A 57,671-nucleotide genomic window follows, 5' to 3' on the forward strand; every position below is an offset into this window, starting at 1 on the left:
GCTGGCCGCCATTGATGGTGCGCAAGATGCCGTGGCCTATTGCAGCGGCATGGCCGCACATTCCAGCATCGCGCTGGCTTATGTGCGCGCCGGCGATAGCGTCCTGCATGGACGGCCAATTTATGGCGGGGTAGACTTTCTCTACAATGTCATGATGCCGCAATTCGGATCGCATGTGACCGCCTATCTGGACGGCACGGATGAAGATCATGTCCGGGCCGCAGCAGACGCAGCGATAGCAAAGGGTCCGTTAAAGCTTATCATTGCTGAAACCCCCGCCAACCCGACAGCGGCGATTGTTGATCTCGACCTCATGGTCCGTATTGCCGATGAAATTGGGGCAAAACAGGGGCATCGCCCGCTTGTGGTGGTCGACAATACGCTGCTTGGTCCATTTGCGCAGCGCCCAATTGAACATAATGTCGATCTGTGCATGACCTCGCTCACCAAATATTGTGGAGGTCATAGCGACTTGCTGGCGGGCGGGATTTCGGGCCGGAAGGAACTGATTGATCAGCTCAAGCTCCAGCGCACAACTTGGGGCAATCATCTTGATCCCTTCACCGCTTGGCTTGTGCTCCGGTCACTGGAATCGGTCGCTGTGCGCACCGAACGGGCCATGCGCAACGCGCGCATTGTCGCCGAATATCTGCGCGATCACCCCAAGGTCGATGGCGTCACCTATTTGGGTTTTCTGCCCGAAGGGTCGCGGCAGCGCGCCGTGTATGACCGGCAGTGCACAGCCGCGGGATCGACCTTTTCCTTCCACCTTCATGGCGGTGAGGCGGAGGCGTTCCGGATGCTGGATCAGCTTAAGCTGATGAAATTAGCGGTCAGCCTTGGCGGGTCAGAGACGTTGATCTGCCATTCGGCGAGCACAACGCATTATGCAGTCGCGCGGGAACAGCGATTGGAAGGCGGGATAACCGATGGCACGATGCGGCTGTCGGTCGGGTTGGAACATGTCGACGATCTTATCGGCGATTTGAAACAGGCATTGGAAGCAGTTTGATGGATCTGAACTTTACCGGAATCGATGTGTGCGCCGTCAATGGCACACGAAGCGCACCCGAAGCCAAATATGACCTTGTTGTCATTGGCGCCGGGCCAAGCGGCATTACCGCTGCCATCGAAGGCGCAGCCAGCGGAGCTTCGGTTCTTCTGGTGGATGAAAATCCCGTGTCCGGCGCGCTGATGGGCAATGATACGCCGCTCTATTTCGGGGGCAGGATGACGGCTGCGACGCAGAATAAAGACCGGATGCTGGAAGCCATTTTCATGAGCATGCCTGATCTTGAAAAGGCAATGGAGGCCGGCGTTGAACTGCTGCTCGGCACCACAGCGTGGGGCGTGTATCGCAACGGGCCGGGCGTGCAGAGCTTGCCAGAGCAAGTTGTTGGCCTTGCCGATGCAGAACGGTCTTGGCTGGTCGGCTTTGACCGGATTGTGCTCGCAACGGGTGCCCGCGACCTTGCCATTGCCTTTCCCGGATGGAACCAGCCTGGTGTGATGGGGGCCGCTGCCTTACAAATGCTGCTATCGCGCTATGGAGCCTTTTCCGGGCGACGCATTGTCGTTTTGGGGACGCATGACCTCGCGCTCGAAACCGCGCTTCTGGCGCTGGAGCATGGGCTGGATGTCGCCGCTTTGGTGGAAGTGCGCGATGCCCCGCAAGGCGACGCCGCACTTCTCGAAAAAATTACGGCGGCGGGCATACCCACATATTATGGGCAGAGCATCGCGGCAAGCAAAGGCGGACTTGATGGGATCGAATCCATCACCTTGACCGATGGCACCAACATTGCGTGCGACACCGTGTGCGTCGCGATTGGCCTTGTCCCCTCGATTGAGTTGGTCGATGCCATGCATGGCCCAAGGGCGCTGAACGCGGCACGCGGCGGATATATTCCGGCTGGCGAGCCAAATGTGACAGCCGTTGGCCTGTGCGCTGGGCTACCCGACACAGGTTTTGACCATGTCGCCTATCGGATGGATTGGGTGCGTGCGGCGCTGCGCGTCAATGCGCCCGATACGATCATCTGCCAATGTGAAGAGGTGACACTCGCGGACCTGATCGGCATTCAGCCGCCCAATTACCTCCCCCGCCCTGCGGCGCTTCAGGCCCGCTCGCTTGGCACGCTGCTCGACGATGGCCCGGCCAACCCGGATCAGATCAAGCGGCTGACCCGCTCTGGCATGGGTGTGTGTCAGGGTCGTCGCTGCCGCGATCAGGTGGCGATGATGCTGGCGATTGAATCGGATAAGCCATTTGGCACGATCCCGCTCGCAACGCACCGCGCACCCGTGCGCCCCCTGCCGCTCAAGATATTGGCAGAATGGGATGAGCCTGCGGGGATGGATGCGGCGTGGGATGTCTGGTTCGGCATTCCGACCCAATGGGTGCCCGTCGAGGATATTGGAACGCCTTATCAGGACGAGCATCGCGAGATGCTCTACACGGGGATGTACACATGAGCGGCTCAGACGTAGTCATCGTCGGCGGTGGCGTCACGGGTCTCAGCGCAGGCTGGTGGCTGGCCAAGTCCGGCGTGAAGGTTACGGTGCTCGACAAGTTCATTGTCGGTTGGGAAGCCTCCGGGCGCAATGGCGGCGGTGCATCACATTATTCCAGCCCCCTGTTCGAGGAAGAACAAAGGCTTTGGCCACAAATGGATGAACTGCTTGGCTATCCGACAGAGCATCAAAAGGGCCGCATCCTGATCGCGATGACCGAACGTCAATGGGACCAATATCGCTTCATTGCGGAACGGCACACCCGCCTCAACCACCCGGTCGAGCTGCTAGACGTCAAGCAAGTGCAAGAGGCTGTTCCGCTGGCGGGCGACAATTGCTTTGGCGGCGTGCACTATAAATTTGGCGGCCACGCCAACCCGCAACGCACGGTTCAGGCCTATGCCTGGGCGCTGCAAGACCTCGGTGGCAAAATCATTCAGCACAGCCCGGTCACGGGCTTTGAAACCGCCGGTGGCAAGGTGACGGGCGTAAAAACCGCCAATGCGACCTATGGCTGCGATGCTGTTGTCGTCGCCGCCGGGCCGCAAATACCGCAATTGATGGCGCAATTGGGCGTTGATGTCCCTCTGGCTGCCGCGCGCGCGGAAATGATCATTACCGAACCTGCCCCCATGATGCCGCTGGGCGGCGTTGATGGGCATAAGATTTATGGCCGCCAGACGTTGCGCGGTAACCTCGCTTATGGCGGCGGTCCGCATGAATGGTTGGATGTCGATGCAAATGGCCCGGCGGCGCGGCCATCGACGCCATTGGCGCGTAACCTTGCAAAAAGGCTGGCCGAACTGCTGCCCAAGGCTGCGCATCTCAACGTCATTCGCAGCTGGGCAGGCGTGATTGAAAATTCGCCCGATGGCCGCCCGATTATTGATCGGCTCAATAGCCCCGACAATGTCGTTGTCGCCTCCATGTCCAGCGTTGGCTTTGGCCTGTCGCCAGCATCGGGTCATGCGATCCGCGATCTGGTGATTGATGGCGCATGCTCCTTTAGTAATATCGACCTTCTCAAGCTGTCACGCTTTGACGGGCTTGAAAAGGATTGGCGTGAAAAGCGTGGGTGGATGCCCATCGCATGAGCCGATATTCAGCCTTCAGCCTGTTGCGCGGCGCTCTCACGGGGCACCGCCACTGGCAGCCAGCATGGCGCGACCCAGAGCCGAAATCGCATTATGATATCATCATCATAGGCGGCGGAGGCCATGGGCTGGCAACGGCATATTATCTGGCCAAGGTTCATGGTCTAAAGAATATTGCCGTTCTGGAAAAAGGCTGGATTGGCGGTGGCAATACCGGGCGCAACACGACGATTGTGCGGTCCAATTACCGGCTGGAGCCTTTGCATAATCTCTTCGAATTTGGCCTGAAGCTCTGGCACGGCCTGAGCGATGAGTTGAATTACAATGTGATGTTCAGCCCGCGTGGCGCAATGTTCCTTGGTCATAGCGACGCCGATATGGTCAAGCTGGCCGAGCGCGGCGACGCCATGCGCTGTGACGGGATTGATGCCGATCTGTTGACCCGTGATCAGGTGGCAAAGATCGAGCCGCTTTTGGATATGTCGCGCGATGCGCGCTTTCCCATTCAGGGTGGCCTGATCCAGCGCCGGGGCGGAACCGCACGGCATGATGCGGTTGCTTGGGGCTATGCCCGCGGCGCGGATAGCCTGGGCGTCGATATCATTCAAAAATGCGAAGTCACAGGCTTTGTGCGCGATGGCGACTTTGTGGTTGGCGTGGAAACAACACGCGGACGCATTGGCGCGGGGCGCGTCGGTATTTGCGTTGCAGGCAATAGCGGCCATGTCGCGGGCTTGGCTGGCCTGAAACTGCCGATTGAATCCCAAACGCTGCAAGCCATGGTGACCGAAGGGGTCAAGCCGATGATCAACAGCGTGATCATGTCGCAATCCTTGCATTGCTATATCAGCCAATCGGACAAGGGCGGCGTCGTCTTTGGCGGCGACCCGGATAATTGGCCAAGCTATGCCCAGCGTGGCAACCCGATGGTGATGGAAGGCGCTGTGGCGCAGGGCCTTGCGCTCGTGCCCGCTTTATCCCGCCTGCGCATGGTGCGAACCTGGAGCGGGGTTACCGATATGAGTTTTGACGGCGCGCCGATCATTGGCGAAACGCCGGTCCGCAACCTCTTCCTCAACGGTGGCTGGTGCTATGGCGGGTTCAAGGCAACGCCAGCCTCCGGTTATACCTATGCCCACACGCTGGCGACGGGAAAGCCACATGCGCTGAATGCGCCTTTCGCGCTTGATCGCTTTGAACGCGGCGCAACCATTGATGAAACGGGGAGCGGCCCCATGCCGAATAGCCGCTAATGATGCGCATCCCTTGCCCGCATTGCGGCCCACGCGCGCAATCAGAATTTATCTATGAGCGCACATTGGATTCGGTCGTCCCGTTGAACGCGCCTTCGCAAGAGGCGATGGCCAAGCTCTTCACCCGCAACAATCCGCGCGGCGTCGATGACGAAATCTGGCGGCACACTTATGGCTGCCGGGCGTGGATGGTTTTGACGCGCCACCGCGTCACCAATGAGATTTCCGGGTGCCGCGCCATCGGGCCGGAGGCGTTGCCATGATAAACTTCCGCTTTGATGGTAAAACCTATGCCGCGCAGGCAGGTGACACGCTGGCGGCGGCATTGTTGCGTAATGGCATTGGCCTTGTCGGCCGAAGCTTCAAATATCACCGCCCACGCGGCATCATGACCGCAGGCGTTGAAGAACCAAATGCGCTCGTCACCGTCGGCGAAGGCGGCAGAACAGAACCCAATACCCGCGCCACCGATGTGTTCGTCTATGAAGGCCTTGTCGCCAAAAGCCAGAATCGCTGGCCCAAACTGTCATTCGATGTCGGGTCAGTTCTGGGCCTTGCTGCGCCTGCTTTATCCGCCGGTTTTTATTATAAGACCTTTTTCGGTTCAGCCAGAAAATGGATGTTCTACGAATATTTCATCCGCAAAGCGGCGGGCCTTGGCAATGCACCCACGCTTGCCGACCCTGACCGTTTTAGCCAGCGTGCGGCCTTTTGTGATGTCTTGGTCGTCGGCGCTGGACCCGCAGGTATGCAGGCCGCGCTCGACGCTGCCGAAGGCGGCAAGCGCGTCATCTTGGTCGAACAAGACAATATCCTCGCGCCGTCCTTGCTGCGCGACCGCCAAGAGCAGGATGCAGATTGGACCAAAACCACCGCCGCGCGCATCCGCGCCGCAGGCGGCGTCATCCTCACGCGCACTACCGCCTCTGGCTATTGGGAACATGACCTCGTCACCCTGACGCAGCGCATATCGGAGCCGGGACAAGTCCCCGATAATGGCGTGGCGCAACGTTTATGGCATGTCCGCGCTGGCCAGGTCATTCTCGCCACCGGAAGCATTGAGCGGCCCATGGCCTTTGCCCATAATGACCGCCCCGGCGTCATGCTGTCGCAAGCCGTGCGCACTTATGTCCGCCGCTTTGGCGTCGTTCCCGGCAAACGCGTCGTGATCGCAACCAACAATGACGATGCCTATAAAACTGCTCAGGCGCTAAAAGACGCAGGCGCGCAAATTGTTGCGATCCTTGACGCACGGCCAGCACCTGCGGGTGCCAACAGCGGGCATCGCGTCTATAATGATGCCGTTCCGCTTTCGACCAAAGGCGCGCGGCATTGCCTGAAAAGCGTATCCGCGCTGGTCGATGGCAAGACGATGGACTGGGATGCCGATCTGCTTGCCGTGTCCGGTGGGTTTACGCCTGTCGTGCACCTGCATATGCAAGCGGGCGGGACGCTGGATTGGCATGAGGATGCGCAAGCCTTCATCCCCGCCAGTTCGCGTCAGAATGTGACGACCATCGGCGGGGCCGCTGCTCCGCAACCGATATTCAAAATGGTCCCCGTTTCTAGCGCTAAGAAAAGCTTCATCGATTTCCAAAATGATGTGACATTGGCCGATGTCGATCTGGCTTGGGCCGAAGGCTATCGCTCGGTCGAACATCTCAAACGCTACACCACTTTGGGCATGGCCACCGATCAGGGCAAGTTGAGCAATATGGCCGCTTTGGGGCGTTTGGCCGAAAAGCAGGGCGTCGCCATTCCCGAAGCCGGTTTGACCACATTCCGTCCGCCTTATACGCCTGTCACGATGGGTTTGATCGCAGGGGCAAGCGCAAAAGACGCAGGCGCGCATGTCCGCCGCCTTGCCTTATATGACCTGCACGCGGCAAAGAATCCGATCTGGCAGCCCTTGGGCTATTGGTTCCGCCCGCGCGCTTACCCCATAAGCGGCGAAAGTTTGGCGCAAGCCGCGCTGCGTGAGGCAAAGGCCGTGCGCAACAATGTCGGGATGACCGATGTGTCCACGCTTGCCAAATTTGAAGTCAGCGGCCCCGATGCTGCCGCTTTCCTCGACATCATTTGCGCCACCACAATAAGCAAACTGGCCGTCGGGCGTGGCCGCTACACCTTCATGCTGCGCGAAGATGGCATTGTCTTTGATGATGGCACCGTGTGGCGGCTGGACGAGCATCGCTATCTGCTCACCAGTTCGACTGGCGGCGCGGACCGCATGGCGACGCATATCTCTTATGTCCGCCAATTTCTGTGCCCACATATGCGCGTGTCTGCCGTCAATGTGCAGGAGCATTATGCCGGTCTGGCCGTTGCCGGACCAAAAGCGAAAGCGGTGATCGCCGCTTTAATCGGTGAAGAGCCACCACGCCACATGTCGACCGTTCCGGCGGCAATCGCGGGCGTTCCGGTTATCATCTTGGCCGCCAGCTATAGCGGCGAACGCGCCTTTGAAATCTATGTCGATGCCAGCCAAGCAGAAGCCGTCTGGGCCGCCTGCGAAAGCCAAGTGAACGCGTTAAGCGGCGCGTTATATGGGCTTGAGGCGATGGAGTTTCTGCGCATTGAAAAGGGCCATTTGGTCGTCGGCGGCGAGGTCGATGGGCGGATGACGCCGCATGATCTGGCGCTCGACAAAATGCTCAACAAGGCGGGTGGGTATATTGGCGCATCGGGCCTTGCCCGCCCCGCTTTGTCCGAAACCGGGCGGCGGCAATTGGTCGGGCTGGAGGCGATTGCGGGCGACATTCCCGAAGGCGCGATGCTGATCCCCAGCGAAGGCGCGTCACCGCAGGGCCATGTCAGCGCGGCGGCTTTCCGCATCGTGACGGGCGGGTCTGTTGCGCTTGGCCAATTGACCGACGGCTTTTCGCGGCATGGCGAAATCCTCATCGCAAGCTCCCCCACACGCGGGCAACAGGCGCGGGTGCGCGTTGTGGCCCCGCATTTCTATGATGCCGCAGGGGAGCGTTACCGTGACTGAACTGACAATCTCCACCCTGCCCTCCGCCCCGTTGCATGTGTTTGAAATCTGGAGCAACGCAGCGGCGGTGGCCAAGCGATTTAAGGCAACATGCGGCTTTGCCTTGCCCGATATGGGCCGTTCGGGCGGCAGCGATGCGCTCCGCCTGATCCGTTTTGAACCCACGGTGTGGCTGGTCGAGGGCGACGCGTCGGCACTGTCCGCCATATTGTCCGATGACGGCGCGGTAACAGCCATCGGCGGCGGCATCGTCCGCATCCGCCTGTCGGGCAAAGGCTGGCGCACGCTCCTAATGGAAGGCGGCGTGTTCGACGCCGAAAGCCCAACTTTCGCCGCCGGATGCAGCGCAGCGACAATCATCGACCACGTCAACGTCCGCCTGCACGTCGTCGATGAAACCACCTGCGACGCCTATGTGCCCTTAAGCTTCAGTCAGGGCCTGCTGCACTTTTGGGAACAAGCCGCAGGGAGTTTGGTGGGGTAGGTTTGGTTTGCGACGGTTGTGGGTGTCTGAAACGATGACTCTTCGCTGGCAGACGGAAAAGGTAGCCATCAATCAAGTTCTAAGTCGCGTTCAGGCTTTTTGACTGCGCATCTCAACAGCGAAGATTTTGGTGGCGAGATAGGCCTTCAAATTCTGGCTTGGATCATCTGGGAATTGGTCACCCGTTTCGTCGATTTTCGTTATTCGATCCAGTCTAAATGCTCTGAAGTCGTTACGGAGTTCGCACCAAGCGGCAAACAGCCAGCCGTCTGTGAAGGCCCAAATGGCAAGTGGCCGCACCCGACGGTCCGACTGGGTTCCTGCGCTATCCTCGTAAACCAAATGTAAAATATTGCGCGCACGCACGGCGCGGCGGATCAATTTCATGGATGGAAGCGCAGGACCGTCTCGTCTGCTCGCAAATAAAGGCGCATTTTCAAGCTTGCGCTTATCTGGATCGGGCAATGATGCTTGGATTTTGCTTCGTACTTCGCGGGCCGCCTCCGCCAACGACGTGTCGCCGGCGACTTCGACGAATGACAATCCCATCGCCAGCGCATCAAGCTGCTCAAATGTAAAGGTCATGGCTGGAAGGTCAAATCCTGGCCTCAACAGATAGCCAACGCCTGCTTCACCTTCGATAGGTAATCCAGAACCCTGCAAATGGGCGATATCCCGATAGACCGTTCGCACACTTATCTCGAAATATGTTGCAAGGTCCTCAGCCCGGCACACGCCGCGTGAACGAAGCTCGTTGACTAATCGGAATAGGCGTTCGGCGCGGCGCATAGATACATTACTGACACAACGCTGTCAGGAGCGCCATCCTATGATCGAACTGCCTAAGCAGACGGAGTAAGTTCATGTCCATTTCCACAATTCTCGACCGCTTTCCCACGCCGCCATGCGCGACCTTGCTAAGCCTTGATATAATTGAAGCCGACCAAGAGGAAGGTCGCGTGACAATCGCTTTCACGGCCAAGCCGGATTTTTGCAACGCTTCTGGCAATATACAAGGTGGCTTTCTGGCAGCGATGCTCGACGATTGCATGGGGCCAGCAATGCTAATTGCGACCAATGCAGACACCTTTCCGTCGACAATACACCTCAACGTTCAGTTTTTGGCACCAGCCAAGCCCGGCAGGCTTATTGGCAAAGGCCGTGTGGTAAAGATCGGCACAACAATCGGCTTTGTTGAGGCAGATTTGGAAGATACACAGGGCGTTCTTATTGCACGTGCAACCGCGAGCGTCAGGATGACGGCGATGCAAAAAGCAGTCATCTGACTCCGCGGCTAAATGAGCAATTTAGGGTCAGGACCTAACTTGCAATACGCCGTAATGCCGTGAACGCGGGTTCCGCCGCCAAGAACGACATGAGAACAGTCAGGTCGCCACGTTCAACCCGCCATGCCATATAGGCCAGCTGAGCCTCGGCTGACTCCCATATTTCATAGAAAAAAACCTTATTGGAATGTACGTCGTCCAGCAGAATGTCGAAACTTATGTTTCCCGGTGCCTCTCGACTTAATGCCAGATTTTGCACTGTGTAACGAAGAAACGCCTCAAGCATTTCAGCTTTTATCGTCAACTCGGCGAGCATGACCAACTTGTCATCTATTGCGTGTTTCATTTCTGCCTCCATTTATCACTAAGGGCAGGACTAACACGGTGCTCCTGACACCGTTGTGTCAGGACAAAACAGCGGATTTAGATGATGCCGACTGTCCGCTTAATTTCTAATTAGCTTATGAAGCCACCTGTTAAAGCCATATAAATCCAAACCGCCCAACTTGACAATTACCCCCTGTTCCTATAATGTTCCATCGTTCTTTGACAGCCAAATGCGGCATAGAATATTTCGCTTTCACACCAGCTTCTCTCCCGCCGCAATCTTGTAGGAAATTTTATTGCGCGCGCAAGATTGCGGAATGCGTTTAGGTGAGACCTTAGTGTGACCTTTGACGCAATTCTGCGGCTTTTGGAGGCTTGCTGCACCTTTGGGAACAAGCCGCGGGGAGTTTGGTGGGGTTAGCCTATGTCTGAAATTTGTGGGGCGCGGGCGCTTAATAGACAGGGAAGATCGTCACTTCGTCCTGCTCGAGTGAAGCGAACGCGTCTTGCCATGGGACATTCTTAGGCACTTCGCGCCGCCCGGCGGTAAACATTTCCGTATCTACCGCGCCCGAATAGAATCTTACGAAAAGCCCCACATATGGAAGCTGCAATTCGTTACCGAGATTCTGGAGCGCGGCATGCCATAGTTCAAGGCTATCGGAGCCTCTGCCGACGGGCTTGGCACCGGCCTTTCTTTGGTCATCTATAGCGCGGGCTATCTTCGCCTCTGACCAGCCCTTGCGCCGCATGCGAACCGCTTCCTTCGCCAGTTTACCCTCAAAATGTTCAGGCGTATCATATCGCGGCGCAAGCACCGTTCCGCAGTCGCAATGCCCACGGGTGGTCAGATATTGGCGCTCATCGTCCCGCAAAACTTTCCGGATAGCTGGATTGTCGATAGGGGTTGCCGCCCGACCGTGCCGGTGCATCACCGCGCGAACGGCATCAGCGTCCTGCGTGGGCACAACAAGGGTTATGTAGTGACACATATGCGAAGCTTAGCCTCTCGTCCGCATGCCTGCAATATTGTCGGAAGCAGCGCATAACGCCGCGCAAATTCTGGGGCTCTGCACACTGGGGGTCTGCCAATTTGACATTCTAGCATTGTTCCTGTAATGTTCCATATAGTTTTTGTCATCCATGCGCGGCATTGCCGCTTTCTACTTTCGTTTATAGCATCCACCGCTTTGCTTTTGTAGGAAATTTTATTGCGAGCACGACATTTTGCGCAATGTGGTCAGGTGCGATTTGGGTGTGAACTTGCAAGCAATTCTGCGGCTTTTGGGGGGCCACCTTTGTGGCGGGGGTGCTTTGCGCATATCCGCCGCTTCGCAAAAAAGTCTGGCTCTTTGGTCGCCCGACGGAGCGACGCTCGTTACTTCGCGGCTTCCTGATGCTGCAATGTCATTCCTTGTGCATGGCGGCGTTGGAAGCCCTTCCATAATGTCACGCCTTCGCCGCCGGGGCTATATGCGCCCCATGCGGTTCCGGCCGGCGCATTCCATTGCCCGTCGTCGGAATTTTCAACGGCCACATTCAGATAGGCCGCCTTGCTGTCGTCATTTCGCAGATGCACGGCCAGAAACGCAGTGATGAAATGCAGGTTGATGGCGTTGATCCGGTCTTGCCGCCAGATCGGGTCTTCAAACCAATCCATATCCCACACGGTCCCGCGCATTTCGGGCGGGGCTGGGTTGAGGGCAATGGCATGGCCCGCCTGTTTGTAGGTGAGCAGATAGCGGTGGCTGTTCACCGCGCCATTAAACACCGCCAGCGCACCGCTTTTATAATCCACCACAGGGTCGCTATCGCCATGGATCAACAGCAAAGGCACGGTGAGCGCGGCAAGACCTTCTGCGCCCCATAAGCTGCGTGGCGCGCCGCCTGCCGGTGCCAATGCCACCACGGCCTTTACGCCTTTTAAGGCCATGGCATCGGCCTGCGCCCGCCCCCGCGCAAATGTCTTGAGCCAGCCGCCCGCGACCAGGTCCATATTCGGGCCTGCCGGATCCAGCGATGCCCCGCCAGCGGTCAGCACGCCATAGCCGCCTTGTGAATAGCCAATTAGCGCCACATTATCCGCGTCGATCAAGTCGCCAAAACTGTCCCGCAACGCATTGGCCACAAAAACGATGTCGCGCGGACGGTTGAAATTCGGTGCGGCGCGGGTGCCCGGCGATGCGACATAGGGGTTTGGGTCGTTGTGATGAATGGCGGCAACGACATATCCCTTGGACGCCAAATTTTCGGTCAACCACGTCATGACGGCGGGATTGTTGCTATAGCCATGGCTGACGATCACCAAAGGATGCTTGCCGCCTGCTGCCATCGCGCCGCTAACCGCCATGCCCTTTTGCGCGAAGTGTACCGGCGGGAACGGCGGTTCGGCCCACAGACTATCGCGATAGACAACCGGCTTTGCGCCATTTTTGACCGTTGCGGGGTACCAGATATCCACCCGCAAAGTGCGATCAACAAGCGGAACTTCGGTGCCATCCGGATTTGCGTTCTCGACATCAGGCTGATTTTTATGGGTCAACAGGACCGAACGGAAACCAACCTTATTTGGGCCCAAAGCCGCAAGTTCGGGGGCATCAACGCCGGGGATACTCGGGACACCCGCATGGACGGGCGCGGCGAGCAGGGCCAGGACAGCAAGCCAGATGCTGCGGATCATGCAGTCATCTCCGCGCCGTCCAGCGTTGGAGCGGGCCATGACAATTGCTGGGCCATCCAGGGATATTCGGCAATCAACGGCGGAAAGGTTTTTTCGCGCAAAACCTGCTGGCATAAAGTCGCGGTGCGCTGCGGAATATCGCCCAGTTCATCCATCCGCGCCACAACCTGAACTGCGCGTGAAAAGCGCCCACGCGTCATTGGTTCGGCGCGCAGATCGGGCAGCAATTCCGGCACGGCCGCCAGGCACACCGGCGTCGTTATTGTCCATCCGATGCCTGCGGCGACCAACGCCAATTGCTGATGCGACGATTCGACTTCGACCATCTGCGGCAGTTTCAATTTCATCCGGACAATCTGGCGTTCGATTTGCTGGCCTGTGCCCGTCAGGCGGGAAAAACGGATCAACGGCAATGATGATGGCACGCCGCTTATGTCCAATGGCTCGCGAAAATCTTTCGGGAACACCAAAATAAAGCTTTCCTCGAACACAGGGTGCAGTTCCACCGTATCGCGATGTTCAAGGCTGAAGCTGCCGGTCACCATCATGTCGATGTCCCGCGCCAGAAATTCGCCTTGATGCTCCAGCGATATACCTGAGCGGATATTCCACCGGTCTGCCCGCGGCCCGAGATGCTGAAGAATAGGTGCGGTAAGTTCGTTGGCCAGGCTGAAGGACATCGCGACCGTGACGCTCGAAATAGGTAGGTTTGCGCCTTCGCGGACCTCATCATAGGCAAGGCGGGCATGGGCGATCAGCTTGTGACCACGCGCAAACAGCGATTTTCCGCTTGCCGTCAAACCCAATGGGCGCATCGTGCGGTCAAATAAGGACGCGCCAATGCCGGTTTCCAGTCGGGCAATCGTTTGCGAAACCGCCGACTGTGTAACCTGCAGATGCGCGGCGCATTGCGACATGCCGCCAAGTTCAACGGTCATGATGAACACTTCCAATGCGTGCAGATCGAATTCCTGCGGCAATTTCATACAGCGGCCCCTCCAAGCGCTCAGGATTAGGCATAGCTCAATGGCTAATATTAACTGCGCTAATGGCTATTCGAGACTTTACGTAATACTGCCATGCATTTTCGACATAGGCGGATTATGTTTCAGCGGCGTTGCATGCTTGCATCACTTTGGCGGATCATTGCTGCTAACCGGATGTCGATGCAAGGCCAGCAAGCCTTTTAATGTGCCGACGCACATGCCCAGCAAGATGAAGGCCAAGGGCAATCCTGTGGCAATGGCACCTGCCTGAAGCGAGGTCAGACCGCCATTGAGGAGGAGAAGGACGCCGATACCCCCAACCGCGACAAGCCAGATCGTCTTTTGCTTCAGCAGCGTATCGGTGCGTCCACCCGCTGTCATCGTATCGATTACCAACGTTCCAGAATCCCACCCTGTCACGAAAAAGATAAGGATCAGGCCAATCGCAACAAAGGACGTGAACTGCGCCCAAGGCAAAGTGCCCAGCAGCACAAATAATTGCGTATCGAGCGATGCTTTGGCCAAGTCTGCGCCATTGCCGGCAACGATCTGCGCAATGCTGGCATCGCCAAAAATGGTCAGCCATAATATGCCAAGCAAGCTTGGCGAAATCATGGCCCCGGCAATAAATTCACGCACCGTCCGGCCCAATGAAATACGCGCCATGAACATGCCGACAAAGGGCGCCCAGCTCATCCACCACGCCCAATAATATACCGACCAATCATTGTAAAAACCGGTGTCCATGCGCCCCAGTGGGTTGGATAATGCCGGCAGCAGTGTAAGATAGTTGTATATGTTGCTGGCAAGGTCGCCCAATAGTTGCAGCGTTGAGCCCGTGGTCAAAACAAAGATCAACAACGCAAAAGCAACCCACATGTTTACTTCGCTCAAAATCCGGATGCCACGGTCAATGCCGCCCCGGATCGACAGGAAGGTGATGCCCGCCATTACGAGGATGAGCGCTAGGATCGTCAGCGACGAGCTCGTCACATCATACAGATGGGCAATCCCTGCCATTGCTTGCTGCGCGCCAAGCCCAAGAGATGTTGCAAGCCCAAAGATTGTAGCAAGTACCGCGAGAATCTCTAAAACATCTCCAGTGCGGCCCCAAACAGCCTTGCCGAATAAGGGGTAGAATGCCGACCGCATCGACAGCGGCATGTTGAAGTTAAAGTGGAACACCGCAAGCGCAAGGCCGGTCACGGCGAAAATCGCCCAAGGGTGAAGCGCCCAGTCAAATATGGTCGCCGCCATCGCGATGCTGCGTGCGGCAGCCGCATCACCAACGGCTCCCCCCAATGGTGCCGCAGGTCCGCCTGCCATGGCCGAGGTGAAATGGGTAACCGGTTCGCCAACGCCATAAAAGACAAGGCCAATGCCCATGCCAGCTCCGAACAACATCGCAAACCAGGACAGTCGCGAATAATCGGGCGTTGCGCCTTTGCCCCCCAAGCGGATTTTACCCAGTGGCGACACGGCCACAACAACACAAAATAGCAAAAGCAGGTTCCCCGACGTCATGAAGAACCAGTCGAAATGGGACACGGCACCACTGCGCAACGCCGCGAACAGGTCGGTCGACGCCTTTGGCGCAATCAGGCTGAATAGGATGACAGCGAAGGAAATGAATGCCGTGGGCAAGAAGACAGCCGGGTTGATATGCATCCCGCCCCAAACACGGTTGGACTGGCCATAATTGCCCAGATCTATTGCCTTATCCCAATCTGCCATTGAACCCTCCCACAAAGGTGCGATGCCGCTCGGTCAATGGCGTGCCGCCATGGTCATCGCCATCCACAACCATGCAGAAAAACTGCGCCAGACTTCGACATGGAAACGGTCTTCTGCGTCACGAATGAGGATGATTTCGACCGTTTCATACATGGTGCGCGCGGCCCGACCGACCGCAAATTGGCTCAGATCAAGCGGGCATCCCGACATCAAAACCTCCGATGCACGCGGACCTTCGACAACAAGGCATATGGACCGTTCGCTAACATCTGCAACAGCCACGGGCAGCCCTTCCCCTGTCGGGATCGTCGCGCCAGCTTGGCTACGTAGATAATATTCGTCGGGGCCAAGGCACATAATGCCACCTTCGGATGCGCCGATTTTCCTTGGTATTTTGACCTTTAGCAAGCTCTCCAAATCCTGCGCATTGCGCGCCCGCAGCGTGTGACGCTGCATCGGCGGCGCAAGGCTGATACGGACACCCTGCGCTACAAAGGGGGTTTCGGTAACAGGCTCATGACGAATAAGGGCGTCAGACATGCAGCCGTGCTCCTTCCGGGTCGTAGAAAACGGTGCCGGTGACTTTGGCGGTATGCGTCTTGCCTGGCATCGGAATATGTAGCGTGTCGCCGGTCCTATCATGTCCACCAGCGACCAGCGCCATCGCAATCGAACGGCCAAGCGTTTCGCTCCAATAGGACGATGTCACATGACCGATCATTGTCATCGGGATGGGTTGGTTGGGGTCAGCAACAATCTGTGCGCCCTCCTCTAACACAAGATTCGGGTCGTCGGTCAGCAGGCCGACCAACTGCTTACGGCCCGGCGCGATGATATCAGGGCGCGCCATGGATCGTTTGCCTACAAAGTCAGGCTTTTTCTTGCCCACGGCCCAATCGAGACCAGCGTCAAAGGGCGTTACCGTGCCGTCGGTATCTTGCCCTACAATGATGAAGCCTTTTTCTGCACGCAAAACGTGCATCGCCTCGGTACCATAAGGGGTGATGTCATATTGCGCGCCCTGCGCCATCAATTGTTCCCATACAGCCCGCCCATAAGCCGTCGGCACGTTGATCTCAAAGCCCAGTTCGCCGGTGAAGCTCACGCGGAATAAGCGCGTGTTGATGCCGCATATCGTGCCCTCACGGATCGCCATATGTGGAAAGGCTTCTGGGGACAGGTCAATGCCCTGCACAAGTGGTTCAAGAACCTTGCGCGCATTGGGGCCTTGCAGGGCGATGACAGCATATTGCTCAGTCGTGCTGGTCAACCAGACGTCAAGGTCGGGCCATTCGGTCTGGAGATAATCCTCCATCATGTTGAGCACGCGCGCCGCGCCGCCGGTTGTCGTGGTCAGGTGGAAGCGATCCGGTGCCAACCGCGCCGAAACGCCGTCATCGGTGATGAAACCATCCTCCCTCAACAGCAGGCCATAACGACACCGCCCGGGCTCCAGCGCCTTCCACGGATTGGTATACATGCGATTGAGGAACTCAGCGGCATCGGGACCCACGACTTCGATCTTACCCAGCGTCGATGCATCAAAAATACCAAGCGACGACCGCACCGCAACGCATTCGCGGTTCACGGCTGCATGCATATCTTCATTTGGTTTAGGGAAGTATCGCGCCCGCCGCCATTGCGCGACCAATTCAAACACGGCACCATGTGCCTGCGCCCAGCTATCAATATTGGTTGTCCGTGTGGGTTGAAACAACGCCCCTTTGGCATGTCCGGCCAGTGCCCCAAATGTCTGCGGCGTGTAAGGCGGACGAAAGCTAGTGAGCCCGATATCAGGGACGGGCTTATTCAGCGCGGACGAAGCGATTTGCAATCCGTTGAGGTTGGATGTCTTGCCTTGGTCGGTCGCCATGCCGTTGGTGGTGTACCGCTTGATATGCTCGATGGAACGAAAGCCCTCACGCACCGCAAGCGTGATGTCCTTTGCCGTCACATCATTCTGGAAATCGACGAATGCCTTTATGCGGCTTTGGTCCTTAGGCGTTGGCAACATATCGATAACCGCGCCCGTGCCATAATCCCAATCTCCCGAACATCCGCCAACACAGTGGACATTTTCATTTGGCTGATCGGGGACATATGCGCCCAGGTCATCGCGCCATTTTAGGCTGCCCTTGCTGTGCGACCATAAATGCACGCTTGGCGTCCAGCCACCCGCCATTAACAGCGCATCTGCATCAACGCGCCGAACCCGTTGATCCGCATAATCGCAGATGTCGACGGAGCTGACCCCATGCCTGCCATGCACGCCAACCACGCCGTGGTTCAAGTAAACCGTGATGCCCAGACGGTCCGCCTCATGCATCAACGCGCTATCGACGCTTTCGCGGACATCGATAATGGCGCAAATGCGAATGCCCGCTTTGGCCAGTGCAAATATATCATGCCAGCCGCTATCGTGCGACGCCATTAACGCGGGCGCTTTGCCAACGGCCACGCCGTACCGATGGGCATAGACCTTCGCAGCGGACGACAGCATCACGCCGGGCGTATCATTGCCGTCAAAAACAATCGGTCGTTCAATGGCACCTTGCGCAAGCACGACTTCACCTGCCCTGATGCGCCACAGTTTCTCGCGCGGCCTATCTTCGATTTCAGGAAGATGATCGGTCAGCCGCTGCACTGCGCCTATGAAATTGTCATGATAATAACCGAATGCCGTCGTACGCGTCAGGATCGTAACATTGGGCGCGTTGGTTAATGCTTTGATGCTGCGTTCCAGCCAGGGCCATAATGCAGGGTCGGCCAAAGCGCCGCCACCCAATTCATCCTGCTCATCTATCAGGATGATGCGCTTGTTTGAATCCATAGAGCCAAGCGCGGCGTCGATACCGGCGGGCCCTGCGCCAATAATCAACAGATCGCAATGGGCGTAGGTTGATGCATAGACATCGGGATCTTCGGTCGTCGGCGCATCGCCAAGTCCTGCCATTTTGCGAATGGCGGGCTCATACACCTTGTCCCAAAACGAACGTGGCCACATGAAGGTTTTGTTATAAAAACCGGCCGGAAAAAACATGCCCAGCCGGTCATTAATCGCACCGAAATCCATCGCCAAAGATGGCCAGCGATTTTGGCTGAACGCGTTGAGCCCATTATGAATTTCAATACCCGTCGCGCGCAAATTGGGGGTAAATCGCCCTGGCCCGCGATTGACCGAAATCAGGGCATTTGGCTCCTCACTGCCCGCAGCAACCAGCCCGCGCGGGCGGTGATATTTGAAGGATCTGCCGAACAGCATGACACCATTGGCGAGCAAAGCCGACGCCAACGTGTCGCCTGCAAAACCCTGGTAGCTCTTGCCATCGAAGCTGAACATGACAGGCTGGCTTCGGTCAATGCGCCCGCCAGTTTTAAGACGAAAGCCACTCATCGGCGCGGCTCCCCGGCTTTATATGTTGTTTCAAATTTATCGGTCACTGTATCGCGCACCGCGTTAAAGAAACGCCCGCAACCATGGATATGCCGCCAGCGTTCATGGTGCCGTCCACGCGGGTTGGCGCGGATGAACAAATAGGCCTCCCAATCCGCGTCACTTTGACCGGATGGATCAAGCGGGCGCGCTATGTGCGCCTGTCCTGCGTTCGCAAATTCAATTTCCGGACGCTTCTCGTCACAATAAGGGCAGTGGATCAGGATCATATCAATGCGCCACCGCTGCTGCGGCCGCTTCGTCAATCAACCGCCCGTTCCGGAAACGGTCGAGGTTGAAGGGGGCGTTGATATAATGCGGTTCATCTTTTGCCATGGTGTAGGCCAGCAAATCCCCTGCACCCGGCGTGGCCTTAAACCCGCCCGTGCCCCAACCACAGTTGACGTACAGCCCCTTCACCGGCGTCTTACCCAATATCGGCGAGCGATCCGGCGTCACATCGACAATGCCACCCCATGTTCGCAACATCCGCATCCGACGGTAAATTGGAAAAATCTCGCAAATGGCCGCCAGCGTATGTTCAACAATGTGCAGCGCGCCGCGTTGCGAATAGCTCACATATTGGTCCGTTCCCGCGCCAATCACCAACTCGCCTTTGTCGGACTGGCTCATATAGGCGTGGACTGTGTTCGACATCACGACGCACGGGAAGGTTGGCTTGATGGGTTCAGAAACCAGCGCCTGCAACGGGTAGCTTTCGAGCGGAAAGTCGAGGCCCGCCATGTGCATGATAACCGATGTGTTACCCGCCGCCGATACGCCAACGCGCTTTGATGCGATATAACCCCGTGTGGTTTCCACGCCCTCTACTGCGCCATTGGCGTCGCGGCGGATACCCGTGACGGCGCAGTTCTGAATGATATCCACGCCCAAAGCAGCGGCCGCACGCGCATAGCCCCACGCCACCGAGTCATGTCGCGCAGTGCCCCCGCGCCGTTGCAGCGCCGCCCCCAAGACCGGGTGCCGCGCGTCTGACGATATGTTTAATGGCGGGCAATAGGCTTTGGCCTGTTCGGGCGTCAGCCATTCATTATCAACACCGTTGAGGCGATTGGCATTAATATGCCGTTGAAGGCTTTGCACGTCATGCACATTGTGCGCGAGCATCATGACGCCGCGCTTGGAATACATGATGTTATAGTTAAGCTCCTGACTGAGGCCATCCCACAGTTTCACCGCATGGTCGTAAAGATGCGCGCTTTCGTCATACAGATAGTTGGAGCGGATGATCGTCGTATTCCGTCCGGTATTGCCGCCACCAATCCAGCCCTTTTCAAGCACCGCAACATTCGTAATCCCATATTTCTTGGCGAGATAATATGCTGCGCCGAGACCATGCCCGCCCCCGCCGACGATAATCGCATCATAACCAGGCTTAGGCGCAGCATCGGGCCATTGTTCAGGCCAATTTTGATGCCCGCTTAAGGCTTTGGCAAAAAGGCTGAATGCGCTGAAGCGAGTCATGATTGCACCTGCGCAAGCGCCGCTTTCGCGCGGCTTACGTAGAAGGCTTTAAAATCGTCAACCAGCTTTTCCTCCAGTGCATACGGCCCTTGGACATAGCCGTCATTGGCAATCCCACGATGATTAATCGCGGAGAAGTGCCCGTCTTGTTCGTTGGTTTTGCGCCATAATGCCGCCAGATGGTCCGGATCGTAATCGACCCCCTCAACTGCATCTTCGTGCACGAGCCAGCTTGTGCGCAGCAATGTCTTGTCAGGTCCAATCGGTGTCAGAGAAAATGTGACCACATGATCGCAACAAAAATGGTGCCAGCTATTTGGCTGGGTCCAGACAGAGAGGCTCGATGTTTCCGGCACCTTAAATGGCCCAATCAGTTTCTGGCAGGCAAGCTTGCCATCTATCGACTGAGTCACAGCGCCGTTTGCCAATGCCAAACGCGCTACGCGATGCCACCAGCCATCGGGAAACTCGATGACATCATGGTCAATGCCCAACGCCTGCCATTCTGCACGCTTTTCTTGCAGATAATCATCGGCGGGCGCATCCTTGCCAAAGCCAGTGGTGCCGAGCACGCTGATCAATTCGGGATGACCAACATCGCAATGATAGCATTCGCGATTATTCTCCATCACCAGCTTCCAATTGGCGTCTTCGATATAATCATCCTGCACTGCGATCTTTAGCTTTTCGAGGTCATACACTGCGATCTGATCCGCAATGTCAGCTTTCACACGATCAATCGGCGGCGGATTATCACTTAGACAGATGAAGATCAGCCCACCGACATTTTCCAGCGCAACGGGATTCAGGCCATGATCTGCCTTGTCGAAATCCTCTGCCATGCTGCGCGCAGCGAGAAGCTTGCCGTCGAGGCCATAAGTCCATTGGTGGTAAGGGCACATCAACCGCGCCGCACGACCGCTTTGTTCGAGACAAATTTTCGCACCGCGGTGGCGGCAACTGTTCCAGAATGCCCGGACTTCATTGTCGCGCCCACGCAGTATGATGATGGAATTATCCGCCAGTTCGAACACGAAATAATCACCCGGATTTTTCAGATGGGCCACGGTGCAGGCATATAACCAGACCGATTTAAGCATCACCTGCGTGTCGAATGCGAACGCATCATCGCTGACATACAATCCACGCGGCAATGTGTAACCTTTGCGGTCATTGGCAAGCCAGTTGGCGATCGGGGCGAGGTGCAGCACGGACTTAGCTCCTCAGTGCGTTGTTATCAGGATCGAAGGGTGAATCGGTTATGATCGTCGCTTTATGCCTAACGCCCAAAATGACGATTTCCAATTCCGCGCCCGGCACCGCCAAATCTGGACGGACCATCGCAAGGGCAAGCGATTTGCCGACGCGCCAGCCATAGCCCCCCGATGTCACGCGGCCAACCAAATCATCCCCCTGATAAATCGGCTCTGACCCACGTGCGTCGGCATCGGTGACATCATGCACCTCCATCGTAACCAACTGGTTTGCGCTGCCGCGTTCTTTCCACGCCAGCAACGCCTCCCGTCCAAAAAATGAAGGTTTTTTAAGGCTGATGAAACGGTCCAAGCCGCTTTCATAAGCGGAATATTCAACCGACAATTCGCGCGGGATAAGCTTGTAGCTTTTTTCCAGCGCCATCGACGTCATCGCGCGGATACCAAATGGCTTAATGTCAAACGCAGCGCCGACCTCCATCAATCTGTCGAAAATATAATTCTGCATTTCAATCGGATGGTGGATTTCCCAACCCAGCTCGCCAATGAAGTTCACCCGCAACGCGTCGACTTGCGCTAGGCCAATGCTCATTTTCTTGCCCGTCAGCCATGGAAAGGCCTCGTTTGACAAATCCGTGTTGGTCAGCTTTGCCAGCACATCGCGTGACCGTGGGCCAGCGAGCACCAGCACGCCCATGGACGTTGTCAGCCGTTCGAAATTGACTGAACCATCTTTTGGCATGGCCTTTTTCAGATAATCATGGTCGTGCCGCTCATATGCCCCTGCCGACACCAGATAATAACGCTGCGGCGCGGCTTTGTACACCGTGAATTCACTGCGCACGCCGCCTTTGCGTGTAAGCAAATAGGACAAAGTGACGCGTCCGACCTTTTTGGGCACTGCATTTGTCAATAATTGGTCAAGCCAGCCTTCTGCCCCTGGCCCCGATATCTCGCATTTCGCAAAGGCGCTCATATCCTGAATGCCGACATGCTTCGTCACGTGCAGGCATTCATTACCGACATGTTCGAAATAATTGGAGCGGCGGAACGACCATTTTTCACGGACGGGTTCGCCGGGCACGACGGGATGATTGTCATTTAACAACACATCGGGCTTGTCGAGGTCGGCTGTACTTAATGTATAGCCAGCGGGTGCAAACCAGTTGGGGCGCTCCCAACCAAACACGCTACCAAACACACCGCCAAGCGCTTTCATCCGGTCATAGCATGGCGTGCGCCGTAATGCGCGTCCCGCCTCGCGTTCCTCATCAGGATAATGCACTGTGAAGACCTTGGCATAAGCCTCCTCATTTTTTTCGATCAGAAAGCCCCTGCCGGCATAATCGCCAAAGCGGCGTGGGTCGACGCCCATCATGTCGATGGTCGGCTCCCCGTCTACAATCCAGTGCGCCAACTGCCACCCCGCGCCGCCTGCGGCCGTGATCCCAAAGCTGTGGCCTTCGTTCAACCAGAAGTTTTTCAGGCCCCATGCTGGTCCGATGATCGGCGACCCATCGGGCGTGTAGGCAATCGCGCCGTTATAGACTTTCTTGATGCCCACTTCGCCAAAGGCAGGCACGCGATTCATTGCGGCGACGATATAAGGCTCAAGCCGTTCGAGTGCATCGGGAAACAGTTCATATTCGCTGTTCGCCGCAGGGCCATCGACATAGCAAGCGGGCGCGCCAACCTCATATGGCCCAAGCAACAGGCCACCAGCCTCCTCGCGCATATAATAGCTCGCGTCAGATTCGCGCAGCACACCCATTTCCGGCAGGCCCGCCTTTTTGCGCTCCATGATTGCAGGGTGCTGCTCAGTCACCAGATATTGGTGCTCGACCGGGATGACAGGAATATCCAACCCAACCATCGCCCCTGTTTGCCGCGCAAAGTTACCCGAACAGGATATGACATGCTCGCAAGCGATGTCGCCCTGATCCGTCGAAACCAGCCACTCGCCATTGGGTTGCTGCGTGATTCCAGTAACCGTTGTGTTGCGATAAATCGTCGCCCCGCGCTGCCGAGCACCTTTTGCCAGCGCCTGCGTAAGATCCGCAGGCTGGATGTAACCGTCATCGGGATGCTGAATCGCGCCAATGACACCGTCCATGTTGGCAAGCGGCCAAATATCCTTGACTTGTTCCGGCGTTAGGAAGTTGACATCAACACCAATGGTGCGGGCAACCCCTGCGTAATAATGATATTCATCCATCCGGTCCTTGGTTGTCGCCAGTCGGATATTTGTGACCTGCGACAATCCCGCATGCAGTCCTGTTTCGGCCTCCAAAGTGGGATATAAAGCCACCGAATATTGGTGCAGCTTACCCACGGAATAACTCAGGTTAAAAAGCGGCAAAAGCCCGGCTGCATGCCATGTTGACCCCGAAGTCAGTTCCTTGCGCTCAAGCAAGACAACATCGCTCCAGCCCATTTTGGCGAGATGATACAAAGTGCTCACGCCTACAACGCCGCCACCAATCACTACCGCCCGTGCCGTTTTTTTCATTTTGTCCACTCAGCCTATTTGTGACTCGGCTATGTCAGATGAAATGGCGGCGCGGCAATTGGATTGCGCCCCAGCTGGGCTTATATAGATTTTTCTAATGTTACATATTAGCTTTTGACATTATTGTTATGGGCCGGACTTTCCAAACCGCGTTAAAATGCGATTGGCGTTAGCTTACGCTTGAATCGCACGTGGCGGCATCTATAGAAACGGAAACTGGCAATTGGACGGGTCGTATGAAAACGCGCATTTTTGTAACATTGAAAAACGGTGTTCTCGACCCACAAGGAAAAGCCATCCATCACGCCATAGAGGGCTTAGGTTTTTCGGGCGTTCATGACGTGCGGGCCGGACGCCTGATCGAAATCGAGCATGAACCGGGCGTGTCAAAGGCTGACCTGGAAATGATGTGCACCAAGTTGCTGGCCAATATGGTTATTGAGAATTTCGAGATTGAGCAGGCCTGATGCGCGCAGCGGTCATCCAATTTCCGGGTTCTAATTGTGATCGTGACATGGCCGTCGCCATTCGCGACATTACCGGTGCCGAAACAACTTTGGTCTGGCACCGCGCTGGCGAATTGCCTGATGGGCTTGATCTGATCGCTATTCCCGGCGGCTTTTCTTATGGCGACTATCTGCGCTCCGGTGCCATGGCTGCGCGCTCTCCGGTTATGCAGGCGGTCATTAAGGCTGCAGAACGCGGGGTCCCCGTTCTGGGTGTATGCAATGGCTTTCAAATTTTGACAGAGGCTGGTCTGTTGCCCGGCGCGCTCATGCGCAATGCCGGGATCCGCTTCGTGTGCCGCACGGTTGGGCTAACGGTCGAAAATAATCGCTCTGTTTTTACCAGCGGCTATTCCGCCGGTGAGCAGGTCCGAATTCCCGTTGCGCATCATGACGGCAATTATTTCGCTGACACTCAGACGCTTGATAGGCTTGAGGGCGAAGGCCGTGTTGCCTTCCGTTACGCCGAAAACGTAAATGGTTCGGCCCGCAATATCGCTGGCGTGCTTAATGCTGCCGGAAATGTGTTGGGCATGATGCCGCACCCCGAACGCATGACCGAAGCCGTGCATGGCGGGTCAGACGGACGTCGCTTGTTCGAGGGGCTGGTGCGGCAGATCGCTTGATATTGCTGCTGGGCTGACAGGCGACGCTTTCTTTCGCGGAAATAAAGCACGCCCCAATATCAAGAGCATAGTCGGCCAAAACATCGTGTTGTAAACATCATGCAGGGCTGCATCTATGGTAGCCTCTCCGGCTGCAGCCCCCCGCAAATCGGCATATTCGTTAAACAACTCGGCGATACATACGATTAACCAGCACCACGGGCTGTCGGGTCGCCGCCGCAACACCAGGGCCGACACGCATAAGATCAAAAGCGACCCATGAACATGCATCGCATCATTGGTCAGGCCAACTGTTTCGATCAGCCAGATTTTATGGCTGACCCAATGCTCGGCCAGAAGCTGTAAACGGTCCTGCATGAAGTCCTAAACTTTTGTTTTGAAGGGTGAAAAATTCGTACCCTTGTCGAATATTTCGACGCCCTCTTTGCGCTTCAGCCAACCAACAACACCATAAGTGACGGGCGTAAGCACAACTTCCCAGCCCACTTTCAACAGCCAGTTGGTAACCATAACGCTTATAACCTGCTCGTTGCTCCACACCCCCCAAAAGGCGAGCGGATAAAAAATGAGGCTATCGATGCCCTGACCGACAATCGTTGAACCAATGGTGCGCGTCCATAAATGCTTTCCTGCGGTCCAAATCTTCATGCGCGCCATCACATAGCTGTTTACGAACTCACCCGCCCAAAAAGCCGTGATTGATGCAATAACGATCCGCCAAACTTGACCGAAGACGCTTTCATATGCCGCCTGCCCTTCCCAACCGGGTGCAGGCGGCAGGGTCACAACAACCCAACTCATAAACGCCATGAAGAGCAGCGCTGCAAAGCCAACCCAGATGACACGGCGCGCGCGCGCATAGCCGTAGACTTCCGTCAGGACATCACCAATGACGTAGCCCAACGGGAAAAACAATATTCCAGCACCAAAAATCCATTGCTCGCCCGATATTGTCAGCGCCGCAGGTTTGGCCGCCCCAATGACGTTCGAGAGCAACAAAATGGCGACAAATGCCGCCATAACGAAGTCATAATAGCGAAACTGGCGGCCGATAACTGCGCTGGCGCTTTCATCAATGATAAGGTCGTCGTGCATGAATCGACATAAGCAGCTTTGCGTTCGCGCGCAAAGCCGTTATTGCGCAAACCAGCGCGCGCCCTTAGCTCAGCTGGATAGAGCGCGAGACTTCTAATCTTGAGGCCACAGGTTCGACTCCTGTAGGGCGCGCCAGTATTTTTGTTTTTTTACCCAGCAAAGCCACGCAGAAAAAATTTTCATCCGGATAAGCACCGGATAAAAATGCAACTACACTTGACCGGTGCCGAGTTTATAGGTCGAATAATTAGTACAAATAGTGTCAATTAATTTCAATAATAGCCCAGTATTTGCTCTCATCATTAAGAGTGGCGGGTATAATTTGACCACTCGCAGCCTCGGTTATTTTTTGATGGCAACAAGCGCTTCCTTAATACCTTCCAAGGGAACTTCGACCACGAGGGTCTTTTCGTCCCCACCCCAAGGGCGGAAGCCAACCTTCATGATTTTACCTGCAATAAGTTGGCCTTGAAGATTTTCATCAAGTTCAACAACCGACTGGCATCCATCGGGCAAACAAGTTGTGTACGCAGCCTTAACTTCGACGCCTTCATCAATCTTAATTACGGTGCCCGCGCGCAGATCAACGCCAAACGGCAGAGTCAGAACGGCAAATGTCCGCCCCTGATCGGCAGCGAGCAGGGCCTGCAACAGGCGCCCCTTGGTCGTGTCATCGGAATAATTCTGGGTCTGTACCGCGCGGCAATCCGATGCGTTTCCTTTATTACAAAGCAATTCCCACTTTCCGAACGTATTCTTAAGTTCCCACTCGACTGGCGCTGCGGCAGGTGTCGCGGGTGTCGCCGGACTGGCAGGTGCGGTCACAGCAGGGCTGACAGCCTTTTTTGGGCGCGCAGCCTCTACAGGTCCGGAAACCAACAAGCTAACGGCGATAGCAGCGATCGACAAAGTGTTTAAAAATCTAGCCATTTTTGATCCTTTAGAGTTTTGTGGAGAATTTTAGGTTCAGTATTACCGAGATTTTGTAACCTTCCTCGTCGACCGCGGTCACCTCCACATCCAGCTGGGTTACGCCGTCAGGCGCGGTGCCGGAAAGAATGTTACGGGTCGCATCGAAAGCTACCCAAGCAGGCAGAGCGCTTCCGTCCGGTAAGGCGGCGCTAAGTGTAATCCGAGCATCACTGCGCATATGGCGGAAAGCCGTTTGTGGAACAGTCAGTTTGAACACTGCACCCGCATCAAGAACCGGAGCGTTAATAATATCGACCGATATAAATCCTCGCCCGGATGTGTCTGGTGAAGTCGACATGCTACCGGTTGAACTCGTATCAGCGGTTGCGGTGCTCTCAGGTGCCTGTGTAGACGCAGACGAACCCGAAGGGGCGCCACCTAGGGTCGTTACAGCCTCGGCCCCAGTTCCAGAGGTCTGTGACGACGTAGACGAGCCCGAAGCGGCGGCGGCCGAAGTCGTGCCGGCATCAATACCACTGTCCGAGGTCGGCGAAGCCAAAGGAGGTGCAACCACGACGGGACTTGCGAGCGACGGTGCAAGTGTTGGCGCGTTAACGACTGACAGATTCTCATAAGTCCGAGATACCGTGACGACGGCAGGCTGCGGTATCGATATCGTCACAGGAGCCGTCGAAGCACTAAGCACCGGCAGGGCAAAGTTTGACGCCAAAGACGTCGGCGTGCTGACCAAAGCAATCTGGCTAATGTAGTTGCCAACGACACCCGCGTCCGCTGAGTTCGCTCGCGCGCCTGAATAACTAAGCACTTGGCCAGCTATACCCGTATTGACTGTTACCCATCTGGTGAGGTCCGCACTTCCGTCATAGACCTTCAGGGCAGACAAAGAGACAGGCTTTGGCGTAATCGCACTAGACGTGTTGTTTACATGGCTGATCGCATAGTTAGACAGCTGGGTGTTTGCACCCGCAACCGCTGCACTCACTACAATCGTCTTGTCACTCAGCACCGCGCCGCTGCTGTTGCGGCTTACATCCGCATTGGCATAAGCCAGTGTTGCGCCCGATATGCTTTCAGTACCCACAAGCCCGCTAACGCTATAGCCGACGTTCAAAGCACTGCTGGCAACCGATGTGTTGCTGTCATAGACCTTCGTCTGCGACAACGCTGTAACCGTCAGCGCCTTGGGGTTGATCGTGCTGGTCGAGTTGCTGGCATAAGTGACCGCATAATTCAGGCCACCATGGCCGTCATTTACCGTCACCCCCGCAACAGTTACCGAACGGTTTCCGCTGCCAGCGTTTGCATTGGTAAAGGCATAGTTTCCACCGCTCACGCTATCCAACCCGAATAGCTGCGTGTTGCTACCAGCCTTGACAATCGGCGCGGGAGCAATGCTCGCACCTACAACACTCAGGTCGGCGTCATATGTTTTTACGACATTCGACGTCGTCAGGGTTAGCGAAGCTGCCGTGATCGTAGCCGTACGGCTCCCGTTGGCCAACGTATAGTTACCGGCCAAGCCAGTGCCATTGGTCAGCGTCAACGTGCCAAGTCCAACTGCCTTGTTCTGGCCGACATCCTTGTCACCCAGCGTGCCAGAGCCCGTCAGGCCCAGCGTTTCAACACCAACCAAAGTACCGGTCGTCAGGGCAGAGGCCGCAACGTCGGTAGTTGCATCATAAACGCGTCCACCCGTCAGGCTAACCACATAAGGCGTAATCGCACTAAACGTGTTGTTTACATAACTGATCGCATAGTTGCCGCCATTATTACCATCATGGACCGTAACGTTGGATACATTTACGGTCTTATTGGTTCCGGCATTAACATCGGTGAATGTGAACGTACCACCCGACAGTGCATCGGACCCGATCAAACGTGGGCTGCCATCCGCCAGCACAGCGGCACCGGCGGCACTCGCCATGCCGTCATACATCTTGCTGAGATCTAGAACAGTAACCTGCAACGGTGCCGGAGCAATCGTGCTGGTGGTGTTGGCTACATAGGTTACCGCATAGTTAGCAAGATCTGTGTTGGTTGCGGCTATTGCACCGCTGACCGTCACGGTCTTGTTATTCAATACCATGCCGTCAACGCCACGCCCGACATGTGGATCAGCATAAGACAGTGCCGCAGCGGCGATGCCTTCTCCCTGCACCATGTTGCTCACGTCAAAGCCGCTGTCTTGGCCCAAGGCTGTAACTTGGATAGTGCCGTCATAGACTTTTGTCTGCGATAGCGCTCCAATGGTGATCGGACGCTGGAGGATTTGGCCTGTTGCCGTTCCCGAGCTGCTCAGCAATATGTAGTTGCTGGCATCAGAGCCACCGAGCGAAATGCCGGAAATCACAACAGAACGCAGTCCAACATCCTTGGTATCGAACGAGCCCACCGACAGCGCTACACTGATATCGTCACCAGCATAGATGCCGTTGAACGCGGCTGATGCCACCTCAGCAGCCGTCGTGCCGTCATAGACCTTGTCACGAATAACTATGTCCGAAACGCCCGAAAGTACCGCAGGGGTAATGGAGCTAGCCGTGTCTGCGACATAGCTGATGGTGTAGTTCCCGATGATCGTACCCGTTGCGCCAATAGCAGCGCTCGGCAAGATAGATTTAGTACCCTGACCAACATTCTTGTCATCATACGTCAAAGTAACCGAAGCAATCGTGTCAGATCCGATCATCGGGCCTGACGTGAAGCGTGCGGTTCCTGCCGCGGTCGACGCATCGTAAACCTTGGTCTGAGCCGCAGCTACAACCGTCGTGGCGTATGGGTTGATGGTGCTGGTAGAATTATTAGCATAGGACACTGTATAGTTCGCGCCGTTATTGCCGTCGTTGACTGTCACACCCGAAACGGTGACAAACTTGTCACGCAGCACCGCGCCATTGGCGTTACGACTGACATTGGCATCGACGAAGGCAAAGTTACCGCCGCTAAGGCTGTCAGCGCCAAACAATTCGGTTTCGCTGCCGATTTTGACAATTGGTGTCGGTGCCTGGGTTGCCCCGACCATCGATACGCTGCCATCGTAAGTCTTAACCGCTTCTGAAGCGGTCACAACCAGCGCCGCTGGGGTTATCGATGCCACCTGCACGCCACCTGCAAACGTATAGTTTGATGCAAGTCCGCCATTGGCGCCACTACCACTCAGCAATGTGAGCCCAGTCGGGTCGATCCGCTTGTCATTACCTACATTACGGTCGGAAAATGCCCCAATGCCGGTCAATATGAGCGTCTGGTTGCCGACCAGCGCACCTGTGACCAGCTTTGCTGCCGCGATAGTTGCCGCACCATCATAGACCTTCATACCCGTCAAATTGACGATATATGGGGTAATAGTTCCGGTGCCCGTCGCGGTCGTGTTAGACGGCGACCAGCTGTAGTTGGACAGATCGCCCGTCACCGAAATACCCGTCAGCGTAACAGACTTGGCTGCGCCCGCGTCAGGATCATCAAAACGCACATTGCCAAAAGTAACCGTCACATTGTCGGCGGCAATCACATTGGTGGCCAATGTGCCAGTAGCAGCCGTCGTACCATCATACATCTTGGTCGTTACCACTGGTGTAAAGGTGATTACGCGGCGTGCAATATTGGCAAAGGCGGACGGGTTAGCGGCCAGCGTATAGTTGCCACCATCGGTGCCTGTCAGGCTATCGATCTGCACCGCAATAAACTTGTTGGTGCCGATATTCTCATCAAGGAACGAAGCGGAGTAATCATAAGTGACGATGTCACCGGCAATCCGGTTATCGGAAATGCTTACCTGCGCATCTGTAGTACCGTCATACTGGCGACCAATGCCGACCGCAGATGCAATGAGCGTACGCGGCAGAATGTTGGCCTTCAAGCCCGTCGGCTGAATGAGGTTATAATTGCCTGCATCTGGACCAGCGAAGGTAACCTCGCTGCCGATAACGGGAATAAACGTTCCAACATTCTTGTTGGAGAACGTGCCCGTCATGCTCGAGATGCCGATCTGATCGCCTTGGATAAGACCAGCAAGTGCCGAAACGGACGTATTGATGATGTTCGTTGTCGTCCCGTCATAGACCTTGTCAGTGGCAACAACACCAACAACTGTGATGTCTTTCTTGAAGATCGACGCGGTCGCCTGATATGTTGACGCTAGCGTTACATAATCCGTGCTGCGTGCCGTTGGCGTGGTCTGTGCAAGCACGTTGACGATCGTCACACCCTTGCTCTCGCCTGCCGTCTTGTCAATAAAGTTGGCGAATGGATTATAGACCAGGCTCAAGATCTCGCCCGCGACTTGGTTTCCAAGAGTCAGGCTTGTGACTTGAATTGCAGTGTTACCATCGTAAATCTTATTCGGAACGACGGCGTTGAGCGTCAACGGACGCTGATTGACCGTCACATTATGCGTGCCACCCGTCAGCGTATAGTTGATAGCAAGCCCAGTGCCGTCTGTCAGATCAAGCGTGCCGACTGAGCCCAAAATCTGAGACTGCGGGGTCGTCCCATTGAGCGTAACGTGCGCATTCGAGATCGTCCCTGCGCCTGTAAGACCAAGCGTTTCCTGCCCGACCCGCTGGCTCAGCGAGAAGATATCGGAATTAACCTGTGTCGCCCCGTTATAAACACGGCCACCCGTCAGGCTGATGGCGTAGGGGTTAATCGTGCTGGTCATGTTATCGGCATAAGTGACAACATAGTTACCGCCATTATTGCCATCGCTTACGGTCACACCGCTCGCGGCCACAACCTTGTCACTCAGCACAGCTCCGGAAGAGATGCCGCCCTGGCGACTGACATTTTCACCCACAAAGGCATAAGTGCCACCGCTCAGGCTGTCGGCTGTGTTGCCGTTGCTGGCATTCGTGAACAAGCTGCCAACTGTCACGACCGGCGTACCAAGCGCTGTGGTCGTTGCATCATATGTCTTAATGACATTGCTGGTACTGACCGTGATAGCCGCCTTGTTGATCGTGCTCGTCAAGTTGCTGACATAAGTGACGGTGTAGTTCCCGCCGTTATTGCCGTCGTTGAGCGAGACGTCCGCAACGGTAACCGTGCGATCATCGCTGCCAGCATTGGCATTGGTAAAGGCATAGCTGCCGCCAGAGAGCGTGTCAGACCCGAACATCTGCGTATTGCTACCCGCCAGGACAATCGCGACCGGTGCAACTGTTGCTCCGGCAACGCCCAGTGTGCCGTTATACGTCTTGACGACGTCGCTAGTGGTAACTGTTACAGATGCCTGCGTAATCGTCGCTGTGCGGCCACCGTTCAACAGCGTGTAGTTGCTGGCTAGGCCAGTACCACTGGTCAACGCCAGCGTGCCAAGGCCAACAGCCTTGTTCTGACCCACATTCTTGTCACCAAGCGAACCTGAACCCACAAGGCCAAGCGTTTCTTGATTGATCAGCGTGCCGATGGTCAAAACGCCCGCCGCAACATCACGCGTCGCATCATAGACACGGCCACCATCAAGGCTCACAACATAAGGCGTAATCGTGCTCGCCATGTTGTTTACATAGCTAATGTCATAATCGCTCAGCACTGTGCCCGCAGTTGCCTGCGCCGCACTCACTGCAATCGTCTTGTCACTCAGAACCGTGCCGCTGCCGTCACGGCTTACGTTCGCGTTGGTATACGCCAAGGTAACGCCCGACAGGCTCTCGCTGCCAACCATATTGCCAACGCTATAGCCAATGTTCAGCGCCGTGCTCGCAACCGACGCGTTGCTGTCATAAGCCTTTGTCTGCGACAGTGCTCTTACCGTTACGGCATAAGGATTGATCGTCGCCGTCGTCGACGCCGTCGACGTCGTCAGCGTGTAGTTACCCGCATCCGTGCCGCCCAACGTAATCCCGCTGATGCTCACCGTCTTGCCAATCGCAGCGCGCGCATCATTGAACGCACCCGTTGAGGTCGCAACGTTCAAGACATCGTTGCTCAACCGACCATTAAACGTAGCGCCAGAAGTCACCAGCGTTGCAGTGTCATTGGCATCATAGGTCTTGTCTGTGGCTGTAATCCCAGAGACCGTGCTGATCGTCGCCCGCGTAATGTCAGCCGTACGGGTTCCGCCCACCAGCGTGTAGTTGGAAGCAAGACCGGTGTCGTTGCCCAGCGCCAGCGTATTGATGTCGAACGTCTTGTTATCGCCAACATCCTTAGTACCGGTCAGTGTACCGGTACCAGAAAGCGTCAGCCGCTCAACGTTCACCAGCGTGCCGATGGTCAAAACGCCCGCCGCAACATCACGCGTCGCATCATAGACACGGCCACCATCAAGGCTCACAACATAAGGCGTAATCGTGCTCGCCATGTTGTTTACATAGCTAATGTCATAATCGCTCAGCACTGTGCCCGCAGTTGCCTGCGCCGCACTCACTGCAATCGTCTTGTCACTCAGAACCGTGCCGCTGCCGTCACGGCTTACGTTCGCGTTGGTATACGCCAAGGTAACGCCCGACAGGCTCTCGCTGCCAACCATATTGCCAACGCTATAGCCAATGTTCAGCGCCGTGCTCGCAACCGACGCGTTGCTGTCATAAGCCTTTGTCTGCGACAGTGCTCTTACCGTTACGGCATAAGGATTGATCGTCGCCGTCGTCGACGCCGTCGACGTCGTCAGCGTGTAGTTACCCGCATCCGTGCCGCCCAACGTAATCCCGCTGATGCTCACCGTCTTGCCAATCGCAGCGCGCGCATCATTGAACGCACCCGTTGAGGTCGCAACGTTCAAGACATCGTTGCTCAACCGACCATTAAACGTAGCGCCAGAAGTCACCAGCGTTGCAGTGTCATTGGCATCATAGGTCTTGTCTGTGGCTGTAATCCCAGAGACCGTGCTGATCGTCGCCCGCGTAATGTCAGCCGTACGGGTTCCGCCCACCAGCGTGTAGTTGGAAGCAAGACCGGTGTCGTTGCCCAGCGCCAGCGTATTGATGTCGAACGTCTTGTTATCGCCAACATCCTTAGTACCGGTCAGTGTACCGGTACCAGAAAGCGTCAGCCGCTCAACGTTCACCAGCGTGCCGATGGTCAAAACGCCCGCCGCAACATCACGCGTCGCATCATAGACACGGCCACCATCAAGGCTCACAACATAAGGCGTAATCGTGCTCGCCATGTTGTTTACATAGCTAATGTCATAATCGCTCAGCACTGTGCCCGCAGTTGCCTGCGCCGCACTCACTGCAATCGTCTTGTCACTCAGAACCGTGCCGCTGCCGTCACGGCTTACGTTCGCGTTGGTATACGCCAAGGTAACGCCCGACAGGCTCTCGCTGCCAACCATATTGCCAACGCTATAGCCAATGTTCAGCGCCGTGCTCGCAACCGACGCGTTGCTGTCATAAGCCTTTGTCTGCGACAGTGCTCTTACCGTTACGGCATAAGGATTGATCGTCGCCGTCGTCGACGCCGTCGACGTCGTCAGCGTGTAGTTACCCGCATCCGTGCCGCCCAACGTAATCCCGCTGATGCTCACCGTCTTGCCAATCGCAGCGCGCGCATCATTGAACGCACCCGTTGAGGTCGCAACGTTCAAGACATCGTTGCTCAACCGACCATTAAACGTAGCGCCAGAAGTCACCAGCGTTGCAGTGTCATTGGCATCATAGGTCTTGTCTGTGGCTGTAATCCCAGAGACCGTGCTGATCGTCGCCCGCGTAATGTCAGCCGTACGGGTTCCGCCCACCAGCGTGTAGTTGGAAGCAAGACCGGTGTCGTTGCCCAGCGCCAGCGTATTGATGTCGAACGTCTTGTTATCGCCAACATCCTTAGTACCGGTCAGTGTACCGGTACCAGAAAGCGTCAGCCGCTCAACGTTCACCAGCGTGCCGATGGTCAAAACGCCCGCCGCAACATCACGCGTCGCATCATAGACACGGCCACCATCAAGGCTCACAACATAAGGCGTAATCGTGCTCGCCATGTTGTTTACATAGCTAATGTCATAATCGCTCAGCACTGTGCCCGCAGTTGCCTGCGCCGCACTCACTGCAATCGTCTTGTCACTCAGAACCGTGCCGCTGCCGTCACGGCTTACGTTCGCGTTGGTATACGCCAAGGTAACGCCCGACAGGCTCTCGCTGCCAACCATATTGCCAACGCTATAGCCAATGTTCAGCGCCGTGCTCGCAACCGACGCGTTGCTGTCATAAGCCTTTGTCTGCGACAGTGCTCTTACCGTTACGGCATAAGGATTGATCGTCGCCGTCGTCGACGCCGTCGACGTCGTCAGCGTGTAGTTACCCGCATCCGTGCCGCCCAACGTAATCCCGCTGATGCTCACCGTCTTGCCAATCGCAGCGCGCGCATCATTGAACGCACCCGTTGAGGTCGCAACGTTCAAGACATCGTTGCTCAACCGACCATTAAACGTAGCGCCAGAAGTCACCAGCGTTGCAGTGTCATTGGCATCATAGGTCTTGTCTGTGGCTGTAATCCCAGAGACCGTGCTGATCGTCGCCTGCGTAATCGTCGCTATGCGGCCACCATTCACTAACGTGTAGTTGCTGGCCAAGCCAGTTCCACTGGTCAACGCCAGCGTGCCAAGGCCAACAGCCTTGTTCTGACCCACATTCTTGTCACCAAGCGTACCTGAACCCACAAGCCCAAGCGTTTCAACACCAACCCGTGCGCCGATCGTCAGATCTGCCGCCGACACCGAGGTCGTCGCATCATAGACACGGCCACCCGTCAGGCTCACCGCATAAGGCGTGATTGTGCCTGCATAATCGGAAAGCTTAAGGCCGTAATTTCCAGCCTTAGCGCCCGTCAAGGAGAGACCAGCCAAGGTAACCTTAGACGCGTCGAGCACATTGGCGTTATCAAACGTACCCGATGCCGTGCCGTCGAGGCTGACATCATCGCCCGTATAAGCGGAGCCGTCAGCAGCGGTGCCGGATCCTGCTGTAATTGCAGTTAGCAGTGCGGCGGTACCGGAAATCGCAACCGCTGTGTTGCTGTCATAAAACTTAGTGAAGGTAGAGCTGTCCAAACCGCCGACGACAAGCGTCTTCGGCGTGATTTGACCGATCAGGCCATTTACACGATCGGTCGTATCAAGCTGATAACCGTAAACCGAGATTGTCCCGGAAGCGGTTGACGATGTCGCAGTGAAGTCCGCGCCGCTGGCAATAACCTTCTTGTTGGCGAGCACATTACCACTGACGTCCCGTGCAACATCTGCACCTTCAAAGCTGACGCTAGTCGCAGTGGCTGTAACCACATCCTTATCGGTCTCGGTAGCGCTCAGATAGTCGCGCTGCGCACCTGAAACGACATAGTTAACGTTTGCAGCATTGGCCGTCGTTAAACCGTCATAGACCTTGGAAACGGTACCGGTCAGCGACACGGTAACCTTTGGCGCAAGAGTATACAGCACACCGTTGAGCGTGCTCGACGCCTGCGGCACAGTCGACGTGCCATAATTTGCATTGTAATGCTTAAAGCCAGGTGTCAGGCCGCCAAGCGTGTCGAGCGCAGGATTGGTTGACCAAATCTGCCAGACGCCATTGAGACCTGTCGTCACCGCGGATGCACCGACATTGTTAATGAAATTACCGGCGGTGACTAATGTGATGTTGCCGCCGCTGGTGATAGCCTTGGCTAGTGTCAAATTGGCCGCACTTGTTTGCAGCGTTACTGAACCGGTGCTGGTGACGCCGGCGATGCCATCACCAACCGTCAGTGCACGGCCGTTCTTCAGGTTGAAATCACCGCCGGTCGAGGCCCGCAGAACGCCGATGCTATTGGTATTATTAAGCGTTACTGAGCCAGCACCCGAAAGAACCAGAGTGTCAGCCGAAATTGCACCGACGGCTGCCTGCGTTATAGCTCCAGCTGCTGTTGTAACGCTGACCACTGATCCCTGTACCGAGCCAAGCTTAAGCGCTTGGCTGCTATTGATAGTGACCGGCATCCCAAAGGCATTGGCCGCAATCGTTCCGCTGCCAAGCGCGTTGGTGAAGCCCAGGTCAAGGGCGCCACGACCGGCTACCGATGATGATGCGTTTGCGTTGGCGTCACTCTGCTGAACGGTCAGCAGTAGGTTATTGTTGCCACCAAAGGTCAGCGCCTGATCGGTCTTGATACCTGTTTCAACCGCAGTGCCGAGATCCTGATACGCGCCAGCAGTCTTGAAGGTAACAGTACCGCGTACCTTGTTGACCTGCGACAGGCTTACCGACGCACCAACATTGGTTCCGGATGCCACAATCGACTTGCCGCCAGCCTGCGAAATCACCGTGAGGTCATTAGCCGAAGAATTCGTCACAAGATCAATCGAGGCGCAGCCGGTTAGGCAGGAGTTATTATTATTTGCATCATAGGTTGCCAGACTGGACGTTCCGATGAGCTTGCCGCCTGCGACGGATAATGTGATCACGCCGTTCAGGCTGATGGTATTTGGCTGCTGCGTACCCGCGCCAAACCCGAATACGTTAAGCGCAGAATTGCCCTGAATGAACGTTCCGCCCCCCGTCAGGTTGAAGCTACCGCCAACCTGCAGATAGCCATCTTGGCTGTTGGCGTTAATCCCGACCGCCTGGGTAGCATTACCGACTGACACGAGGTTAAAGTCGCCAGCCACTAGCGTATTGCCCAAGACCGTACCCGATGCACCGGTGCCCGAGTTGTCAAAGGTAACATCGCGCAGCGAATTCGGCTGGGCATTGACTGTGAGGCTACCCCCTAAATCAATCACCGCTCCATTGGTCTGGGTCAGCAACCCGCCAACCACGAAAGATGCACTTGAGGTGTTGTTCGTACCGCTGGCTTTCAAACCAGCAAGGCTAATATTGGTATCAAACGGGTTGGCGATCGTGTTGATCGTGACGCCGCCGGAGCTGTAGTTGGTGAATCGATAATCCGCATTACTGCTGATCGCTGCAGCGATTATTGGTACGACGTTGTCTGGGTGGATCAAGTCAACCAAGCCGGTTGATGTGATGGCCAATTTCGCGGCCTTGACCGCAAAACCAGTGCCGGGGATGATCGAGTTGTTACCAGCAATCTGCACGCCCTGCGACACGCCTGCAGCTTCAATCCAGATAGTCCCTAACGCTTGCGTTCCGCCAATGGCAGCATCAATCGTAATCGCCCCGGGTGAACGTAGCAGCAAGTTCTTAGCCGCGCCGGAGCCATCGCTATTGATGGCAGCCAGATCAATAGTGGCGGCCGTTCCGTTAGTCACGATGGCGACACCGCCCGTTAGCGTGATCGCACCCGCCATGGCGATATTGCCGCCAGCAATGATGTCACCGGCAAGGCGGTTGGTGCCTATACCAGACTGGGTGAACGCACCGCCCGAGATTAAATCGCCTGTGGTCGCCGTCGTCAGAATACCTGAATGGTTCAGATTGGCCGCACCTGCCACCAGAATTGTGCCAGAGACATCAATGTCACCTGCTGAAACAATCGTGAGCGCACCAATTGCGCCGTCTATGAATGGTTGGGTGATGGCTGCGCCCGGATCACCGATATAGGTGACCTTGCCGCTGCCAGCAGTCAGCGTCAGGGTGGCGTGATCAGTGGAAGCCAAGGCTGCGTCGGAGCTAACTGTGCTCAGGAAGCTGATGCTGCCATTATTGGTGGTGGTCAATGCTGCGTTCGTGCCCAGCACGACCGCATCGCCATAGCTTTGCGCGCCGGTCGTGCGAACCAAACCGCCATTGATCAGAGCCGCATCGCCGCCGCCGCCGACAGTAAGCGACTTGAGCGCAGCCAATGCTCCAACCGTCCCGCCGAAGGTCGTCAAGCCGCTGCCCGATACCGTCAAGGCGCGAGCGGTGCCATCACTGTTCACCGTCTGCGCGAGGTTGATGTCAGTGCCGGTTAGGACCACGTCCGTGGTCAGGATAATCGCGTCGTTATAGATCTGCGTTGTCGTCGTATCGACATTGCCACCCAGATAGACTGTGCCATTGGTGTTGGTGAGGACCGATGCGGCCTTTAGCGACGCGCCGAAGGTCATCGTGCCTGTGCTGACAAGTTTCAGCGCTCCAAGACGCTCCGTGCCCCCAACTGCGCCCGTCAGCGTAACATTCGCTGAGCCAACATTTGCGGTAAAGTCAAAGCCACCGTTCAGCGTGCCTACGATGCCAATATTATCATTAGTCGTGGTCAGAGACACTGCCCTAGCCAGCGTTACATTTCCGCCATAGGTCTGTGTATCGCTCGTTGTAATCGCAGCGGCGTTGAACGTTGCATCGCCAGAAACGGAGAGCGTTGTTAGGTCGAGAATGGTATTAGAACCACCGCTCGTTCCGAGAATAGCGCCGCCAACAATTGCAAGGCTATTGTCATTGCCACTGATATGTCCTGTCGACACCGTTGACGCGCGCAACGTCGCGTTGGCACCCAGGGAAAGGGTTCCATAGCTTTGAGCACCACTGGTGCGCACGTCGCCATTGGCCATGGTGACAGTTCCGTTGCCCTGAACCGTAAAGCTCGCCAGCTGTGTGAGACTGCCAATAGCGCCGTTCAGCGCAGTAATGCCAGAGCTGGAAACGGTGAGCGCATGCGCACCGTCGACAGCACCGCCGAGGGTGGCACCCGCACCGTTGAGTTCAACAGCGCTGGCAAGCGTGATGTCGCCAGTGAAAGTCTGTGAAGAACTGGTGCTGATTAATGCAGCGGCAAGCGTGCTGGTGCCAGAAACGCTTAGAGTGCTGAGGCCAGTGATCTGATCTCCGGCATCGCCATTTCCAACCACGGCGTTACCCGTGATAGTCAACGCGTGTCCGCCGCCGACAACGGTGTCGAGCATCGAGACGCTGGTTGCGTCGAGCGCGATGTTCTCTTTAAGAACAACACCGTTTTTGTAAGTTTGCGAGCCCGAAGTGGTAATTGGGCCCGACAGTTCTATTTTGCCAAGGCCGTCGCTTTCGAAGGAAGTCGCCGCAACAGAATCAAGAAGTTTTACAACGCCGCTGGAGCTGAGCACCACGCCAGCAAGCGCTTTATTGGTCCCCAGGGCCGCATTGAATGTCGCCGCACCGGAGCCGGTGAAGGTGAAGCTGCGCGCTGTATCATTACTATCGCTATCAATGCTGCCCGCAAATTGCAGCGTTCCTGTGGAGGACTCGATGTGGACGGCATCTGTTAATGTAATTGCAGTCGCGAAAGACAAGTTTCCATCGAGGAAAAAGTCACTGCCGAGGCTGTTTGTGCCAGTGCCCGTCTGCGCGAAGTTATTTTGAATATAGATGCCGGCGCCCGGTGCCGTCGTGAACTGACCAGCATTTACGACTGTGACGACCCTTGCGCCAAAGATGCCTCCGAAGCTGATGTCGGCGCCACTGACACCGACCGTGCCAAAACCGGTGGCCGCATTGGCGAATGTGACATTACCCGTGCCAGCGGAAACTGTGAGCCCAGTTGAGCCATTGGTCCCCGAGACCGCAAGTCCAAAGTACACAGCATCGTTCGTGGTTGTCAGTGCAACACTGCCGGGAATGACGTTGTCGAATAAGAAAGCATTGCCGAACGACTGGTTACCAACGGTCGTGATAGACTTTCCTCGGAAAACCGTCTGTCCACCAATCGTTGGTGTTACTGTAAACGACTGAAGCGCGTTGTTCGCGCCGATATTACCGTAAAGCTGGGAGGTGGACGCAATAATTGTGGCAGACCGTGCAGGTCCGGACGCCGCACTGTCGAGGCCGGATGCGAAAGTAATAACAGACGAATCAAAGACCACGTTTGATGTTAAAATGACCGCAGAGTTAATGTTGACCGTCGGCGCGGTAACATTGCCTCCAAATTTTGTGGCACCTAGCCCGTTTGTGATTAGACTATTGGCGTCGATCGTACTGCCAAATGTTTTTTCACCCGAGGCGGTTAAAGTGACGCGACCTGTTGCACCAGAGTCACCAACGGCACCCGAAATAGTTATCCCACCAGCAGTTGTTAGGATTTCACTATCAAAAGCACCGTTCAATGTTCCGGTGACAGTGACGTCAGACGCAAGCGAGCGCAGGAATGTCGCATCCGTCAAAACGACATTTCCGTCAAAAAGCTGGGCATTGCTTGTCGTAATGTCGGATATGTTCAAAGTTGTCTTGCCGCGGACAGTGAGTCCGCCCAGCAGCACGCTAGCGCTCTGATAATCCTCTGAACGGCCAAACATTGCCTCGCCATCGACGTTGAGGGCAAAATAATCTGTACCGTTGTAGCCCGTAACGGACTTGTTCAGTCGAACGATCATTCCGGTCAGAGACGTATCGGCACTGAGAGTCACCGCATTAGCATAAGTTTGCGCATTGTTGGTGGTGACTGCACCACCGGAGATGAGCGTCGTCCCGCCGCCATCGACCAACAGGCTAGCGAGCGAGGTTGTGCCGCCAACCGCACCAGTGAATGTCGTGAGACCTCGGTCAAAGACGTGCAACGCCCTATTGCCGTCAATGATATTTCCGAAGGTGATTCCGGTTCCATTAACTTCCGACGACCGGGCCAATGTCACCGCGCCAGTGTAGTTTTGGGTTCCTGAAGTGAGGACATATTCAGCGGACAGGTTAGTTGTGCCAGACACGCTGAGGCTGCTCAATCCGCCGACCGCATCGTTTCCACCGACCGTTCCTAATTGTGCGTTACCCGTGATGGTAAGCCCATGGTCTTTGCCCACGACCCTACCAACGGACACAGTAGTGCCAGTTAATATCATATCCGATTCTAGCTGAAGTTCCCCATCAGCGAAGGTTTGCGTGCCGCCGGTCGTGGTAACTGCATCGAACAGTTCAATAGTTCCCGATGCATCGCTGGTGACAGAGGTCGCGGTCACAGCGCCGCCGAGCCGTGTGATGCCCGCGCCGTTAAGCGTGACAGACCCCAGCTTTTTGATCCCGCCAAGCGCGGCCGAAAGCAGAATATCCTCCCCGGCAGCCAGAGTTAGATTGCGGGCATCAGTCGTGCTGCTGTTAACTGTACTGGCAAAGCTGATTGTGCCATTGGTACCCGCAGCGGTGGCTGCAATGTTGCCCGTCAATTCAACGCCAGAAGCGAACGAGATACCGTCTGTCGTCAGGATGTCGCCGCTAAGCTTGTTTGCGCCCGCACCGCTTTGCGTAAACTTAGTGCTGATGATATCGCCATCTGCAGATGTAATGAGCGCCGCGGCATTGACGATAATTGCCTCGCCTGTTGCGGTGATCCCAGCATTAAGCGTCAGCGCGCTACCTGTGAACTTGAAATATCCTGCAAGAGCCGTTGTACCATCAAGCTTGGTCAGGCCAGTCCCGGCCTTTTGCTCATAGCTATCAGCTGTAAGCGCAGCCGTGAACGTCACGTCGTCCGCCGAGTTGAGGACAATGTCGCCGAGGCCCACGGATTGCGTGCCAACTGCGCCTGTAAAGCTGACATCGCCCGCACCAGCCGTGATCTCTAGGCCAAAGGGCGTGGTGTCTGATTGAAGGGTTGATGCAAAGCTGATGTTGCTGCCCGAAGAGGTTAGCGTTGTGTTCGCACCGAGTGTCACCGCATTGGAATAGGTCTGCGCACCAGATGTTTTAATAACCGAGCCATTAAGACCCACCGTGCCGCCACCGTTGACGGTCAATGCACCCAATAGGTTTGCAGAGCCCAGCGCGGCGTTGAATGTCTTGGCGCCCGCAGCGGTAACAGTCAGTGCGCGCGGCGTAAGAACATCGTCACTGTCAGTCGTGTTATTCAGCGTAATGTCAGAACCCGTGAGAACAATATCACGCCGAAGGACTAGGGCGTCGTCATAGGTCTGTGCGCCAGCGGTCGTGATTGACGCGCCGTTGAGGTTGCTGGTTCCGCCACCATTGACCGTCAGGGACGCAAGCGCCGCCGTGCCGCCCACAATGCCGCCAAAGTTCGTTATGCCGCTGGCAGAAACGGTGAGAGCCCGAGCAGTGGAGCTGCTCTCACTGTTTACCGTCTGACCAAGGGTAATGTTCGTGCCGGTAAGCGTCACGCCACCGGTCAGGACCATTAGGTCGTTAAAGATTTGGGTCGTGCTAGTATCGACGGCACCAGCAAGCTTGGTTGAACCGCCAACATTGGTTTCTAGCGAGCGTGCATAAACGTCGCCCTTGAAGGCCGTGATGCCATCGCTGCCAATACTGACATCACCCAGACGTCCATCCGTCTTTGCGCCCGCGGCGCCAGTGAAGGTAACTGCACCAGTGCCCGCAGCGACAATCAATCCGTTGGACTTAGTAGCAGCCGAATCAAGCGCCGCCCCAAAGGTTATTACACTGTTCGTTGTCGTGAGCGTTGTCGTCGTTCCCAAGGTTACATCACCTTGGAAGTTCTGCGCGCCTGTCGTCGTCAGCGTTTCCGTTTCGATCAGCGTCGTGCCGCTAATATCGAGCGAAGCGAGACCTGTGACAGTATCATTTGTGCCGCTTGGGCTTCCCAATTCAGCATTACCCCTGATGGTAAGTATCTTGCTGCTGCCGCTGACAGACCCATAAGCCTTCAACGTTGCTGCGGTCAGCGTCACGTCGGCCTTAAGCGTCAGAACATCCCGGTAGAATTGATCCCCCGTGGTCTCAATATTGGCAAAAACCTCGGTCGATCCAGGCGCATCTGTGGCAACAGATCCGGCCTTGACCGTGGTCGAAAACTTCGTCGTGCCGCCACTATTGACGGTGACGCTGCCCAAAGCAACCGTATCGCCGACCTTGTCAGAAAAGGTGACGTTGCCGCTGCCAGAGTTGAGAGTCATTGCACGTGCGGACGCGGCGCCGCTGTCCACCGTTGATAGCAAGGTTATGGATCCACCCGATGACGCGACAGTCACGTCACCCATAAGCGTCACGGCCTGCGCCAAGGAAATATTCGCATTGGCCGTACTGATGTCACCAGCTAGGCTGTTGAGACCTGATCCCGTCTGGCTGAATGCGCTTCCGGCTGTAATGTCACCAGTAGCTGACGTTGTGAACAGTCCACTATTGGCGACTGTAAAGCCTGATCCAGTGCTTACCGCACCATTAACTGTAAGCTTCGTTCCGGTGAAGCTAAAACCATTGATAAGCGCCATCGCACCCGACAACGACGTCAGGTTCGAGCCTGCTAACTGTTGAAAGCCACCAGCCGTAACAGCCGCTTCAAAACTGACGTCTGAAGCAGTTGAAACTGAAATCAGGCCAGGTGCTGTAAGGTCTGCATTACCGCCAACCACGCCGGTAAAGCGGATATTGCCGGTCCCGGATGTGAGGGTGAGGTTATAGGCAGAGCCAAGAGCATCTAAGGTGCCAAGGAACAGAATATCACCGCCGCTCGCCGCACCTGTAGTGAGAATGCGGTCGCCATTCAGGATCGTAGCGCCAGTAAGAGTAATTGTCCCACCGCTCTTCGCTGCATTCGTCGTGTTGGCGGTGGTCGAGATATTGCCGAGCAAATTGATGGTGCTCGCAGTCAAGTTGACCTCGCCACCTGCCGCGTCGCGACCGTTTGCCGACAATGCGCCGGCACTAATCACGCCTGCGGTAGACGTCAGGCGGATAGCGCCTGCCGACGCTGAAGCAGCCGCAGCATCTCCACTGCTTGTCACTGTTCCAGTGGTGATCGCACCTAAAGCGTGGATGGTGATTGCACCGCCGCTGGAATAGGCTGTGGTATTACCAATCGTAATATCGCCTGCTGTCGAAACAGCAACGCCAGTGGAGTTGAAGCTGCCAATTTCCGACGACACCGCGCCCGCCGTAAAGCTACCGCCGCGAGTAGTGATTGTTTCAGACACAGTTATGGCTGCGCCAGGAGAACCCAAGGTAACAGCGCCGCCCTGAGTGGTGACACCGCGCCATGTTAGGCCAGCGGTCGCGCCGCCATCAACGTTGAACGCATTCGAACTGCGATAAGTAAAGCCTTGGCCTTCACCGGCAATACGAGCAATCAGTCGCGTCACGGAGTTATCGGTATCTTCAAGGGCCGAAGCATTGGCCGCATCAATGATGAGCTGGCCAGCACTTATCTGCGTGCTGCCATCGGCTTGCGAGACAGCGCCAGATGTCGCCAGCAGCTTTACGGTGCCGTCGGCGCCAGAGACACCAGATCCGGTTTTGGCACCGCCGCGGGCCGTAATCGTCCCGGCGACAGACAAGCTAGACCCGCCAGATGTCAAGGTGATGGAACCCGCATTCCCGCCATTGCTGTCATTTGCTGTAGCAGCCTGACCCGAAGAAATGATGGTGCCGACAAGCAGAGCGCCATCTGCGCCAGCCGCGGTCGACGTGAGCGTAACTGCGCCACCTGATGTGCCAGCCGTCGTGCTTTGCGTGTCAATTGTTGTACTTCTGGAATCAATCGACGGAGCTGCGATCGTAATCGCGGCGCCACCTGAGACTATACCCGTCGGATTTACCGCGCCGATTGTGAGCGCAGAAAGTGTTGTAAATGTAACCGCACCCGTCGCATCCGATGCAAAAACCGAAACGACGTTAACGGGGTTGGAGAAGGTGTCTGCCAGATTGAGCGTGAAGATACCTGTACCACTCAGGCCAAGCTTGGCCGACTGAATGGCACCAGATTGCGTAACCGAACCGCCCGCCGTCAGAACAGTGGATGCGCCAGTACTAATCGACGATACGGCAAAACCATTACTGTCTGTGTACCGAATTGTGCCGGTAGCGCCGGTATCTGTATCTTCACCCAAAGTGGAGCCAGCACCAGCAGTGTCGGCGGCATTGCGCACGGCAATGTTGACTGTCGCGACATTGTTACCAGCAGCAGTTAACAGCACGCCAGCGCCAGCATTATTCAGCGTCTTAATCGTGAGCGTGTTGGCTTCAACCGATCCGGTGCCCAAGGCACTGGATGCGGCTGTCGAAATGACACCCTTAGATGTCAGGGTGACCGTACCTGCGGACTGGATTTGCGCAACGCTAAAGGCGTTGGCGTCAAAATAGCTGATCGCGCCTGCACCCGCCGCCGTATTGGCGGCGTTCCGGGTGACCAACTTCACCGTTGTTGCATCATTCAAAAGGTTTGCAAGAGTGATTGCGCCAGACCCAGCTGTCGCATTGTCGCGCGCAGTCACGCTGATCTGAGATGTGCTGATTGCCGCGCCATTATATTGCTCAATCAGCCCTACGCCGCTGATATCAAGCAAGCCGCCACTTGTGATGTTGGACAGACGTATCGTCCCACCAGCCGCAATAGAAATCGAACCAGTGCCCGATTCATAATAATAGAATGGGCCCATCGTCAGACCACCCGGCTCCGTCGCGCTAACGGAGATGTTGCCGGTCGATCCCGTCTTGAGCTTCAGAATATCTGTCGATGACCCGGTCGAGTGGGTGATTGTTTGACCGGACACAGTGATATTGCCCGACGTTGATAGAATGCTTTTCGCGAGATTGACCTCACGGTCAGCCGTGATGACGACATTACCTGACGTCGTTGTAATGGTATTGTTGACCTGGGTATCGCCGGTTGTTGCCGCGCCAAAATTGGCGATCAGAGTGATGCTGCCGGCACCTGTGGTCAGGTTACCAGGCGTCGACAAGTCACCATTTTTCGATTGGAAATAGATGTTACCGGTTGTGGTGGTAAGATCTTCAGGCGTCAGGACCAAATTGGTGCCTGCAACGGCTGTTATCGATGTCGTACTCGCCAGCTTCCCGGTCAGAGAATTCAGGCTAAGCTGGTTGATGTCGGCGATACTGACCGATGATCCCGTGCTGTTTAGCGTCACTTGACCGCTGAAATTATTCAGCTCGCTCGCCAGGTCGATGGTCGAAACACCTGCATTTATATCCGCTGTCGAGGCGTAGACAGCCGACCCTGTTGTTTGGCTGACGCCCACACCCTTAAGCACGAGGTTAAAGCCAGCAACATTCAGGGTCTGCGCCCCTAGGCGTAAAGCACCGCCAGTCGTCTCGATCGTCGATCCAGCTCCGGCTGTAACCGTCCCCGTGACGGCAAGGCCAGCAGCGCCTGCTCCGCCAATGTCCTTAAGCGACAGCGCGCCCGTGGTCGTCAGCGCCCCGAGATTATCAATGGCAATGTTGTTCGCCGTCAGAACCCCAGTATTACCGGTGAGCGTAGCCGCACTGACAAGACCAGTGGTCGTCGTCTGCGACACGGTGCCAGATAACGGCGCGGCGGAAGTGCCAAGAAGAACGCCGCCACTGGTGGCGGTTACGATATTCACCGTGGCGTTGGCAGCAGCAACAATCTGGATCGCCTCCGCGCTGGAGCTGGTGGTGATGACAGTACCGCTGAGCGTAATGCTGTTGCTGCCGGCACCGCCGCCGCCATTGATGGCGATGGCGCCACTTCCGGCGCTGATCGTGCTGGCCGTCGACTGAGTTACAGTGGCACCTGCCAGATAAACATCACCCTGCGCAGTAACGGAATTACCACCAATGGCGAGAATGCCAGAGGCATCTCCTTCTGCTTTGGTTGTCGTAATCCGAACGCCGCCGGCGCTGGTAACGGTGCCCGTGATCGACAGGCCAGCCGTTGAGTCGGCGATGTCCAAATCATATTGGGTCGCGCCCAGTTCTCCGACTTTGGAAATGCCGAGACTTTCAAATTTGTTCCCGCTGTTGGTCAGCACAACCGAGCCGCCAATGGCACTGGTCGCCGTCCCAAGCGTTAGCGCCTTTGCGTTGACGGTTGTTGCGGTGGCTTGCAAAATATTGCCCGTGATCAGGCCGATAGTCGCAGTGTCGTCGCCCAAGATAAGCGTACCATTGGGCACGATGATGCTAGGAAGCGTCAAGTTGCTAGTTCCGCGAACGGTGATCGCGGTAGTCGTATTGTTGAGGGTGTTGAGTGTACCGTTGAGCGTAATGTTGCCAGAGGCGGTCCCATCATGACCCGTCAATGAAATTTTGCCGCCCGCTGCTCCGTCACCAGCCACCGCGCCACTTGTTGAGCCGTTGGCGTTAATCGTCCCGAGGCTCTGGTTTATCCCGCGCCCCGCAAGCGTAATGTTGCCGCCGCCGTTGACGAGATATTCGCCTGCCTTGATATTGAACGACTGGAGATCGAGCAAGCCACCCGCTGTCTTGAGTGCAACGCTGCCGTTCGATGTACTGATGTCGCCAGAAATCCGAAGGCCACCGCCCGTATTGTTAAAGCTGAAGTCACTGTCGCCATTCTCGCCCTTGATGTAGAATGGCCCGATACCAGCGACTTGGTTATTCTGGTTCAGGGTTATGTTACCCTGCGCCGATGGCGCGGCATAAACGGGCGTCCCGCCATTTGCGTTGATCCCCACAAGATTGCCCGTGCTAGTGATGACACCAGCTGTCTGCGTGATTTTGTCGTTCGAATAGAATTGCACACCGCCCGACCCTGCAGTGATGTTGCCAGCAATGTTGACACTATAGGTATTTGCCGTGGCGAATTGATAACCAGACCGGATGGCAACGGATCCGGACACGCCCGAGGAAATAACGCCGGCAGAGGAACTGGAGAAGGTTCCTCCTGCCAGAAGCTGCATACTACCAGCCGCTGAAATCGCACCGCCGATAGTCAAGGTTTGGCCTTGGTAGGTAGTCAATACAACGGAGGAGGACGTGCCCGAAGAGGTGATGCTACCCGTGTTGGAGAATGCCCCTGTCGCGCCACTTGTATACGCAGTGGAGATGGCGATGTTGCCGGTCGTGTTGATCGTGCCGCCAATCGTGATGCCGCGGTAACCGTTGATGGTTAGCGACCTATCTGTACCCTGCGTTGTGACGGAACCCGTCGACGCAACCGCGATTGTGCCGCTACCGTCGTTCGTTTGTAGAGTTATCGCGCCCGTGTTGGACGTTACCGCACCGGCAATAGACATAGCGCCGTACAATGACGTCATCCCGATATTGCCAGCCGCAGTCACCGAACCTGTCGTCGCGCTTACTGCCTGCGTGGAGTTACTCATCAGAGTAACTGCACCCGTTGTTGATGTGAGCGCGCCTGAAACTGAAAGACTGCTGTCCGTCCGCAGATTAATCGCACCGCCAGCGGTTAAATTCGTCACGGAACTGAAGCTGTTAGCCGACCGGTCCAGCGTAATCGACCCGCTAACTTTACCTGAAAGCGCTGTCAAATCGACATCATTCTGCTGCGTGACATTGCCGGCAACGCTTTCTGTGGTCCAACCAACAGCAACGGAGGAGATGCCTCCCGCGCCAGCCGAAACAGAAGTCACAGTCGCAAAATACTTGCTGCCCGATGCCGCGGCCGCATTTGCGCCGGTGATTGTTTCGGTCAAGGTGCGGCCAAACATGTCGGTGCCGGTCACAGTAAAGGTGCGGGCGCTATCATCCGCGCCGCTGGTGATGACAATGCGGTTCCCAGTGGACGACGTGGCAACGCTGCTTGCCGCGGCAGTGCCGTTGATGGAGAGCGCCCCTCCTTGATCAGAAATTTCCTGACTTGCAGAAACGGCCGCAGTTACCAAATCCGCACCGAACTGAAGCTTGGCAAAATTGCTCTCGGTGTAACCGAGTTGAACATTATTAGCATTCTGAATGTAATAATTCTGTGCCGATGAGTTTGAGCGCTGTGTCCCTGACAGCGTCACATTCCCGCCGTTTGGACGCAATATTAAGTCGCCAACACCCGACCAGATATTTGCACTGGACGTAATCGACGTCCCCTCAAGGGTCACACCATAGCCTTGTATATCAATGCCATTGACAGTCAGAGCGCCCATGGTCTTGATTTTGATAGAAGATTGATTGGCGCCTTCATGAAGACTGCTCTGAAGGACCAGATTGTTCCCTTCAGTGTCAGCATCAAAAATCGAGAATGACCCATAACGCAAGATGCGGTCGACGGCACGGAATTCATTATTAGGATTGGTCAGCGCAATCGCACCGGAGCCGGCCGATGCATCGCGCGCTCTTATGTAGAGTTGGCCGACCTTGATCGCCGTACCGGTATTTTGCGAAATAGTGCCGGTGAACCAGTTCCAATAATTGCCTCCAGAACCGGAGATGCCATAATAATTATCATCACCGATGAACATGCCGCCACGTGATGCTAAGGTACCAGCCGTAATATTCCCAAGAATGGCATTCGTAAAGCCATGCACCATGACCGAATTGGTCGATGTGTTCCCAGCAACAATGTTACCCTTAAAGTCGATGACTCCGCGGTTGTTGCCGTTGTTGTAATCATATCCGTAGAGATAGACTTGGTTGGATGCGGTGATTGTCGATAACGCACCCTGCGTGATGCCAAGACCAGTGAGCGTTGCGTTGCCCGCCGTAGCCGTAATGTTGAAATTGCCGAGAAGGAGCGCCCCATTTCCGGTCCCGATGTCCACCGACGTAGCCGTCACATTTCCCGTCAGTGCCATACCCGCCGTGTGGCCCACGGCCTTTACAGTCAGGCTGCTACCAACGTCGAAATTGCTCAAGGTATCAATTTTATTGACGGACGATGTGATGGAAATCGAACTGGCCGATGACACCGTAAGGTTGGCGATATCAATCTTATCTGTCTGGTTCCAGACGTCGACCTGGGAAAGCGCACCAGAAATTGTATCGGAAGCCGCAAGCCCGACAGAAACATTCGCCGCTGTCGCATTTGTGGCAACAACGCTGGTAATCGTCTTATAGCTCTTGGAGGATGTGACGCTGGAGGCAGATGCACCAGAAACTGTTTCCGATTGCGCATTGCCGCTGGCATCGGTGCCGGTGATGACAAAACTGTTCGACGTCTCATTGCCCGTAAATGTGAGTTTTAGGGCCTTGCTTGTCCGCAGGCGCAGTCCGCTCTCCAACAATGTCAAAGCGCCGCCCGCAGCGACGCTTTGCGCAGGCGCAACTGCGGTGTCAGAGGCAACAATGCCGATCTGAAGGGTACCCAGGCCCAAAGTGCCGTTATTTATGTTAACAGTCGAGAGATTGACCGCGCCCGCATCGGTGATGAGAACCGCAGGCGTGCCATTGGTGTCCGCATTGGTCGTCGATACCAGCGCATATTGGGTGATGGTATTGCCGCCGCCGAACATCCGGATTTTCCCGGTCCCGGCGTTATACACACTGCTTGATGACTCTGAATTGTTGGTGATGCCACCAAGGCCCGTCAGCGTAATGGCGCCGTTGGAAGTCAAGATGCTGCTGTTATTCTGCGTAGCCGACAGCAAACCCTTGGTTGAAATCGTCACTGCGCCGCCGGCCGTCGTTGTCGTGCCGCTGATCGTAAGTTGCGTATTGGTGCCCGTTGCCGATACCGACACGGGCGCGCCACTCTGCGTCAGCGTCGCGTTCATATTGACGGAGAGCGCCGAGCCAGAGCTGGAGGACATCTGCAGCCCGTTTGCGCCATTATAATATTGGAAGGTGCTGGTATTTGTCGCCAGCGTGATCGAGCCCGTCCCGCCCAGCGACACCAAGCTCTTGGCTGAGATACCGGCAGCAAGGCTTAGGTTGCCGACGCTGGAAAGGGAAATATCGCCCAGTGCAGTCGTATTGCCCGACGTGCCACCGCCAATGGTGCTCACAACCGTGACAGCGCCACCCGTTCCGCTAACAGTGTTAAACGTCAGATTATTATATTCACTGGTCCTGCTGTAGAGCGTCGAGTTCAGGGAGATCAGACCGGTGCCGCGCGTGAATGTAACAGGCGCATGCATTTCCGTGGCAATCGTTGTGAACGCGCCGTTATTCAGCGTGAACACGCCGTTGCCACCGCTGGTGTCGATAACGACTGGCGTGTTATCGGCCTGCGTCGTGACATTCCCGATGTTAAGCTTGGATGACGTGGCGATGCGCACGCCAGTTGTCCGGCCACCGATGCTGGTGCTGCCATCTGTCTTGAGGCTGGCAAAAATATCAGTAGTGACCGCCGAAGTCACATCCAGCGAATAAAGCGCGGCAGTCTGGCCCACCGCGCCACCGAGCCGCACGTTACCCGCGCCTGCCCTGAGGGTCAGCGCCTTCAATGCCGCGCTGGATTCTGAGTCCACCGTTCCAAGTAAGAAAATGTACCCAGTGGTGGCACCGGTATCAATACTGATGTGATCATTCAGCGTAACACGGCCATTGGCCGTGATGTTGCCGCCAAGGCCCTGCGCAGCAACGCTGGAACCGCTAAATTCTCCACCGATCGCCGTCAGGTTGCCTCGCAGAATGGTCCGGTTGGTTCCAGTCGTGCTCAACGTAATCGAGGCAGCGTTACCGCCGTTATCAAGCCCTACGCCACCGTCGCCAAGAGTGTCATCGCGCTGCGGCTGGCCACCGGATGTCGTAATGGCAGCGACCGACACATTGCCACCCGATGAACTGATGTTCACTGTCGCCGCGTTACTGCCGGCGGCCGTGTCGTTAGCAGCGCCGGTCGTCGTGACGTTGTTCAGTATAACGCCCGCTGCACCGGCGACAGTGACAGATCCCGACGTAGTGCCGGTGTTGACAATGGCTGTAGTAGTAATATCTGCGCCAGCGCTGGTCGTAATAGACCCCGTGGTTGATGTGATGTTGACATTGCCGCCCTGGGTCACAATTGATGTGGCGATATTCACTGCAGTTGCCGAAATAGTTACCAGTCCGCTGGCCTGACCTGCGTCGCCGCCCTGACCCGTAATCGCCTGCGCGCTCACGCCGAGCGTGATGGCGTTCGCCGCGCTGGTCAGCGTGATGGCGCCGCCGCCCGTAACTGTATTGAATACCGTATCGCGGGTGATGGTGTTGATCCGGATAAAGCCTGGCTTGTCGGCTGAAAGCGTCACGTTGCCGGCGGCCGAAAAGGCACCAGTCAAGTCAATGTTGCCGTCAGAGCCGGGAGAACTGGTTATCGACACCGCACCCTGCGAAGTAAACGCCGACGTGCTGGTGACGCTGCCCGCCACTTCGATGGTCGCGCCGAGCGTACCGGCACTGATCGCCTTTAATTCGGTATTGCCAGTGCCCTTCAGATTGATCGATCCAGCGCCGCCAGAAGTCGCCGTGACCCCTGAAGAGAAGATATTGGACGCATTTGAGGCAGCGACGTTGCTGGCTGTGGCGGATGTGGTCAGCGACGCAAGTGTCTTGGATTCAACATAACCGCTCAACGCAATTCCGCTTACCGCGCTGACGGTCAGCCCCTTGGAAAGCAAGCGGATATTGTTGGCTGCGTTGAGCGATACCGAACCCGAAGCGGTGGCACTTAAGCCGTCCGCCGTTCGGCCAGCTTCAAGCGTTAGTCCACCGGAGAGGGCTAGAATATTGGCATTTATAACAACATTGTTTGCGGCCCGCAGCGTCAGGTCGTTGGAGGTGACCCAGCTGATATCGCTGGCGACGGTGATGTTGCCAGCCTCCAAGTCGCTTGATGATCCCGAAGTAACAACGACGTTGCTTGTTTCAAGCAGGTTTCGAATAGTCGAAACGGTGAGGATAGATCCAGAAGCCGAGGCGTCGGTTCCAGTTACACCCGCGTCTGGTCCAGCCGCCTGGATTGTCAGATTATTAGGATCGAGAAGCAGCGTGCCTGTCTTGCCAGCAGCCGCACGCAGATCAACCGATCCGGTGAAATCAAGCAATTGCTTACCCGATACTTCGACTGAACCACCATCGCCGCCCTCCGCGCCACCGCGCGCAGAAATGCTGCCCGCGAACTGCGTTGCCTTATCCGACCATATAACGACATGACCGCCGTTGCCGGAGGTCAGAGCGTCAGCCTTGATCGAGGCGCCCGCATCCACCGTGGTGGTGCGGGCATTCAGAAGATCGGGCGAAGCCCCTTGGAACCCGCCGCCAATGTCCACCGCGCCGCCGCCGCTACTGCCCGTCGCGTCGACCGATGCGCCACTGCCCACGAACACATCGCCGCCGGTTATCGCGATCTGGCCACCAATACCGGAGAGATTTTGCGAAGAAATCGCGCCCGTCGCTTCAACACGGCCGGTTACACCGCCCGCAATCACAATCGAGCCGCTCTCGATCTTGCCCCCGGCAACAATCCGGCTCGTTACGCCATCACCGGCATTAACAATCGCCTGCGCCTGCTGCAAGTTGGACGCGATGGCACCATCCATCAGCCGCCGCTCGGACGACAGCGTCATGATAACACGCCCATCTGGAGCAGCAATGAGGCCGTGATTTTCGATTAGTTGATCGACCAGGGCCGGATTGACCTGAACGGAGACAAGGTTGTTGCCTGCGACGTCCAGTGTAAGTTGCTGTCCGCCAGCAAGAGCAACAGTGCCCATCTGGGCAAAAATGATACCTTCGTTGCGCACAGTCGGCGCGAGCAACGCTGCGTAGCCGTTGACAACAATTTCGCCCTGATTGACGACCGCGCCCTTAATGCCGTTGCCCTTGAAGTCGTACCGGCCAGCCTGAAAATCTTCGTCCGACAGCGTCAATGTGCTTGCAACAATACCGGCGGCATTGATCCGGCTACCGACGCCAAAAACGATCCCGCGCGGGTTCAGGAGGAAAATTTGGCCGTTCGAGGTCAGCGAACCAAAAATCTTACTTGCATCATCACTCGTCACGCGGTTGAGCGTGATGGACCCGCTGTCTGGCAGCACATAATTAACGCTCGCGCCCGAAGCGATATCAAATGTGTTCCAGTTGATAACGGCTTTATTGGTCGACTGGTTAATGACCATCTTCGACCCCGACTGGGAAATCGTGGCATCACCCGCAGCGACGGTTCCGCCCGTCGGGAGATCTTCAGCGTTAGCTGGACAGCCCAAAACAAGGGTGAGCGCACTACCAGCGAGAAATAGTCTCCTCAGTCTCGTGGGAACGGCCCGGCCTGGGTTGAGCGTGATGGTTCGTTGCAACATATTCATTCCAGACATCAAAAGCTCAGCCGCGCGCTGACCCATGTTTTTATACTGTTATCAAATGCATCCGGCGCGCGGATCGGCCGCCCAGCGGAGGCCTCAATCGTCAGCCCTGCCAGGGGGCTCCAAGACGCCCCCACGCCCACGCCACGCAGGCTAGTGGGACGGTTGGCGGCCGCGCCATATACTTTACCGAAATCATAAAAGACGGACGCAGTCAGCGTCGGCGCGAAATTATGTTCATATGTCACGCGACCATTTAGGCCAGACCGACCGGATACATCTTCATCGTTGCTAAACGCTGCAACTCCACTCGTCCCGTTGATCATCATCAACTGCGACGGGTCCAGCTTTTCTGACGCTACCTGACCGCTGACCCGCAATATAATCGCGTCTTTTTTGGTGAGATTCTGGCGACGGTTTATGTAACCCAACATCCGGACATGGCTACCTTGCGAGGCTGTGTGGCCAGCAAGAACGTTAATACCAAAGGCAGAAGTGCCCCCCGCCAACAGATCATCTGCGGCCGTCACGTCGATTGCAGCTGAACCGAAAACCAACGACCTCTTGGTCGTCAAAGTCACGACACGATCCGAAAACGCCCTATAACCACCCTCAAAGCTGAGCATGACGGCGTGATCGAACTGGAGCACAACGGGGTAACGCAGGCCGAATATAGCCGCGGCGCTGCTGCCCTTTATGTCGATGGGCGTGTTCAAAAGGCTGTACCGAAGCCCCGATAGCGCCAGGCTGCCCGAAAGTCCGTCACTGCCGATCGGCAAACTATATCCCGCGCGCCCATATTGGACACCCCGCGAAGCCAAAGCCGTTAGCGAAAGTTCGTCGCCGAATGTTGCGAGCGGATGGGCGCTAGCACTCAGTATGACGCGCTCCTGACCGGAACGCGCAGAACCAGCCCGATCAACCACCACGTTAAATGACTGCGTAGAATTTAGGACGGGCACAACCACAACCAACGACGTGCCGTCGGACGATCCAGAGCGCAGCACAGTTTGAAAATCGGTTCCGGGAAGTTGATTTAATAGAAGTGTGCCCCGCTCAATACGGCGCAGGTTGAGATTGTCGCCAGACTTCAACCCAGCGCCAACAAAGTCCTGTATGCGGCCTTGATTCGAACCGCCGAACGAACCATCAATTTCTATTTTATCGAGTCGGCTTTCCACAATTTGAATGCGGACAATTCCATCGACGACATCCTGCTCTGGCACCACGGCCCGCGCCACGTAATTTTGATCCTGATAATATTTGCCGATTAGATCAGCAGCATATTGGAGTTCAGCCAAAGCTAGACCCTGCCCCACGAAGCGTTGCAAAACGGGCGCAAGGACATCTGCCTTAAACACCTTATTGCCTTCGAACCGAAACCCGGAAACGACAATATTAGGGCCGTCGGACTTCGTTGGCTCAACGACGGTAACTTCTGGGCGAACTTTTACCGACTGCTGAGGCGTTTCCTTGGGCTCTGTTTGCCGCAATATCTGGGCGCCAACATTATCGGGCTGAAGCTGTGCTTGCGCCTCGGGAACACCAGACAAAGCGAGCCAAAGACCGAGCGCCGTCACAATGAACTTCCGCAAATTTCCGTGCATTATTAAATCCCTGATGCAAAATTCATTTAGATTTCGCGCGCGCGCCTTCGGCGTCACACCGACTTAGATTGTAGAGTGAAGATGTCGGAAACCACGCCCAATGAGGCCTGGTGAAGGTGAATTAAGCGCAGCGCCCCACTCTCATTCAGCGCAGCAAGCGTTTTGGCTGAAAGCGCGTTTAACTTTTCGTCTGTCACCATCTTAAATCCGCGGTAGACGGAGGGCTGCGCATCGCCTTCGCGCTGAATGGTGAACTCGCCTTCGGTCAACAGGTCATGCTTCACCAACAGATCGACGAATGCGGTGGTCTGCAGCGCGGCGACTTCAAACTGCTCGCAGAAGCTCAGAATAGACTTGCAGCGCTCCGATGGTTCGGTCCCGTCGAACAACGGCTCGCCATCATCGAACGCGCCAACGAGGTCTGACGTGGGATCTACGCACAAAGAGAGTGTTTCCTCGCTTGGCTCAAGACGTGCCAACAGGAACGGGTACCGCCGCGCATATGCGGGGATGTACATTTCTGCTTTAAACGCGCCATCGTCAGCCACATAGACATTGGCCCCCTCATTCAGTCCCATCAGCGCCAACGGTACCGGCGCGTTTGCGGATGAAAAAATGATCGGGAAAACCCGCTGCGCCTTCACGAACTCTCCGGTTGTAAGCGGCACAGCGTGCTGATTAGCCATCCATGAGGCTTTATCCGTCGTCCGCATATGCCAAGCTTGGTGCGCGCCTGAATTTAAGGGCACCAGTTCCTTGTAGAACAAAGGCAGCGAGGGATTATCTTGCGAGACAGTCATTTCAAAACACCTAGAATTAAGTTACAGTTCTTGACTAGATGTTACAAAACCCCAGCAGTGTTGTGTGCCAAACAGCGGCAACAATGCATTGTCAATTTCTTTGCTTGCAGGACACAATTGATAACATTTGCAAAATCGGCTGGCACTTTGGAGGCTCTCCGGCAAGCCGATAATCCGTCGTCATTTTTGGGTTGTTTTGGGGCTGCGCCTGGTCGATGCCATGACGGTGTCACCAAAACCCTCAAGAACTCGCCAGTGAACACGAATCGAAACAGACGTCCGCCAACAGTCCCCTTTTGCTGCGAGCCGACTACTTTTGAACACCATATATATCGGGCGCGATCGGCGGTTAGGGTCAGGACCACTTAAATCCACCTTCGCGGTTTGAGGCCATACTGTTCAGTGCAAGGCAGCAAAGCGCA

The 57,671-nt window shown here is 56.1% G+C and carries 28 protein-coding genes and 1 tRNA gene (1 of these 29 only partly in view); 11 read left to right on the forward strand and 18 right to left on the reverse strand.

The features are described 5' to 3' along the window. The 7 genes in view from HEQ34_RS03515 to HEQ34_RS03545 are tightly spaced (each overlapping or abutting the next) and all read left to right on the forward strand, a layout consistent with a single transcriptional unit that may run on beyond the window. A protein-coding gene (locus HEQ34_RS03515) for a cystathionine gamma-synthase family protein (RefSeq protein ID WP_296197459.1) crosses the window boundary here: on the forward strand, positions 1–1,012 show its 3' portion. The gene continues 248 nt to the left of window position 1, outside the view; 1,012 of the gene's 1,260 nt are visible here — the last part of the coding sequence; its start codon lies beyond the left edge, outside the window; it ends in the stop codon at positions 1,010–1,012. Next, a complete protein-coding gene (locus HEQ34_RS03520) occupies positions 1,012–2,475 on the forward strand; it encodes an NAD(P)/FAD-dependent oxidoreductase (RefSeq protein WP_296197462.1) in 1,464 nt (487 codons plus the stop codon). The genes HEQ34_RS03515 and HEQ34_RS03520 overlap by 1 nt, the downstream gene beginning before the upstream one ends. Then, positions 2,472–3,608, forward strand: coding sequence for an FAD-binding oxidoreductase (locus HEQ34_RS03525; RefSeq protein ID WP_296197464.1), 1,137 nt, complete (start codon positions 2,472–2,474; stop codon positions 3,606–3,608). Before HEQ34_RS03520 ends, HEQ34_RS03525 begins: the two co-directional genes overlap by 4 nt. Continuing rightward, the gene (locus HEQ34_RS03530; protein ID WP_296197467.1) at positions 3,605–4,861 is read left to right on the forward strand and encodes a sarcosine oxidase subunit beta family protein; all 1,257 of its coding nucleotides are present in this window, start codon (positions 3,605–3,607) and stop codon (positions 4,859–4,861) included. Before HEQ34_RS03525 ends, HEQ34_RS03530 begins: the two co-directional genes overlap by 4 nt. Next, positions 4,861–5,124, forward strand: a complete 264-nt coding sequence (locus HEQ34_RS03535) for a sarcosine oxidase subunit delta (RefSeq protein WP_296197470.1) — start codon at positions 4,861–4,863, stop codon at positions 5,122–5,124. The genes HEQ34_RS03530 and HEQ34_RS03535 overlap by 1 nt, the downstream gene beginning before the upstream one ends. Continuing rightward, entirely contained in the window at positions 5,121–7,856 is a 2,736-nt protein-coding gene (locus tag HEQ34_RS03540) for a 2Fe-2S iron-sulfur cluster-binding protein (RefSeq protein ID WP_296197473.1), read from the forward strand. Before HEQ34_RS03535 ends, HEQ34_RS03540 begins: the two co-directional genes overlap by 4 nt. Then, the gene (locus HEQ34_RS03545; protein ID WP_296197476.1) at positions 7,849–8,340 is read left to right on the forward strand and encodes a hypothetical protein; all 492 of its coding nucleotides are present in this window, start codon (positions 7,849–7,851) and stop codon (positions 8,338–8,340) included. The genes HEQ34_RS03540 and HEQ34_RS03545 overlap by 8 nt, the downstream gene beginning before the upstream one ends. Positions 8,341–8,430: 90 nt before the next feature. On the opposite strand, the gene HEQ34_RS03550 is transcribed toward HEQ34_RS03545, so the two are convergent. Next, on the reverse strand, positions 8,431–9,129 hold the full coding sequence (locus tag HEQ34_RS03550) for a YafY family protein (protein WP_296197478.1): 699 nt from the start codon (positions 9,127–9,129) through the stop codon (positions 8,431–8,433). Positions 9,130–9,203: 74 nt separating this feature from the next. Here HEQ34_RS03550 and HEQ34_RS03555 point away from each other — a divergent pair, with 74 nt between their 5' ends. Then, a complete protein-coding gene (locus HEQ34_RS03555) occupies positions 9,204–9,626 on the forward strand; it encodes a PaaI family thioesterase (RefSeq protein ID WP_296197481.1) in 423 nt (140 codons plus the stop codon). Between the two features lie 34 nt (positions 9,627–9,660). On the opposite strand, the gene HEQ34_RS03560 is transcribed toward HEQ34_RS03555, so the two are convergent. The 11 genes from HEQ34_RS03560 to HEQ34_RS03610 all read right to left on the reverse strand — a co-directional run bounded on the left by HEQ34_RS03560 (position 9,661) and on the right by HEQ34_RS03610 (position 23,994). Beyond that, a complete protein-coding gene (locus HEQ34_RS03560) occupies positions 9,661–9,972 on the reverse strand; it encodes an antibiotic biosynthesis monooxygenase family protein (RefSeq protein ID WP_296197484.1) in 312 nt (103 codons plus the stop codon). A 433-nt stretch (positions 9,973–10,405) separates the two neighbouring features. Next, positions 10,406–10,945, reverse strand: a complete 540-nt coding sequence (locus tag HEQ34_RS03565; RefSeq protein WP_296197487.1) for a hypothetical protein — start codon at positions 10,943–10,945, stop codon at positions 10,406–10,408. A gap of 386 nt (positions 10,946–11,331) precedes the next feature. Continuing rightward, positions 11,332–12,633 (reverse strand): dienelactone hydrolase, encoded by a 1,302-nt coding sequence (locus HEQ34_RS03570; protein WP_296197489.1) that lies wholly within the window; start codon positions 12,631–12,633, stop codon positions 11,332–11,334. Then, the gene (locus HEQ34_RS03575; protein ID WP_296197491.1) at positions 12,630–13,619 is read right to left on the reverse strand and encodes a LysR family transcriptional regulator; all 990 of its coding nucleotides are present in this window, start codon (positions 13,617–13,619) and stop codon (positions 12,630–12,632) included. The genes HEQ34_RS03570 and HEQ34_RS03575 overlap by 4 nt, the downstream gene beginning before the upstream one ends. Before the next feature lie 144 nt (positions 13,620–13,763). Further along, on the reverse strand, positions 13,764–15,353 hold the full coding sequence (locus tag HEQ34_RS03580; protein ID WP_296197494.1) for a BCCT family transporter: 1,590 nt from the start codon (positions 15,351–15,353) through the stop codon (positions 13,764–13,766). Positions 15,354–15,386: 33 nt separating this feature from the next. Continuing rightward, entirely contained in the window at positions 15,387–15,893 is a 507-nt protein-coding gene (locus HEQ34_RS03585; protein ID WP_296197496.1) for a sarcosine oxidase subunit gamma, read from the reverse strand. After that, entirely contained in the window at positions 15,886–18,747 is a 2,862-nt protein-coding gene (locus tag HEQ34_RS03590; protein WP_296197499.1) for a sarcosine oxidase subunit alpha, read from the reverse strand. Before HEQ34_RS03590 ends, HEQ34_RS03585 begins: the two co-directional genes overlap by 8 nt. Beyond that, positions 18,744–19,016: a sarcosine oxidase subunit delta gene (locus tag HEQ34_RS03595; RefSeq protein ID WP_296197502.1), complete on the reverse strand. Its 273-nt coding sequence runs from the start codon at positions 19,014–19,016 to the stop codon at positions 18,744–18,746. Before HEQ34_RS03595 ends, HEQ34_RS03590 begins: the two co-directional genes overlap by 4 nt. A 1-nt stretch (position 19,017) precedes the next feature. After that, entirely contained in the window at positions 19,018–20,271 is a 1,254-nt protein-coding gene (locus tag HEQ34_RS03600) for a sarcosine oxidase subunit beta family protein (RefSeq protein WP_296197505.1), read from the reverse strand. Then, positions 20,268–21,482, reverse strand: coding sequence for an aromatic ring-hydroxylating dioxygenase subunit alpha (locus tag HEQ34_RS03605; protein ID WP_296197507.1), 1,215 nt, complete (start codon positions 21,480–21,482; stop codon positions 20,268–20,270). The genes HEQ34_RS03600 and HEQ34_RS03605 overlap by 4 nt, the downstream gene beginning before the upstream one ends. A 4-nt stretch (positions 21,483–21,486) precedes the next feature. Continuing rightward, a complete protein-coding gene (locus HEQ34_RS03610; RefSeq protein ID WP_296197510.1) occupies positions 21,487–23,994 on the reverse strand; it encodes an FAD-dependent oxidoreductase in 2,508 nt (835 codons plus the stop codon). 236 nt (positions 23,995–24,230) lie between these two features. On the opposite strand from HEQ34_RS03610, the gene purS reads away from it, so the two are divergent. Next, positions 24,231–24,461, forward strand: coding sequence for a phosphoribosylformylglycinamidine synthase subunit PurS (purS, locus tag HEQ34_RS03615; protein WP_296197514.1), 231 nt, complete (start codon positions 24,231–24,233; stop codon positions 24,459–24,461). After that, positions 24,461–25,126 (forward strand): phosphoribosylformylglycinamidine synthase subunit PurQ, encoded by a 666-nt coding sequence (purQ, locus tag HEQ34_RS03620; RefSeq protein ID WP_296197519.1) that lies wholly within the window; start codon positions 24,461–24,463, stop codon positions 25,124–25,126. The genes purS and purQ overlap by 1 nt, the downstream gene beginning before the upstream one ends. Here the strand turns inward: purQ and HEQ34_RS03625 are convergent. Both HEQ34_RS03625 and HEQ34_RS03630 read right to left on the reverse strand, forming a co-directional pair. Then, a complete protein-coding gene (locus HEQ34_RS03625) occupies positions 25,079–25,483 on the reverse strand; it encodes a hypothetical protein (protein ID WP_296197522.1) in 405 nt (134 codons plus the stop codon). The genes purQ and HEQ34_RS03625 overlap by 48 nt on opposite strands. A gap of 6 nt (positions 25,484–25,489) precedes the next feature. Then, positions 25,490–26,221, reverse strand: coding sequence for a queuosine precursor transporter (locus HEQ34_RS03630; RefSeq protein WP_296197524.1), 732 nt, complete (start codon positions 26,219–26,221; stop codon positions 25,490–25,492). Positions 26,222–26,279: 58 nt separating this feature from the next. Between HEQ34_RS03630 and HEQ34_RS03635 the strand changes: the two genes are divergently transcribed. Next, positions 26,280–26,356 (forward strand) — tRNA-Arg (locus HEQ34_RS03635). Positions 26,357–26,563: 207 nt separating this feature from the next. Here the strand turns inward: HEQ34_RS03635 and HEQ34_RS03640 are convergent. From HEQ34_RS03640 to HEQ34_RS03655, 4 genes are read right to left on the reverse strand one after another with little or no spacing between them, the layout of a single operon-like run. Next, positions 26,564–27,151 carry an invasion associated locus B family protein gene (locus HEQ34_RS03640; protein WP_296197527.1) on the reverse strand — a complete coding sequence of 196 codons (588 nt, stop codon included), beginning with the start codon at positions 27,149–27,151 and terminating at the stop codon, positions 26,564–26,566. Positions 27,152–27,161: 10 nt separating this feature from the next. Beyond that, positions 27,162–54,839: a YDG domain-containing protein gene (locus HEQ34_RS03645; RefSeq protein ID WP_296197529.1), complete on the reverse strand. Its 27,678-nt coding sequence runs from the start codon at positions 54,837–54,839 to the stop codon at positions 27,162–27,164. Positions 54,840–54,853: 14 nt separating this feature from the next. Continuing rightward, on the reverse strand, positions 54,854–56,449 hold the full coding sequence (locus tag HEQ34_RS03650; RefSeq protein WP_296197532.1) for a POTRA domain-containing protein: 1,596 nt from the start codon (positions 56,447–56,449) through the stop codon (positions 54,854–54,856). Positions 56,450–56,502: 53 nt separating this feature from the next. Further along, a complete protein-coding gene (locus HEQ34_RS03655) occupies positions 56,503–57,249 on the reverse strand; it encodes a SapC family protein (protein ID WP_296197535.1) in 747 nt (248 codons plus the stop codon). Positions 57,250–57,671 lie beyond the last annotated feature (422 nt).

Source organism: Sphingorhabdus sp. (assembly GCF_023910635.1).
In the GTDB taxonomy this organism is placed as follows: Bacteria; Pseudomonadota; Alphaproteobacteria; order Sphingomonadales; family Sphingomonadaceae; genus Sphingorhabdus_B.

Bases quoted from the DNA above. Each gene is read 5' to 3' on its own strand.
- HEQ34_RS03520 (WP_296197462.1), top strand. From the start codon at position 1,012: ATGGATCTGAACTTTACCGGAATCGATGTGTGCGCCGTCAATGGCACA.
- HEQ34_RS03525 (WP_296197464.1), top strand. From the start codon at position 2,472: ATGAGCGGCTCAGACGTAGTCATCGTCGGCGGTGGCGTCACGGGTCTC.
- HEQ34_RS03530 (WP_296197467.1), top strand. From the start codon at position 3,605: ATGAGCCGATATTCAGCCTTCAGCCTGTTGCGCGGCGCTCTCACGGGG.
- HEQ34_RS03535 (WP_296197470.1), top strand. From the start codon at position 4,861: ATGATGCGCATCCCTTGCCCGCATTGCGGCCCACGCGCGCAATCAGAA.
- HEQ34_RS03540 (WP_296197473.1), top strand. From the start codon at position 5,121: ATGATAAACTTCCGCTTTGATGGTAAAACCTATGCCGCGCAGGCAGGT.
- HEQ34_RS03550 (WP_296197478.1), bottom strand. From the start codon at position 9,129: ATGCGCCGCGCCGAACGCCTATTCCGATTAGTCAACGAGCTTCGTTCA.
- HEQ34_RS03555 (WP_296197481.1), top strand. From the start codon at position 9,204: ATGTCCATTTCCACAATTCTCGACCGCTTTCCCACGCCGCCATGCGCG.
- HEQ34_RS03560 (WP_296197484.1), bottom strand. From the start codon at position 9,972: ATGAAACACGCAATAGATGACAAGTTGGTCATGCTCGCCGAGTTGACG.
- HEQ34_RS03565 (WP_296197487.1), bottom strand. From the start codon at position 10,945: ATGTGTCACTACATAACCCTTGTTGTGCCCACGCAGGACGCTGATGCC.
- HEQ34_RS03570 (WP_296197489.1), bottom strand. From the start codon at position 12,633: ATGATCCGCAGCATCTGGCTTGCTGTCCTGGCCCTGCTCGCCGCGCCC.
- HEQ34_RS03575 (WP_296197491.1), bottom strand. From the start codon at position 13,619: ATGAAATTGCCGCAGGAATTCGATCTGCACGCATTGGAAGTGTTCATC.
- HEQ34_RS03580 (WP_296197494.1), bottom strand. From the start codon at position 15,353: ATGGCAGATTGGGATAAGGCAATAGATCTGGGCAATTATGGCCAGTCC.
- HEQ34_RS03585 (WP_296197496.1), bottom strand. From the start codon at position 15,893: ATGTCTGACGCCCTTATTCGTCATGAGCCTGTTACCGAAACCCCCTTT.
- HEQ34_RS03590 (WP_296197499.1), bottom strand. From the start codon at position 18,747: ATGAGTGGCTTTCGTCTTAAAACTGGCGGGCGCATTGACCGAAGCCAG.
- HEQ34_RS03595 (WP_296197502.1), bottom strand. From the start codon at position 19,016: ATGATCCTGATCCACTGCCCTTATTGTGACGAGAAGCGTCCGGAAATT.
- HEQ34_RS03600 (WP_296197505.1), bottom strand. From the start codon at position 20,271: ATGACTCGCTTCAGCGCATTCAGCCTTTTTGCCAAAGCCTTAAGCGGG.
- HEQ34_RS03610 (WP_296197510.1), bottom strand. From the start codon at position 23,994: ATGAAAAAAACGGCACGGGCGGTAGTGATTGGTGGCGGCGTTGTAGGC.
- purS (WP_296197514.1), top strand. From the start codon at position 24,231: ATGAAAACGCGCATTTTTGTAACATTGAAAAACGGTGTTCTCGACCCA.
- purQ (WP_296197519.1), top strand. From the start codon at position 24,461: ATGCGCGCAGCGGTCATCCAATTTCCGGGTTCTAATTGTGATCGTGAC.
- HEQ34_RS03625 (WP_296197522.1), bottom strand. From the start codon at position 25,483: ATGCAGGACCGTTTACAGCTTCTGGCCGAGCATTGGGTCAGCCATAAA.
- HEQ34_RS03630 (WP_296197524.1), bottom strand. From the start codon at position 26,221: ATGCACGACGACCTTATCATTGATGAAAGCGCCAGCGCAGTTATCGGC.
- HEQ34_RS03640 (WP_296197527.1), bottom strand. From the start codon at position 27,151: ATGGCTAGATTTTTAAACACTTTGTCGATCGCTGCTATCGCCGTTAGC.
- HEQ34_RS03645 (WP_296197529.1), bottom strand. From the start codon at position 54,839: ATGTTGCAACGAACCATCACGCTCAACCCAGGCCGGGCCGTTCCCACG.
- HEQ34_RS03650 (WP_296197532.1), bottom strand. From the start codon at position 56,449: ATGCACGGAAATTTGCGGAAGTTCATTGTGACGGCGCTCGGTCTTTGG.
- HEQ34_RS03655 (WP_296197535.1), bottom strand. From the start codon at position 57,249: ATGACTGTCTCGCAAGATAATCCCTCGCTGCCTTTGTTCTACAAGGAA.